Annotated in this window: 51 protein-coding genes and 1 pseudogene (2 of these 52 only partly in view); 31 read left to right on the plus strand and 21 right to left on the minus strand. The window is 68.1% G+C overall.

Going from position 1 to position 56,155, the window contains the following annotated elements; genetic code table 11:
• A protein-coding gene (locus UAA55_RS18490; protein ID WP_322954592.1) for a hypothetical protein crosses the window boundary here: on the plus strand, positions 1–14 show its end. The gene continues 334 nt to the left of window position 1, outside the view; only the last 14 of its 348 coding nucleotides appear in the window; its start codon lies beyond the left edge, outside the window; it ends in the stop codon at positions 12–14.
• A gap of 120 nt (positions 15–134) precedes the next feature.
• Here UAA55_RS18490 and UAA55_RS18495 read toward each other — a convergent pair whose 3' ends face one another.
• The gene (locus UAA55_RS18495; RefSeq protein ID WP_322954593.1) at positions 135–2,939 is read right to left on the minus strand and encodes a PAS domain S-box protein; all 2,805 of its coding nucleotides are present in this window, start codon (positions 2,937–2,939) and stop codon (positions 135–137) included.
• Between the two features lie 294 nt (positions 2,940–3,233).
• Between UAA55_RS18495 and UAA55_RS18500 the strand changes: the two genes are divergently transcribed.
• A complete protein-coding gene (locus UAA55_RS18500; RefSeq protein WP_322954596.1) occupies positions 3,234–5,207 on the plus strand; it encodes a hypothetical protein in 1,974 nt (657 codons plus the stop codon).
• 55 nt (positions 5,208–5,262) lie between these two features.
• On the opposite strand, the gene UAA55_RS18505 is transcribed toward UAA55_RS18500, so the two are convergent.
• Positions 5,263–6,654, minus strand: coding sequence for an ATP-binding protein (locus UAA55_RS18505; protein WP_322954597.1), 1,392 nt, complete (start codon positions 6,652–6,654; stop codon positions 5,263–5,265).
• A gap of 153 nt (positions 6,655–6,807) precedes the next feature.
• On the opposite strand from UAA55_RS18505, the gene dinB reads away from it, so the two are divergent.
• A complete protein-coding gene (dinB, locus tag UAA55_RS18510; RefSeq protein WP_322954598.1) occupies positions 6,808–7,881 on the plus strand; it encodes a DNA polymerase IV in 1,074 nt (357 codons plus the stop codon).
• Positions 7,882–7,911: 30 nt separating this feature from the next.
• Here the strand turns inward: dinB and UAA55_RS18515 are convergent, their stop codons facing one another.
• Complete coding sequence (locus UAA55_RS18515) at positions 7,912–8,619, minus strand: alpha/beta fold hydrolase (RefSeq protein WP_322954599.1); 708 nt, start codon at positions 8,617–8,619, stop codon at positions 7,912–7,914.
• A gap of 257 nt (positions 8,620–8,876) precedes the next feature.
• Between UAA55_RS18515 and UAA55_RS18520 the strand changes: the two genes are divergently transcribed.
• From UAA55_RS18520 to UAA55_RS18540, 5 genes are all read left to right on the plus strand, one after another.
• Entirely contained in the window at positions 8,877–9,512 is a 636-nt protein-coding gene (locus UAA55_RS18520; RefSeq protein WP_322954600.1) for a glutathione S-transferase family protein, read from the plus strand.
• Positions 9,513–9,574: 62 nt separating this feature from the next.
• Complete coding sequence (locus UAA55_RS18525) at positions 9,575–11,644, plus strand: 2Fe-2S iron-sulfur cluster-binding protein (RefSeq protein WP_322954601.1); 2,070 nt, start codon at positions 9,575–9,577, stop codon at positions 11,642–11,644.
• A gap of 23 nt (positions 11,645–11,667) precedes the next feature.
• Positions 11,668–11,892: a hypothetical protein gene (locus tag UAA55_RS18530; protein WP_322954602.1), complete on the plus strand. Its 225-nt coding sequence runs from the start codon at positions 11,668–11,670 to the stop codon at positions 11,890–11,892.
• 13 nt (positions 11,893–11,905) lie between these two features.
• Complete coding sequence (locus UAA55_RS18535) at positions 11,906–12,151, plus strand: hypothetical protein (protein ID WP_322954603.1); 246 nt, start codon at positions 11,906–11,908, stop codon at positions 12,149–12,151.
• Between the two features lie 27 nt (positions 12,152–12,178).
• Positions 12,179–13,069: a LysR family transcriptional regulator gene (locus tag UAA55_RS18540; RefSeq protein ID WP_322954604.1), complete on the plus strand. Its 891-nt coding sequence runs from the start codon at positions 12,179–12,181 to the stop codon at positions 13,067–13,069.
• 62 nt (positions 13,070–13,131) lie between these two features.
• Here UAA55_RS18540 and tsaD read toward each other — a convergent pair whose 3' ends face one another.
• The gene (gene tsaD / locus UAA55_RS18545) at positions 13,132–14,187 is read right to left on the minus strand and encodes a tRNA (adenosine(37)-N6)-threonylcarbamoyltransferase complex transferase subunit TsaD (protein WP_322954605.1); all 1,056 of its coding nucleotides are present in this window, start codon (positions 14,185–14,187) and stop codon (positions 13,132–13,134) included.
• 126 nt (positions 14,188–14,313) lie between these two features.
• Between tsaD and hemC the strand changes: the two genes are divergently transcribed.
• From hemC to UAA55_RS18575, 6 genes are read left to right on the plus strand one after another with little or no spacing between them, the layout of a single operon-like run.
• Entirely contained in the window at positions 14,314–15,273 is a 960-nt protein-coding gene (gene hemC, locus UAA55_RS18550; RefSeq protein WP_322954606.1) for a hydroxymethylbilane synthase, read from the plus strand.
• Positions 15,274–15,294: 21 nt separating this feature from the next.
• Complete coding sequence (locus UAA55_RS18555; protein WP_322954607.1) at positions 15,295–16,008, plus strand: uroporphyrinogen-III synthase; 714 nt, start codon at positions 15,295–15,297, stop codon at positions 16,006–16,008.
• 31 nt (positions 16,009–16,039) lie between these two features.
• Entirely contained in the window at positions 16,040–16,813 is a 774-nt protein-coding gene (locus UAA55_RS18560; protein WP_322954608.1) for a carph-isopro domain-containing protein, read from the plus strand.
• Positions 16,744–17,898: a COG4223 family protein gene (locus UAA55_RS18565; protein WP_322954609.1), complete on the plus strand. Its 1,155-nt coding sequence runs from the start codon at positions 16,744–16,746 to the stop codon at positions 17,896–17,898. Before UAA55_RS18560 ends, UAA55_RS18565 begins: the two co-directional genes overlap by 70 nt.
• Entirely contained in the window at positions 17,895–19,376 is a 1,482-nt protein-coding gene (locus UAA55_RS18570) for a heme biosynthesis protein HemY (RefSeq protein ID WP_322954611.1), read from the plus strand. The genes UAA55_RS18565 and UAA55_RS18570 overlap by 4 nt, the downstream gene beginning before the upstream one ends.
• Complete coding sequence (locus tag UAA55_RS18575) at positions 19,373–20,353, plus strand: cobalamin biosynthesis protein CobD/CbiB (protein WP_322954614.1); 981 nt, start codon at positions 19,373–19,375, stop codon at positions 20,351–20,353. The genes UAA55_RS18570 and UAA55_RS18575 overlap by 4 nt, the downstream gene beginning before the upstream one ends.
• Before the next feature lie 40 nt (positions 20,354–20,393).
• Here the strand turns inward: UAA55_RS18575 and UAA55_RS18580 are convergent, their stop codons facing one another.
• From UAA55_RS18580 to cobS, 3 genes are all read right to left on the minus strand, one after another.
• Positions 20,394–21,077, minus strand: coding sequence for a lipid-binding SYLF domain-containing protein (locus UAA55_RS18580; protein ID WP_322954616.1), 684 nt, complete (start codon positions 21,075–21,077; stop codon positions 20,394–20,396).
• Between the two features lie 189 nt (positions 21,078–21,266).
• The gene (locus tag UAA55_RS18585) at positions 21,267–21,899 is read right to left on the minus strand and encodes a histidine phosphatase family protein (RefSeq protein WP_322954617.1); all 633 of its coding nucleotides are present in this window, start codon (positions 21,897–21,899) and stop codon (positions 21,267–21,269) included.
• Positions 21,900–21,945: 46 nt separating this feature from the next.
• Entirely contained in the window at positions 21,946–22,761 is an 816-nt protein-coding gene (cobS, locus tag UAA55_RS18590) for an adenosylcobinamide-GDP ribazoletransferase (protein WP_322954618.1), read from the minus strand.
• 84 nt (positions 22,762–22,845) lie between these two features.
• On the opposite strand from cobS, the gene cobT reads away from it, so the two are divergent.
• Positions 22,846–23,883 carry a nicotinate-nucleotide--dimethylbenzimidazole phosphoribosyltransferase gene (gene cobT / locus UAA55_RS18595; RefSeq protein ID WP_322954620.1) on the plus strand — a complete coding sequence of 346 codons (1,038 nt, stop codon included), beginning with the start codon at positions 22,846–22,848 and terminating at the stop codon, positions 23,881–23,883.
• 63 nt (positions 23,884–23,946) lie between these two features.
• Here the strand turns inward: cobT and UAA55_RS18600 are convergent, their stop codons facing one another.
• A complete protein-coding gene (locus UAA55_RS18600) occupies positions 23,947–24,270 on the minus strand; it encodes an RHS repeat domain-containing protein (RefSeq protein WP_322954621.1) in 324 nt (107 codons plus the stop codon).
• A gap of 584 nt (positions 24,271–24,854) precedes the next feature.
• Between UAA55_RS18600 and UAA55_RS18605 the strand changes: the two genes are divergently transcribed.
• On the plus strand, positions 24,855–28,889 hold the full coding sequence (locus tag UAA55_RS18605) for an RHS repeat domain-containing protein (protein WP_322954622.1): 4,035 nt from the start codon (positions 24,855–24,857) through the stop codon (positions 28,887–28,889).
• Positions 28,886–29,236 carry a DUF4288 domain-containing protein gene (locus UAA55_RS18610; protein ID WP_322954623.1) on the plus strand — a complete coding sequence of 117 codons (351 nt, stop codon included), beginning with the start codon at positions 28,886–28,888 and terminating at the stop codon, positions 29,234–29,236. The genes UAA55_RS18605 and UAA55_RS18610 overlap by 4 nt, the downstream gene beginning before the upstream one ends.
• Before the next feature lie 468 nt (positions 29,237–29,704).
• Here UAA55_RS18610 and UAA55_RS18615 read toward each other — a convergent pair whose 3' ends face one another.
• The 3 genes and pseudogenes from UAA55_RS18615 to UAA55_RS18620 form a co-directional block, all read right to left on the minus strand.
• On the minus strand, positions 29,705–29,866 hold the full coding sequence (locus tag UAA55_RS18615; RefSeq protein WP_322954624.1) for a hypothetical protein: 162 nt from the start codon (positions 29,864–29,866) through the stop codon (positions 29,705–29,707).
• A gap of 32 nt (positions 29,867–29,898) precedes the next feature.
• Positions 29,899–30,048, minus strand: a pseudogene (locus UAA55_RS31360) (helix-turn-helix domain-containing protein); the annotation flags it as partial.
• Positions 30,049–30,117: 69 nt separating this feature from the next.
• Complete coding sequence (locus UAA55_RS18620) at positions 30,118–30,510, minus strand: hypothetical protein (protein WP_322954626.1); 393 nt, start codon at positions 30,508–30,510, stop codon at positions 30,118–30,120.
• A 200-nt stretch (positions 30,511–30,710) separates the two neighbouring features.
• On the opposite strand from UAA55_RS18620, the gene UAA55_RS18625 reads away from it, so the two are divergent.
• From UAA55_RS18625 to UAA55_RS18635, 3 genes are all read left to right on the plus strand, one after another.
• Positions 30,711–31,781 (plus strand): ActS/PrrB/RegB family redox-sensitive histidine kinase, encoded by a 1,071-nt coding sequence (locus UAA55_RS18625; protein ID WP_322954628.1) that lies wholly within the window; start codon positions 30,711–30,713, stop codon positions 31,779–31,781.
• The gene (locus tag UAA55_RS18630; protein ID WP_322954630.1) at positions 31,751–32,086 is read left to right on the plus strand and encodes an ATP-binding protein; all 336 of its coding nucleotides are present in this window, start codon (positions 31,751–31,753) and stop codon (positions 32,084–32,086) included. Before UAA55_RS18625 ends, UAA55_RS18630 begins: the two co-directional genes overlap by 31 nt.
• 250 nt (positions 32,087–32,336) lie before the next feature.
• Complete coding sequence (locus UAA55_RS18635; protein WP_322954632.1) at positions 32,337–32,918, plus strand: ActR/PrrA/RegA family redox response regulator transcription factor; 582 nt, start codon at positions 32,337–32,339, stop codon at positions 32,916–32,918.
• Between the two features lie 171 nt (positions 32,919–33,089).
• Here UAA55_RS18635 and UAA55_RS18640 read toward each other — a convergent pair whose 3' ends face one another.
• Positions 33,090–33,299, minus strand: a complete 210-nt coding sequence (locus tag UAA55_RS18640; RefSeq protein WP_322954633.1) for a DUF1674 domain-containing protein — start codon at positions 33,297–33,299, stop codon at positions 33,090–33,092.
• Positions 33,300–33,448: 149 nt separating this feature from the next.
• Here UAA55_RS18640 and UAA55_RS18645 point away from each other — a divergent pair, with 149 nt between their 5' ends.
• From UAA55_RS18645 to UAA55_RS18675, 7 genes are all read left to right on the plus strand, one after another.
• Positions 33,449–34,765 (plus strand): RsmB/NOP family class I SAM-dependent RNA methyltransferase, encoded by a 1,317-nt coding sequence (locus UAA55_RS18645; RefSeq protein WP_322954635.1) that lies wholly within the window; start codon positions 33,449–33,451, stop codon positions 34,763–34,765.
• A gap of 45 nt (positions 34,766–34,810) precedes the next feature.
• Positions 34,811–35,491, plus strand: a complete 681-nt coding sequence (gene rpe / locus UAA55_RS18650) for a ribulose-phosphate 3-epimerase (RefSeq protein ID WP_322954637.1) — start codon at positions 34,811–34,813, stop codon at positions 35,489–35,491.
• Positions 35,492–35,506: 15 nt separating this feature from the next.
• On the plus strand, positions 35,507–37,159 hold the full coding sequence (locus UAA55_RS18655; RefSeq protein WP_322954638.1) for a heparinase II/III family protein: 1,653 nt from the start codon (positions 35,507–35,509) through the stop codon (positions 37,157–37,159).
• Positions 37,160–37,243: 84 nt separating this feature from the next.
• Positions 37,244–38,830: a bifunctional phosphoribosylaminoimidazolecarboxamide formyltransferase/IMP cyclohydrolase gene (gene purH, locus UAA55_RS18660; protein WP_322954639.1), complete on the plus strand. Its 1,587-nt coding sequence runs from the start codon at positions 37,244–37,246 to the stop codon at positions 38,828–38,830.
• A gap of 169 nt (positions 38,831–38,999) precedes the next feature.
• Positions 39,000–40,757, plus strand: coding sequence for a sensor histidine kinase (locus UAA55_RS18665; RefSeq protein ID WP_322954641.1), 1,758 nt, complete (start codon positions 39,000–39,002; stop codon positions 40,755–40,757).
• Positions 40,758–40,828: 71 nt separating this feature from the next.
• A complete protein-coding gene (locus UAA55_RS18670; RefSeq protein ID WP_322954642.1) occupies positions 40,829–41,104 on the plus strand; it encodes a type II toxin-antitoxin system ParD family antitoxin in 276 nt (91 codons plus the stop codon).
• Between the two features lie 11 nt (positions 41,105–41,115).
• Entirely contained in the window at positions 41,116–41,481 is a 366-nt protein-coding gene (locus tag UAA55_RS18675; protein WP_322954643.1) for a type II toxin-antitoxin system RelE/ParE family toxin, read from the plus strand.
• Positions 41,482–41,542: 61 nt separating this feature from the next.
• Here UAA55_RS18675 and lepA read toward each other — a convergent pair whose 3' ends face one another.
• Both lepA and UAA55_RS18685 read right to left on the minus strand, forming a co-directional pair.
• Positions 41,543–43,345, minus strand: coding sequence for a translation elongation factor 4 (lepA, locus tag UAA55_RS18680; RefSeq protein WP_088870743.1), 1,803 nt, complete (start codon positions 43,343–43,345; stop codon positions 41,543–41,545).
• A gap of 95 nt (positions 43,346–43,440) precedes the next feature.
• Entirely contained in the window at positions 43,441–44,112 is a 672-nt protein-coding gene (locus UAA55_RS18685; protein WP_322954644.1) for a haloacid dehalogenase type II, read from the minus strand.
• 166 nt (positions 44,113–44,278) lie between these two features.
• Between UAA55_RS18685 and UAA55_RS18690 the strand changes: the two genes are divergently transcribed.
• On the plus strand, positions 44,279–45,001 hold the full coding sequence (locus UAA55_RS18690; protein WP_322954645.1) for a DUF1223 domain-containing protein: 723 nt from the start codon (positions 44,279–44,281) through the stop codon (positions 44,999–45,001).
• A 7-nt stretch (positions 45,002–45,008) separates the two neighbouring features.
• Here the strand turns inward: UAA55_RS18690 and UAA55_RS18695 are convergent, their stop codons facing one another.
• The 5 genes from UAA55_RS18695 to rpmI form a co-directional block, all read right to left on the minus strand.
• Positions 45,009–46,697, minus strand: coding sequence for a methyl-accepting chemotaxis protein (locus UAA55_RS18695; protein WP_322954646.1), 1,689 nt, complete (start codon positions 46,695–46,697; stop codon positions 45,009–45,011).
• Between the two features lie 199 nt (positions 46,698–46,896).
• Complete coding sequence (gene pheT / locus UAA55_RS18700; RefSeq protein ID WP_322954647.1) at positions 46,897–49,290, minus strand: phenylalanine--tRNA ligase subunit beta; 2,394 nt, start codon at positions 49,288–49,290, stop codon at positions 46,897–46,899.
• A gap of 66 nt (positions 49,291–49,356) precedes the next feature.
• The gene (pheS, locus tag UAA55_RS18705) at positions 49,357–50,433 is read right to left on the minus strand and encodes a phenylalanine--tRNA ligase subunit alpha (RefSeq protein WP_322954648.1); all 1,077 of its coding nucleotides are present in this window, start codon (positions 50,431–50,433) and stop codon (positions 49,357–49,359) included.
• Positions 50,434–50,680: 247 nt separating this feature from the next.
• Positions 50,681–51,043: a 50S ribosomal protein L20 gene (gene rplT, locus UAA55_RS18710; RefSeq protein ID WP_040843389.1), complete on the minus strand. Its 363-nt coding sequence runs from the start codon at positions 51,041–51,043 to the stop codon at positions 50,681–50,683.
• A 13-nt stretch (positions 51,044–51,056) separates the two neighbouring features.
• Complete coding sequence (gene rpmI, locus UAA55_RS18715; protein WP_004271784.1) at positions 51,057–51,257, minus strand: 50S ribosomal protein L35; 201 nt, start codon at positions 51,255–51,257, stop codon at positions 51,057–51,059.
• A gap of 250 nt (positions 51,258–51,507) precedes the next feature.
• Here rpmI and UAA55_RS18720 point away from each other — a divergent pair, with 250 nt between their 5' ends.
• Complete coding sequence (locus UAA55_RS18720; protein WP_322954649.1) at positions 51,508–51,963, plus strand: DUF488 domain-containing protein; 456 nt, start codon at positions 51,508–51,510, stop codon at positions 51,961–51,963.
• A gap of 206 nt (positions 51,964–52,169) precedes the next feature.
• Positions 52,170–53,924: a potassium/proton antiporter gene (locus UAA55_RS18725; RefSeq protein WP_322954650.1), complete on the plus strand. Its 1,755-nt coding sequence runs from the start codon at positions 52,170–52,172 to the stop codon at positions 53,922–53,924.
• A 92-nt stretch (positions 53,925–54,016) separates the two neighbouring features.
• Here the strand turns inward: UAA55_RS18725 and pip are convergent, their stop codons facing one another.
• On the minus strand, positions 54,017–54,964 hold the full coding sequence (pip, locus tag UAA55_RS18730; RefSeq protein ID WP_322954651.1) for a prolyl aminopeptidase: 948 nt from the start codon (positions 54,962–54,964) through the stop codon (positions 54,017–54,019).
• A gap of 120 nt (positions 54,965–55,084) precedes the next feature.
• On the opposite strand from pip, the gene UAA55_RS18735 reads away from it, so the two are divergent.
• Positions 55,085–55,495, plus strand: a complete 411-nt coding sequence (locus UAA55_RS18735; protein ID WP_322954652.1) for a group III truncated hemoglobin — start codon at positions 55,085–55,087, stop codon at positions 55,493–55,495.
• Here UAA55_RS18735 and UAA55_RS18740 read toward each other — a convergent pair.
• Positions 55,492–56,155, minus strand: partial view of a thermonuclease family protein gene (locus UAA55_RS18740; protein ID WP_322954653.1) — the 3' portion only. 311 nt of this gene lie beyond the right edge of the window; only the last 664 of its 975 coding nucleotides appear in the window; its start codon lies off the right edge, out of view; it ends in the stop codon at positions 55,492–55,494. The two genes, UAA55_RS18735 and UAA55_RS18740, sit on opposite strands and share 4 nt — an antisense overlap.

Consider the following 56,155-nt stretch of genomic DNA (forward strand, 5'->3'; position numbering starts at 1 on the left):
GTCCGGTGTCGTGATCCGGCCACTCCCGGTTCATCCGCATGTGTCAAAAGCCCGTGGCCTTCCGGTCACGGGCTTTCATGTTATGGGCAGCAGGGGTGCCTCGGTCTCGCCACGTCCGGCGCTGCCGGGGCCCGTCAGGCGCGCAGCATGTCCCGGATCTTGGCGCCCAGGGCTTCCAGTGTGAAGGGCTTGGCCAGGATGTCCATGCCGGGCTGAAGGAAGCCGGCGCGGGCCGTGGCGTTTCCGGCGTAGCCGGTGATGAACAGCACCTTCAGTCGCGGGCGCAACTGGCGGGCGATTTCCGCCAGCTGGCGGCCGTTCATGTTGGGCAGGCCCACATCGGTGACCAGCAGGTCGATGGCGCGGCGGGACTCCAGATGGGGGATGGCGCTGCGCGCGTCCGTCGCCTCGATATGGCGGTAGCCCAGGTCCTCCAGCACGTCGATGACCAGCATGCGCACCGTGCCGTCATCCTCCACCACCAGCACCGTCTCCCCCAGGCCCGGCTGGGCGGCGGGCTCGGGCGGCAGTGCCTTCGTCTCTTCCGGCGGGGCTCGGCGCAGGATCAGGGTGACGGTGGTGCCCTGGCCGACCGCGCTGTCGATATGGACGTGGCCGCCGGACTGGCGGGCGTAGCCGTAGATCATGGACAGGCCCAGGCCCGTACCCTGGCCGATGGGCTTGGTGGTGAAGAAGGGGTCGAAGGCCTTCTCCCGCACCGACGGCGCCATGCCGGTGCCGGTGTCCGACACCTGGACCACCACGTAATCGCCGGCGGCGCGCTTCTCCGCCCCGTTGCGGCTCTCCGCCAGGGTCTGGTTCGCGGTGGTGATGGTCAGGTGGCCGCCGCCCGGCATGGCGTCACGGGCGTTCAGCGCCAGGTTCAGCAGCGCGCTTTCGAACTGGTTGGCGTCGGTCAGGGCCGGCCACAGCCCGGGCGCAAGCGTCGTCTCCAGGGTGACGTCCGGACCCAAGGTGCGGCGCAGCACGTCGGCGAAGGTGGAAACGAGCGCGTTGAGATCCTGCGGGCGGGTATCCAGCGACTGCCGCCGGGCGAAGGCCAGCAGGCGATGGGTCAGGGCGGCGGCCCGCTGCACCGCGGTCGACGCCGCATCGAGGTAACGGTCCAGCCCGTCATGGCGCCCTGCGTTCACCCGGCGGCGGATCAGTTCCACAGCGCCGGAGATGCCCATCAGCATGTTGTTGAAGTCGTGGGCGATGCCGCCGGTCAACTGGCCCAACGCATCCATCTTCTGCGCCTGGCGCAGTTGCTCCTCGGCGGCGCGGCGGGCGGTCACGTCCATGGCTTCGGGCACGATGGCGATGACGGCGCCGGCGCTGTCGAACACCGGCCGCAGCGAGAAGTCGAAGATGTGCCGGCCGGCGGGCAGGTTGATGATGACCTCCCGCCGCACGGTGCGTCCCGCCCGCACCAGGGGCAGGGCGGTGCGCACCAGGTCGGGCATGCCCGGCGTGGCGGTGAACCAGGGCGTCTCCCAAAAGGGCTTGCCCACCACGTCCTCCCGCCGCGCCCGGATGCCGGCCAGCGAGGTGGGGTTGGCGTCCAGCACGATGCCATCCGGCGACAGCAGGCCCTGGTGCTGATAGCTGGTGTTGAAGACCGAGCGCAGCCGCGCTTCCGACTGCTCCAGGGCCTGGGCCTGCTCCCGCTCCCGCGTCACGTCGCGGCCGGCGGCATAGATCAGCCCGCCCTCGGGTGCTGCCAGCCAGCCGATCCAGCGGTAGCTGCCGTCGCGGTGGCGGCAGCGGGCCTCGACATTGTTCAGCGCCTCCCTTGAGGCGCGGGCCAGGGCCTGGGCCTTCATCTCCCGGTCGTCCGGGTGGGTCAGGTCCAGATAATGCTTGCCGACCAACTCCTCCGGCCGCCAGCCCAGGATGGTGCGCCAGGCGGGGTTGGCGGCGCGGAAGATCCCGTCCGGGCTGATCACCAGCAGCAGGTCCTGAGCATTGTTCCAGGCGCTGTCCCGCTCGCGTGTGCGTTCCGCCACCTGACGTTCCAGGGTCTCGTTCAGGTGGGCCAGCGCCGCGGCGGCGGCTTTCTGATCCTCGATATCCGTGTTGGTGCCCAGCCAGCGCAGGATGGCGCCGCCCTCGTCGCGGATGGGCACGGCCCGGGCGAGGTGCCAGCGGTAAGCCCCGTCGGCCCGGCGCAGGCGGAATTCGGCACTGTAGGTCTCTCCCGCCTTGACAGCCACGGTCCAGCCGGCGACGGCGGCGGGCAGATCGTCAGGATGGGTCACCCAGGCCCAGGCGTGGCCGTCCAGGGCGCCTGTGGGCGCGCCGGTATAGGCGTAGACGTGGGCGTTGAACCAGTCGAGGTTCCCCTCCGGCGTGGCTGTCCACACCAGGGCGGGCATGGCTTCCGCCAGGGAGCGGAACTGGGCCTCGCTTTCGCGCAGGCGCCGGTCGGCCAGGACGCGGTCCGTCGTCTCGTCGACGATGCAGACCACGCCTTCCACCTCCCCCGCCTCGTTGCGGGCGGGGGAATAGGAGATGTCGAAATAGACGGTTTCGATATAGCCCCTGCGCTCGATGCGGAAGGGGCGGTCCTTGGCCACCACCGTCTCGCCGTCGCGCGCCCGCCGCAGCAGCGGCTCCAAATCGTCCCACAGCTCCGTCCAGTGCTCGCGGGCGGGGCGGCCCAGGGCGTGGGGGTGCTTGTTGCCGATGGTGGGGGCGTAGGCGGCGTTGTAGAGGGCCACGAACTCCGGCCCCCAGAACATGACGATCTGGGCCTGCGCCGGCAGGATCAGCCTGACGGCGCCCTTCAGGGTGGGCGACCAGCCCGCCACCGGGCCCAACGGCGAGGTCGACCAATCCATGGCGCGCATCTGCGCGCTTACGGCGCAGCCGCCGTCCGGGAACGGTGTACCGACCCGGCCATCGACCTCATCCCGCACGGCCGTTCCCTTCCTCACCACCCGCTCCCCGCCTGAAATCCGGCCCGAAACCTCGCCCAGGCAGGAAATTAGGCTGAACAGCCTTGCCTTACAGGGTGGCTCCGTCAATCGCGCTGCCGGTGACGGGCGTGGCCGCCTTTCGTCTTAGGCTGCGGTGCCGGGGCCTAGCCCTTCGGCGTGGGGTGGATCCGTCTTGAGTGTCGATCCTATAAATGTGATTAATTTAGGTACCGCTAACATCGCCGATTCCGAGGAAAGAAATCGTTTTCATCCGGAGATTTGGCCACAAAACAGACGAGAGGGAGTGAGTCCATGAAACGTGCGTTCCGCGCCGCGGCCTGTGCCGCCCTGCTCAACCTGCCGCCGACCGCCCTGCTGGCGCCGCCCGCCGCCACGGCCAAGACGGCCGCTTCCAGCTATGAGAACTTCCGGGTGGCGATCTACATCGCCGTCACCAGTACCCGCCAGCTGGCCGACAAGGCCACCTTCGACCGCGAGTTCGAGCGGGCGATGCGCCAGACCCATTTCAACAAGGTCTACCTTGAGGTCTATCGCAACCACGTCTTCGCCAACGACGAGGAGGTGACCCGCGTCAAGAAGTGGTTCGAGGAAAAGGGCGTGCAGGTGTCCGGCGGCATCACCCTGGCCGCGGGCGGCGAGGGTGGGCAGTTCGGCACCTTCGACTATGAGAAGCCGGCCGACCGCGAGGAATGCGCCAAGGCGGCGGCGCTGGCCGCCAAGCACTTCGACGACGTGATCCTGGACGATTTCTTCTTCTATGCCAGCAAGAGCGACGCCGACATCGCCGCCAAGGGCAACCGCAGCTGGACCCAGTACCGGCTGGAAACCATGCGGCAGGTGGCGCGCGACTTGGTGCTGAAGCCGGCGAAGGCGGCCAACCCCAAGGTCCGCATGATCGTCAAGTACCCCAACTGGTACGAACACTTCCAGGGCGCGGGCTATGATCTGGAGCAGGAGTCCCAGGATTTCGACGCCATCTACACCGGCACCGAGACGCGCGACCCGGTGATCACCGACCAGCTGCTGCAGCAGTACGAGAGCTACGAGATCTACCGGTACTACAGCAACATCCGGCCCACCGACGCGAAAGGCGGGGTGGGCAACGGCGGCGGCTGGGTGGACACCTATTCCACCCTCTACGTCGACCGCTATGCCGAGCAGCTGTGGGACACGCTGTTCGCCAAGGCGCCGGAGATCACCCTGTTCAACTGGCGCCCCATGTCGGAGGCCGAGGCGGTGCGGCCGGGCGACCGCCAGACCTGGGCCAACCTGCCCACCAGCTTCCGCTGGCAGGAGATGATCTCAGGCTACAAGGCGGGCGCCCAGGCCAACGACCCTGGCCCGGGCTGGGGCCGCGCCGCCGGCTATGCACTGGAGACGGTGGACAAGGACCTGGGCAAGCTGGGCAAGCCCATTGGGATCGCCAGCTACAAGCCCTATCAGTCCTCCGGCGAGGACTTCCTGCACAACTATCTGGGCACCATCGGCATCCCGATCGAGCTGTCGCCCAAGTTCCCCGCCAACGCCGACGTGGCCCTTCTGACCCAGGCCGCGGCGCAGGATCCCAGGATCGTGGATGAGATCAAGGGCAACCTGGCGGCGGGCAAGACCGTGGTCATCACCTCCGGCCTGCTGTCCGCGCTCAAGGGGAAAGGCATCGAGGACATCGCGGAGGTGTGGGACACGGGCCGCAAGGTGGCCATCCACGACTTCATCAACGGCTATGGCGCCGGCAACGGCGACAGCCTGAACGACTCGGCGCGCGACACCCCGGCCGTCCTGTTTCCCGAGATCCACTACTACACCAACGACAGCTGGCCCATCATCCGCGGCGTGGCCAACGCCAAGGGCTTCCCCATCCTGCTGATGAACCGGTATTCCAGGGGCATCCTCTACGTCCTGACCATGCCGGAGAACCCGGGCGACCTCTATAACCTGCCCCAGGGCCTGGTGACCGAGGTGAAGAAGTACCTGCAGCAGGACTTCCCCGTGCGGCTGGACAGCCCGGACCACGTCAGCCTGTTCGCCTATGACAACGACACCTTCGTGGTGGAATCCTTCCGCGACCAGCCGGTGTCGGTGACCCTGTCGCTGCTGGGCCAGGGCGCGCGTCTGCGCAACCTGTCCACCAACGCCGATGTCGCCGCCACGCCGGCGGCGGCCCCCAAGGACGGCAGGTTCCGCCGCGACACCGTGGCCGCCCGCACTGACTTCGGCGTGACGGTGCAGCCGCATTCCTACCAGGTGTTCAAGATCGAGAAGTGAGGGCTCGGCGGGAGTGGCGCTCAGTCGCGCCACTCCTCATTGGGCCTGATTTAGGCTATGCTTTCTTGTATTTGTAATTAAATGCCCTCACACCATTATCGACGAGTATTAATTTTCCTTCCCCTCTCAATTTCTGAAGAGCTTTTTTGACTTTATTGATATCGTCCTCGCCGCTCAGTTGGCGGATGAGTTTGTTTGTTATGATTGCTTCGGGGTTCGTCTCTATGTATTCGAGAATAACGTCCTCAATCGAAGCAATCCGCTGATGTTTAATAATCGCAACAAAGGAATTACCTCTTTCTTCGAATTCTGGATTTACCAACCCAGCTTTCTTCAATTCGTTTCTGACTGTATCTAGTCCCTCTCCAATGTCATGATTTAATGGATTTGGCAGGTTGTGTAGAAGTCTTACGATATTTGGGTTGCGGGAAAAGCGTTCATCGTAGAGGTTGTCTTTTGTCACGTAGCCGGGCAGCTTCCCAGGACTCGTTATCTCGACCCTATTGTCATAGACCTTCACATGTATGTCGTCATTTAAGCTATAGTCTCTATGAATAACGGCATTAACTAAAAGTTCTTTAATGGCTTCGGCAGGGTAGCTCAAAGTTACGAGTTTATCCCCGTCATAGAAGGATGCGCCGTCGACAAGCTCCCTAACTTTCTCAATTGTCTTCAGTATTATTTGTTCTATGCTTCCAGATATTGTGGATGGCATTTCTGGTAGATGTTCTCTTTTGTAATCTTTCTCTGTTGTTCTTAATCTATAAACTTTTACCGCGCATCTAGTTTCGACGGTAGCTTGTGGGTTTTCATCAAAAAGAAGTACGCACCCAACATTCGGTTTTAATGTCGTATCTTTCTCTGAAAGTAGCCGTTGTTTTCTAAGAAATGTGGATTTTTCCATATTTGTTTCTATTCTACTCATGTAATTATTTAGAATCTCGGATTCCGATATTTCATCTATCGTTACGGAATCCACGGGTACGCGTTCGTAGGGAGTTGCGCCCTTCGAGTATGCGAGACTTGTTACTCTTTCCCCTTTAATTTTCAATTTTTGGGCATTAAGCCTTATGAAGCATTCTCCCCCAGCCGTATAGTGAACCTTTGGGCTTTTTGGAATGGATACATGTAAAATATATCCACCAGCAGGAGGAATAAGAAACTCTATAGAGACATTCTCAACCGATGGAACGGTTTGCTCTAGCAAGGTAGCTATGACCCCATTAGCTTCTTCCATAGAAGAAAAGGGTAAAAGCCTTTCACCTGAAAACTTTTTGTCCTCTATTCCCACATATATATCTCCGCCATCTGCATTTGCAAAAGCTATGAAAGTTTCTTGCAGTTTTGATGGCTGAATAGATTTTCCTTTTATGTCAAAAAAGTGCCCCTCATCTTCCATCATAATGTTGTTTAACTCTTTCTGGGTTATCTCGCGTCGCTCGATCATTTATTTCGTGCCCATGCAATTGACGCTCCCCGTTGAGGGGGTGGAAAAGCGTAACGTCATCCTGACCAATCAGTAAAGCGGGAGCTAGCGGGGACAATTTTAGTTCTGTTTTTGTTCTGTCTTGTTGGGCTTATCTGCTAGGATGCCGAGGCCATGACCAGCCCCGGCATCCGCAAGATCATCCACGTCGACATGGACGCGTTCTATGCGTCGGTGGAACAGCGCGACAACCCGCATCTGCGCGGGCGGCCGGTGGCCGTGGGCTACGGCGCCAAGCGCGGCGTGGTGGCGGCGGCGAGCTACGAGGCGCGGGAGTACGGCGTGCGCAGCGCCATGCCCTCCACCACCGCCTTGCGCAAATGCCCGCCGCTGATCTTCGTGCCACCCCGGTTCGAGGTCTACCGCGCCATCTCCCGCCAGATCCGGGAGATCTTCGCCGACTACACCGACCTGATCGAGCCCCTGTCGCTGGACGAGGCTTATCTGGACGTGACGGAAAACCGGCGGGGCTTACCCACGGCGACGGCCACGGCCACGGAAATCCGCGCCCGCATCAAGGCGGAGACGGGGCTGAACGCCTCGGCCGGCATTTCGTACAACAAATTCCTGGCCAAGCTGGCCTCCGACCACCGCAAGCCCAACGGCCAGTTCGTGGTGCCGCCCGGCCATGGCGAGGCCTTCGTGGAAAACCTGCCGGTGGCCAAGTTCCACGGCGTGGGCCCGGTGACGGCGGAGAAGATGAACAGCCTGGGCATCCACACCGGCGCTGACCTGCGCCGCCAGACCGTCAGCTTCCTGCAAACCCATTTCGGCAAGTCCGGTCCCTGGTACCACGCCATCGCCCATGGCGAGGACCACCGCCCCGTGGTCTCTGACCGGCCGCGCAAATCCTCCGGCTCCGAAACCACCTTCCTGGAGGATTTGACGGAGCCGGCGGCGGTGGAGCAAGGCGTGCTGTCCATGGCGGATGAGGTGTGGGCCTGGTGCGAGAAGGCGCAGGCCTTCGGCCGCACCGTGACGGTGAAGATCAAGTACGGCGACTTCCGCCAGGCCACCCGCAGCCGCACCCTGGCGGCACCCGTGGTGTCGCAGGGCCTTTTGCGCGAGACGGCCGTGGAATTGGTGCGCACCGTCTATCCCCTGCCCACGGGCGTGCGCCTGCTGGGGGTGACCGTTTCCAGTTTTGAGGCGTCCGGCCCGCCGGCGCAGCTGGAGTTCGGGTTCTGAGACCCGGCGCCGCTGCGCCGGCCGCCGGGATCATCCGGCCACGCGTCCCACCGCCTCCACGATGACCTGGGCCACGGCCTCCGGCATCGACAACAGGGACAGATGGCTGGCCTTCAGTTCGGTGGTGCGGGCGTTCATCAGGCCGGCCAGCTTGCGCTGCAACTCGACGCTGACGATCCGGTCGTCGCCGGAAACGATGTACCAGTTGGGCCGGCTGGACCAGGCGGCCTCGGTGATCGTGTCGGTGAAGGTGCGGGCCGCCAGGGGCGGCTGCAGCACCGCCAGCAGCCTGGCCTCCTCCTCCGGCAGGTCCTGGCCCACGTCCTGTATCCAGCCCTCGGTGCTCAGGGTCAGGAAGCCGGCGCCGTCGTCGATGATCTTGGCCAGCGCCGGCGGCGGGGCATGCGCCCCGACCAGGTCGCCGGTGCTTTGGCCCACCCCCGGCGCGAAGGCCGCCACATAGACCAGCGCCTTCACCTTCGGATCGTTTCCGGCCTCGGTGATGACGGTGCCGCCCCAACTGTGCCCCACCAGCACGACCGGTCCGGGGATGGTGTTCAGCGCCCGCCGGGTCGCCGCCACGTCGTCGGCGAGGGAGGTGGTGGGGTTCTGGACGGCGACGACGCGCACGCCTTTCTTCATCAGCAGGGGAATGACGTGGCGCCAGCTGGAGGCATCGGCCCAGGCGCCATGGACAAGCACGACGGTCGGGCTGGGGGAGGGCGGGGTGGGTTCCATGGGCTTCAGCTCCTGAGTGTGACGACCCTCGCGGGGGCGGCCGCCACATCTTCAGGCCGAGGGCCGGCATGGTATTGGAGAATGCTCGAGGCTTTGGAGGTTTGACCGCCATAATCCGGCACCGCCGGCAGGCATCCATCATTACGCCACCGGCAATAATGAAGTGCCGAGACCGGTAATTCTCAGCATGGGCTGAATGGGCGACCCTGCCTTCGCGGATCGGGAATGACCCTGGTCCTGAAATCGGGAACCGGATCATGAAGCTCTACCACCATCCCCTGTCGGGCCACTCCCACCGGGCGCGCCTGTTCCTTTCGCTGCTGGCGGTGCCGCACGAACTGATCGAGGTCGACCTGAAGTCCGGCGCCCACAAGAAGCCGGAGTTCCTGGCCCTCAACCCCTTCGGCCAGGTGCCGGTGCTGGAGGACGACGGCATCGTCGTGTCGGACTCCAACGCCATCCTGGTCTACCTCGCCCGCAAGCTGGGCCGCGCCGATTGGCTGCCCGAGGATGCGCAGGGCACCGCCGCCGTGCAGCGCTGGCTGTCGGTGGCGGCGGGTGAGGTGGCGTACGGCCCGGCGGCGGCCCGCCTGGTCACCGTCTTCGGGTCCAAGCACAACCCGCAGGAGGTCATCGCCCGGGCGCACGGCCTGCTGGAGAACCTCGAGGCCCATCTGGCGGGCCGCGACTGGCTGGTGGGCGGGGCGCCGACCGTCGCCGACGTGGCGCTCTACAGCTACGTGGCCCGCGCCCCGGAGGGGAACGTCGACCTGTCGGGATATCCCGGCGTCATCGCCTTCCTGCGCCGGGTCGAGGCGCTGCCGGGCTTCGTGCCCTTCGTCGAGACGCCGGTGGGTCTGTCCGCCGCCAAAGAGGCGGTCGTTGCCGGGTGATCCGGGGGGGCGTGGGCGCACCATCCGGTGCGCCCGCCCCGGCCAAGCTGAAGGAGGCGGGAATGAGTGACACCGCGTTGACCAAGCTGGCGGTCTGGCATGCCGGCGAGAAAACCATCCAGGAGAAGGTCGGCGTGGCCGAGCGGATGGCGATCGTGGGGCAGCGGGTGATCCGCGACCACATGCCCGACCAGCACCGCGGCTTCTATGCCCAGATCCCCTTCATCGTGGCGGGCGGCGTCGACCGTGGCGGCGACGCCTGGGCCACCTTGCTGGCGGGGCGGCCGGGTTTCATCACGTCCCCCACGCCCCAGGCGCTGAAGATCGACGCGCGGCCCGACCCCACGGATCCGGCGGCGGAGGGCATGGCCGAGGGGCAGGCCATCGGCCTGCTGGGGATAGAACTGCACACCCGCCGTCGCAACCGGGTGAACGGCATCCTGCGCTCCGGCCCGGGTCCTTACCATTTCCAGGTCGACCAGAGCTTCGGCAACTGCCCGCAGTACATCCAGCTGCGCGACTACCGCTTCGCCCGCGACCCCGCCGAGGCGTTCACCGGCGCTGTGCTGGAAAGCGCCGGGCTGGATGCCGAGGCGCGGCGCATGATCGCGGCGGCGGACACCTTCTTCGTGGCGTCATACGCCGACCGGGACGACCGCCGCCAGGTGGACGTGTCGCATCGCGGCGGCAAGGCGGGCTTCGTCCGCGTGGCCGAGGACGGCACGCTGACCATCCCCGATTTCGCCGGCAACCTGTTCTTCGCCACGCTGGGCAACATTCTGGTGAACGGCAAGGCCGGGCTGGTCTTCATCGATTTCGAGACCGGCGACATGCTGCAGCTGACGGGCGACGCCCGGGTCATCCTGGACAGCCCCGAAGTCGCGGCCTTCCAGGGGGCGGAGCGGCTGTGGACCTTCCGCGCCCGGCGGGTGGTGCGGCGCCCGGGCGCCTTCGCCCTGCGCTGGAATTTCCAACAGGACGGCTGGTCGCCCAACTCCCTGATGACGGGCGATTGGGCGCAGGCCGCCGACCGGTTGCGCGCCGCCGACCTGGCCACGCGCTGGCGGCCGCTCAAGGTCACCCGGATCGTGGACGAAAGCGCCACCATACGCTCCTTCCACCTGATGCCGGACGACGGCGCCGGACTGATCCCGCACGAGGCGGGGCAGCACCTGCCCATCCGCCTGACCCTTCCCGGCGCGGATAAGCCGGTCATCCGCACCTACACCCTGTCGGTGGCGCCATCCGATTCCGTCTATCGCATCAGCGTGAAGCGCGACGGGCTGGTTTCCAACCACCTGCACGACCATGTCCGCGTTGGCGACATCATCGAGGCGCGGGCGCCCGCCGGTGGCTTCACCATCGACGCCCGGCAGAGGCGGCCCGCCGTGCTGCTGGGCGCCGGCGTGGGCATCACGCCCATGCTGGCCATGCTGCGCCATGTGGTTTACGAGGGGCTGCGGGTTCGCGGCATCCGGCCCACCATCCTGTTCCACGCCGCCCGCACCAAGGCCGACTGCCCCTTCGAGGCCGAAGTGGCGGAACTGGTGGGGGCCGCCAAAGGCGCGGTGCGTGTCGTCCGCGTGCTGAGCGACACCACGGACGCGGCGGAAGGGGCCGATTACGAGGCCGCGGGGCGCATCGACATGGCGCTGCTGGGCCGCTTCCTGGCCTTCAACGACTACGACTTCTACCTGTGCGGCCCGGGCCCCTTCATGCAGGGGATCTATGACGGCCTGCGCGGTCTGAACGTCGCGGATGAGCGCATCCATGCCGAGGCTTTCGGGCCGTCGTCCCTGGTGCGGACGGCCGACAAGGCCGCCGCCATGGCGCCGCCCCGCCCGCCGCCCGCTGCCGGGCCGGTGCCGGTGGTCTTCACCACCGCGTTGAAGGAGGCGCGTTGGACGCCCGAGTCCGGCACCCTGCTGGAGTTGGCGGAGGCCCGGGGCCTGAGCCCGGAGTTCAGCTGCCGCTCGGGCACCTGCGGCAGTTGCCGGACCAAGGTGCTGGCGGGGGCGGTGACCTATGTGAAGGAACCAACCGCCCCGGTGGCCGAGGGGGAGGCGTTGATCTGCTGCGCCGTTCCGGCCGAGCGGCCGGAGGGGGCTGGGCCTCTGCAACTGGCGCTCTGAGCCCCGAAACGGAGACGACGACAATGTTCCATCTGCTGATGCCGGAGGCCCTGGACATGGCCGCCGAAGGTACCCGGTTGCTCCTTTGGCGGCTGCGCCGAGGGCTCGCCCGCCTGCGCTTCCTGCTTCGCGGCCCTGCCGTCGCCGGCGTGGACTTGCGCGGCACGCTGGCCAAGGGCGAACTGCCGGCCACCCCGCGCGAGCGCATCGCGCTGGCCATCGCCGAAATCAGCGGCTGTGAGTATTGAGGAGGCGACGCCCATGAGCGCTTATACGCCGGACGGGCGCGGAACGTCTCCAGCCCCGGTCCCCGCCGGGACGGGGCTGCCGCGCGTGAAGCCGGCTTCGGAATGGCCCGCCGCCATGCATGACGCCGACCAAGCGACGGCGGAAGATGAAGCGTCCCCGGCCCGTTGGGATGGCGCGCCGTCGCCGCCCGACTATTTCCGGAACATGATCATCCAGGATCCGTGTACTTATGCGGAGTTTTTGGCCCGGCTGATGTGACAGCCGGGGACGCGGGGGACGGATTCCATGGATCGCTGGCAGGCCATGCGCACCTTCGTGAAGGTGGCCGAGATGGAAAGCTTCGCCGAAGCGGCGCGCCATCTGCACCTGAGCGCGCCGGCGGTCACGCGGACCATCGCGGCGCTGGAGGAAACCATCGGCGCCCGCCTGTTCGTGCGCACCACGCGCTCGGTGAAGCTGACCGAGGCTGGCGGCCGATACTTCGACGACTGCCGGCGCATCCTGGCCGACATCACGGAGGCGGAGGCCGCCGCGGCGGGTTCCTACGCCACGCCGTCAGGCATGCTGGCCGTCACGGCATCGGCACTGTTCGGGCAGATGTACGTCCTGCCCATCGTCACGGAGTACCTGGACAGCTACCCGACCATGGCGGCGCGCACTTTTTTCGTCGACCGCCCCGTGAATATCGTGGAAGAGGGCGTTGACGTGGCCGTGCGCATCGGCCGGCTGCCGGATTCGGGCTTCACCGCCATCAAAGTGGGTTCCGTGCGCCGGGTGGTCTGCGGGGCGCCGGCCTATTTCGAGGCGCACGGCGTGCCCCTCACGCCGGCGGATTTGAAGGGCCACCGCGTCGCCGCCTCCACCAGCGCCTGGGCCTCGCCTGAATGGCGCTTCGCCGGGGATCAGCGGGTGGTGCTCACGCCCACCCTGCAATGCAACACCAATGAGGCGGCCATTGCCACCGCGGCGGCGGGCTGGGGCCTGACGCGGGTGCTGCATTACCAGATCGGCCCGGCGCTGCTGGAAGGGCGCCTGCGGGTGGTGCTCAGCGAGCATGAGGAAGCGCCCTTGCCCATACATGTGCTGCACCCGGAGGGGCGCCACGCCCCGGCCAAGGTGCGGGCGTTCATCGATCTGGCGGTGGACCGCTTGCGGGCCAACCGCCTGCTAAACTGATTCGCCCAAGCCTCCGGTGGAACGGTCGGCGGCTCAAGCGCCGGCGCCTCGGGAAGCCGGAACTATGCCTTCACGCCCGCGAACTTCATCGGCTTCGCAGTCGGGTCCAGCGGCCAGCGCGGGCGTGGGGCGAAGTCGAGGGGGTCGGTCTGGCCCAGGCGGAAACGTTCCAATCCCGCCCAGGCGATCATGGCGGCGTTGTCGGTGCACAGGGCCAGGGGCGGGGCGGTGAAGGTCAGGCCGCGCTTGGCGGCCAGCTTGGCCAACTGTTCCCGCAGGTACTTGTTGGCGGCCACGCCGCCGGCCACGACCAGATGCTTGCCGGTGGGGTGGCGGCCCTTGAAAGCCTTGATGGCGCGGTCGCAACGGTCCAGCAGTGATTGGCCCACGGCGTGATGGAAGGCGGCGGCGAGATCGGCGACGTCGGCCTCCGTCGGGGTGCCCAGCTGTTCCACATGCCGGCGCACGGCGGTCTTGAGGCCGGAGAAGGAGAAGTCGCAGTCCGGCCGTCCCTTCATCGGGGCCGGCAGCTCGAACCGGCCGGGGTTGGTGGCGCGCTGCGCCGCCTTTTCCAGCAGTGGGCCGCCGGGATATCCCAGGCCCAGCAGCTTGGCCGTCTTGTCGAAGGCCTCGCCCACCGCGTCGTCTATGGTGGTGCCCAGGCGGCGGTACTTGCCCACGCCCTCCACCTCCAGCAACTGGCAATGCCCGCCCGACACCAGCAGCAACAGGTAGGGAAAGGGTACGTCGTCCGTCAGGCGCGCGGTCAGGGCGTGTCCTTCCAGATGGTTCACGGCGACGAAGGGCAGGCTGCGCGCGGCGGCCATGGCCTTGGCCGTCATGACGCCCACGATCACCCCACCGATCAGGCCGGGCCCGCCAGTGGCGGCGATGGCGTCGACCTGGGACAGGTCCAGCTGGGCATCCGCCAGCGCCTGGCGGATCAGGCCGTCCAGGTAATGCAGGTGGGCGCGGGCCGCCACCTCCGGCACCACGCCGCCATAGGGGCGGTGCTCATCCAACTGCGACAGCACGACGTTGGCGCGGATGCCCCGCGCGTCATCGACGATGGCGCAGGCGGTCTCATCACAGCTGGTCTCGATACCCAGGACGATCATTAGGCGAAACCTTCGGGCTTGATCCGGCGCATGCCGGGCTTAAGCCATATCAAATCGGCACGATTTGCGCCGTTGTCACCGACCGGGGCCTTTCCCGCAACCGCAAAGGGGGATAGACAGGCAGGCATGACGACCGCGACGCCCCATCATACTTCCATTGCTCCCCTGCGTATCGGAACAAGGGGCAGCCCCTTGGCCTTGGCCCAGGTGCACGAGACGCGCGACCGGCTGGGGGCGGCCCATCCCCACCTTGCCGTGCCCGGCGCCATCGAGATCGTCGTCATCAAGACGACGGGCGACCGTATCCTGGACCGTACCTTGGCGGAAGCCGGCGGCAAGGGCCTGTTCACCAAGGAGATCGAAGACGCCCTGCTGGCGGGGGAAATCGACCTGGCCGTCCATTCCATGAAGGACGTGCCCACGGTGCTGCCGGAAGGGCTGGACATCACCTGCCTGCTGCCGCGCGAGGACCCGCGCGACGCCTGGTTCAGCCGCGACGGCGCCACGCTGATGGAATTGCCGGCCGGCGCCGTCGTCGGCACCGCCAGCCTGCGGCGCCAGGCGCAGGTGCTGGCCCGCCGCCCCGACCTGACCGTGGTGCCCCTGCGTGGCAACGTCCAGACCCGCCTGCGCAAGCTGGCGGAGGGCGAGGTGGATGCCACCCTGCTGGCCATGGCCGGCCTGCGCCGCCTGAACCTGGACGGTCATGCGACGGTGGTGCTGGAGGCGGATGTCATGCTGCCCGCCGTGGCCCAGGGGGCCATCGGCATTGAAAGCCGCATCGCCGACGCCGTGACCAACGGCCTGCTGGCGCCGCTGAACTGCGCCGACACCGCCCTGCGCGTGACGGCGGAGCGGGGTGTGCTGACGGCCCTGGACGGGTCTTGCCGCACCCCCATCGCGGCGCTGGCGCGGGTGCTGGCCGACGGCAGCATGGACATGGAGGCCATGGCGCTCAGCCCCGACGGCCGCACCATCGTCACCACCAGCCGTCGCTTTATCGCGACGGACGCGTTGGCCGCTGGGCTGGATGCGGGCGCCGAGCTGAAGGGCCGCCTGCCGCCCGGCATCTTCACCGTTTCCTGACGGCGACGCGGGACGGCACCCATGGCCACCGTCCTCATCACCCGCCCCCGGCTGGAGGCCGACCGCACGGCGGCGGCCGTGGCGGCGCTGGGTCACGATGTCCTGATCGACCCGCTGCTGACGGTGGAGGATATGGACGTTCCCCTGCCGCCGCAGGTGCAGGCCGTCCTGATCACCAGCGTCAACGGCGTACGGGCCCTGGCTCGCCTGGGCGCGCCCCGTACGTGGCCCATGTACGTGGTGGGGGACCGTACCGCCGCCGCGGCCCGCGAGCTGGGCTTCATGACCGTGCGCTCCGCCGCCGGCGATGCCAACGACCTGGTGCGCCTGGTGGCGGCCGAAGCCCGCCCCGACGGCGGCCTGCTGCTGCATGCGGCGGGGGCGGATGTGGCGGGCGATCCGGCGGGCGCCTTGGCGATCCAGGGCTTCGCCACCCGGCGCCTGGTCCTCTACCGCGCGGTGGCGGCGGACGCGCTGCTGCCCGCCATCCGCGACGCCTTGGCGGCCGGAACGGTTGACCATGTGCTGCTTTTTTCTCCCCGGTCGGCACGTACGTTTGTTAACCTTGCGGTACAGGGCCGTGCTGATTTGAGCGCTGTTTCAGCCCTGTGCCTCAGCCCGGCGGTGGCGGGCGCCCTGGGCGAAAGCGGTTCCCTGTTCCGCCTTGTGGCCGTGGCCGCCCATCCCAGCCAGGCCGCCTTACTGGACCTGCTGGCCCTGGCGCCCGGCGTCTGAGAGCGCGTTTTTAGGATGAAAGGATCGCCGTATGAGCGGTGAAGGTTCGGACGCGACGTCGTCCACCCCCGACATGGGCACCCCCGACATGGGCACCCCCGACATGGGCACCCCCGACATGGGCACCCCCGGCATGGGGCAGGGCGGTTTGGCCCAATCGGGCGCCAACCCGCAGGTGGACGCCATCGTCGAACGGTTCGGCGGCATCCGGCCCATGGCGGCCAAGCTGGGCATTCCCGTGACCACGGTCCAGGGCTGGAAGAAGCGCGGCCACATCCCGCCCAATCGCCGCGCAGATCTGGAAGCGGCCGCGGCGCGCCTCGGCATCCCGCTGGTGGCATCGGACCTGGACGCCGTGATGGGCACGCCGGAGACGCCGGCGGCGCCCACCAGCGCCGTCATCGCCCTGCCGGGCCCGGACGGGCATCCCGCGTCGCTGGCCGCCGCCCTGGCCGGCGAGCCCTCCCTGGACAGGGAGCCTCCGGCCCCGGCCAGCAGCTATCGCCTGAGCGCCCGGCCGGACGATGCCGTGCCTCCTCCTCCAGCCCTGCCGCCCGAACCGCCGAAGGTCGAGACGGAACGGCCCCGTATGGAATTGCCGAAGACGGATCTCCCCAAGGCGGAGCCTTTCCGCATGGACGCCCCCAAGCCTGAAACTCAGCGCCGTGATCCGCCCCGGCCGCCGGCCCCGCCGCGCCGCAAGGGTGGGGGGCGGTTTCAGCCCTGGCCCTGTTGGTGTCCCTGGCGGCGCTGGGCGCCGGCGGCTGGTCGCTTTACCGCGCCGGCGTCCTGGACCCTTGGTTGAGCCGCGCCGGCTTGTCCGTCTCCGCTTCGCTTCCCGCCCTGTCGGCCCAGCCGTCCCAGTTGGCGGAGCAGGCGGGGACGGAGGCGACCTTGGCCGAGATGGCCCGCCGCCTGAACGCCGCCGCCCAGCACCAGCAGGCGCTGGAGCAGGAGGTGGCCGACCTGAAGGCCAGGCTGGCGGCCGTACCGGCCCCGAACGGCGACGGAACCGCGACGCCGGTGGCGTCCGACCCCGCCCTGGCCGCGCGGCTGGAGCAGATGACCGACCAGTTCAACCGCCTGACCGACCGGCAGCGGGCGCTGGAGCAGGCGCTGGCCCAATCCGCCCAGCAGCGGGAAGAGTTGTCGGGGCGCCTGGCGGCGCAGACCGCCGCCGCCGGTCGCGGCCAAGCCCTGCTGGTGGCGACCAACCAGCTGCAGGCGGCCCTGCTGTCGGGGCGGCCCTATGGGGTGGAGCTGTCGGCGGTGCGCAGCCTGGCGCCGGAGGACGACGCCCTGCGTCAGGCCCTGGACCGGCTGGCGCAAAGCCAGGCGACAGGCCTGGCCGGCCCCGTGGCCCTGCGCGAAGGGTTCGACCGCGCCGCCGCGGCCGCCCAGCGGGCGGCCCAGGTGCCGGAGGGGGCCGACTGGCTGCGGCAGCTGTGGGGCCACGTCAAGGCCCTGGTCACCATCCGCCGCAAGGATGGCCGCCTGGAAGGCAACGCGCCCGACGCCGTGGTGTCGCGCGCCGGCGCCGCGCTGGACCGGGGCGATATCGGCACGGCGGTGGCGGAGATGTCGGCCCTGTCCGGTCCGCCGGCGGCGGCGCCTGAGGTCCAGGCCTGGTTGCGCGACGCGCAGGCGCGGCTGAGCGCCGATGACGCCATGAACCGCCTGTCCCGCCGCGCCGTCAGCGACGTGCAGGCCGGCTTGCCGCCACCCAAGGATCCGACAGCGGCCAAGGAGAAGCCGGCCGACAGCGCGCCCGTTCCCCCTTCCGATGCCGGCAAGGGCGAGGCGGCCAAGCCGGAAGACGTGAAGCCGGCGGAGCCGGTGCCGCCTGAAGGGGGCGCCACCCCGCAACCCAACGATGGGGGGCGTCCATGAGGCGGACCCTGTGGTTCCTGCTGCGCCTGGGCCTGGTCGTCGCGCTGGCGGTCTGGGTGGCGCAGCGGCCGGGCACCTTGCGTCTCGATTGGCAGGGATATGTCATCCAGACCCAGGTGGGCGTGGTGGCCGTGGCCCTGCTGCTGCTGGCGGTCGTGGCCTATATCCTCGTGCGCCTCTTCCTGCTGCTGTGGCGCAGCCCCCGGCGTTTCGGCGCGGGCCGTCGCGCCAGCCGGCGCACGCGGGGCTACCAGGCCCTCAGCCGGGGCTTCCTGGCGGTGGCCAGCGGCGACGGCGCCGCCGCCAGCCGCCTGGCCGCCAAGGCCGACGGCCTGTTGAACGAACCGTCGTTGACCCTGCTGCTGTCCGCGCAGGCGGCGCAACTGGCGGGGGATGAGGCGGCGGCCGCCGGCCAATACGCCGCCATGCGCGAGCGCGGCGTGGCGCTGAAGCAGCCGGACATGGCCTTCGTCGGCCTGCGCGGCCTGGCCCTGCAGGCGCTGGCTGCCGGCCAGACCCAGCGGGCGCTGGGCCTGGTCCAGGAGGCGGCGGCCCTGAAGCCCAAGGCGCGCTGGCCCCTGCTGACCCAGTTCGACCTGCAGGCGCGCGCCGGCGACTGGACGGCGGCGGCGACCACGCTGGACGCCCTGACGGCGGCCAAGGCCTTGCCGGCGGAAACCCTGCGTCACCACCGTGCCGCCCTGCTGGTGGAACGCAGCCGCGCCGCGGAGGCCGACGGCAACCAGGACCAGGCCCTGGCGCTGGCGCGCAAGGCCCACGACCTGGCGCCCGGCTCGGTGCCCGCGGCGGTGCAGGCGGCCCGTCTGCTGGCCGCCACCGGCTCCGCGCGCGCGGCCACCCGCGCCCTGGAACAGTCCTGGCGGCTGGCGCCCCACCCCGACCTGGCCGCCGCCTGGGGTGTCGCGGGGGAGAAGGCGGGCGCCGCCGCCGACCCGCTGGCCCGCGTGAAGCGGCTGGAGGCCCTGGTGGCCCTGGACGCGACCGTGCCGGAGGCGCACGTCGCCCTGGCCGACGCCGCCACCGAGGCGCGCCTGTGGGGCTTGGCACGCGGTCACCTGACCCGCGCCTTGACCCTAAGGCCCAGCGCGCGGGTCTACCGGCGCCTGGCGGCCGTGGCGACGGCGGAGCATGGCCAGGGCGTGGAGGAGCGCGGCCACCTGGCCCAAGCGGCCAGGGCCGCGCCCGATGCCGCCTGGGTGTGCCAGGCCTGCGGCGGGGTGAACCCCGCCTGGGGGGCGCTGTGCGACCATTGCGGCGCCTTCGACACCCTGGCCTGGCGCGTGCCGGGGACCGTCGCGCGGGGCGCGGTGGCCGAGACGCTGGGCTTCCTGCCACCGCCGGAGCCGCCGGCGGGTGGGGTCAAAGGAAGCGGTGAAGACGGTAGGGGCTCGCGCCGCCTGCCCACCTTCACGCTGGCCGGCCTGCGGCCCGGCGGGCGGCTGGGCGGGCGCGCATGATCCCCCTGCCGTTCGCCCCACCCCGGGCGGAATTGCTGTTGCTGCTGGCGCTGGCCTTGGTGCTGAACGCCTTCATCGCCGGTTTTCCCGCCGTGGACCGCTGGCTGATGACACCGCAGGGCCAGTTGGCCGACGCGGTGCGCTGGGCAGACAAGCGCCTGAACCGGATCGAGCGGCTGGACAGCGTGCGCCTGGCGCGCGGGGCCCTGTTGGTCCTTATCCTGGCGGGTGGGGTGGGGCTGGCGGCCCTGGTGCTGACCATCGCCGCCGCGCATTTGCGCGTGGCCTGGCTGCTGTCGCTGCTGCTGGTGACGCGGGCGCTGCTCTTCGGCCGCCTGCTGACCACCATGCGCGGCCTGCTGGCGGCGGCACCGGCGACGGATGAGGAGGTGCTGCGCCAGGCGGTGGCGCCCCTGACGCACAAGCCCGTCTGGAGCATGGACCGCCACGCCGTGCTGCGCGCGGGCATGGAGGCGCTGGTGGGCCAGGTCAGCCGCGGCCTCGTGGCGCCGCTGTTCTGGTTCGCGCTGCTGGACCTGCCGGGCCTGATGATCTGGGTGACGGTGGAAACGGTGGCGGCGACGGTGGGCCACACCTCGCCCCGCTACGCCGCCTTTGGCCGGCCGGCGCGCCGCGCCCTGCTGATCATGGATTGGGTGCCGGCCCGCCTGACCGTGCTGTTCCTGACGGCGGGCTGCCTGATGGTGCCCGGCAGCCGTCCGGGCACGGCCCTAGCCGCCTTGCGCACCCAACACATCCAAGGCACGGCGGCATTGCCCGTGGCCGCCGTGGCCCGCGCCCTGAACCTGGCCTTGGCCGGCCCCCGCAAGGAGGGGGAGATGGTGGTCTATGAGGACTGGCTGGGCACAGGCCGCGCCCGGGTCGACGCCAGCGACCTGCGCGCCGTCGTGGCCCTGACCGCCGCCGCCGGGCTGCTGGCCGTGTGTATCGCGCTGCTGGCGCTGGTATGGACTTAAGCGGTCCTTAAACGCGCGCGCATCCGCCCGCTTACGGGAACTACTGACTCAAGACACTGGCCAGCGCCTGGGCTTCCGGCCGGTAGAAGGCGCGGTCCAGCAGGATTTGCTCGGGCGTGGTCTGCTGGCCGTAGAAGATGTCGTTCCATTCCTTGCGCGGGGTGATGACCGAGCCGTCGACGGCCAGGCCGCCGAACAGGCCGCTGGTCTTGGCGTAGACATACATGTCGGCGTCCACGCCCACGCCATAGCCGGCGCCGACCTGGGTGCCCAGTTCGCCCACCGCCACCTTGGCGTCGGCGCCCAGCTTCACGCTGCGGTCCATGACGGCGTTCAGGCCCTTGTCGGTCATGATCACCAGCATCATCTGCGCCTGCTGGCCGCCGAACTGCAGGCCGAAGCTGGCCTCGGCCATGGTGTAGAAGGCGGGGCCGCTCCACGACCCGTCGGTGCCGCGCGCCACCAGCACACCGGTGCCGCCGCCCCCACCCAGGAAGAAGCCGGCCTGGATGACGTTGGGCAGAATCAGCACGCCCTTGGCCCGGCCCAGCAGGTTCTTCAGCGGGGCGTATTGCGGATCGCCCAGCAGGGTCATGGCGGTCAGCCGCGCGCGCTCCACCATCAGCTGCGCCTCCGTCACCTCCGCCCGCGCCGGCATCGCGGTTCCCAGCGCGAGCGCCACGCCCGCCGCCGCACCCGCCAACACCTGCCGCCGATCAATCATCTTCCTCATCCTCATTAGTCGGGGTTCAGCGTGGCTGAACCACCTTTTGATGTTGTTGGCAGAATTCCTACCATATCTGGATGCCGCCGCCCATGGCCCAGACGGGCACGCCCTATTAGGCCCCCGGCCGCCGGCACCATGGGGGTGACCCTAAAGGCGAAGTAAGGCGCCCGTGCGGCAAGTTTCCACTCACGGAATCCGGTTCACCCAGCGCACGGCCCAGACGGCGCCATCCGCGCCGACGATGTGGTCCAGGCGGGTGAGCGACAGGGGTGCGACGTCCAGGGACAGGGCGGTGGCGGGGGGTAGGGACAGGGCCTGGGCGATGGCCGCGCGTATGGGGCCGGCATGGCTGACGCAGATGATGTCGCGATCGCCGGTTTGCCGGCCGCTCCATTCCTCCACCGCCTCGGCCACGCGGCGGCAAAGGTCGGCGAAACTTTCGCCGCCGGGCGGGGCGACGCCGGCCGGATCGGCCCAGAAGGGGGCCAGGTGCGGGTCGCCCGCATCCTCCAGCTCGGCATAGCTGTGGCCCTGCCAGGCGCCGAAATGCTGTTCCATCAGCCGGCGATCGGTCGCCGGCTCGGACGGGGCGGCGGGGACCAGGGCCGCCAGGCGCGCGGCCGTCTCCCACGTGCGGCGCAGGGGGCTGGCCAGCCACACGGCGCTGGTGGGTAGGCGTGCCGCCGTCAGCTGGGCGCTGGAGCCCGGCCACAAGGCCATCGCCACATCGGCCTGTCCGGCGATCTGATGCGGCTGCGCCAGGGGGGCATGGCGCACCCACCACCATCGCACCGTCTTCGCCAAGGGGGGCGTCGCCAAGGGGGGCGTCGCCAAGGGCGGCGGCGCCGAGGGGGGAAGGACGTGGTCATGGCATGGCGACCGAGCCGCCCAGCGCGCCGGTCACGGCCACGAGGAACAGGATCTCCACCACCTGTTCCGCGGCACCCAGCACGTCGCCGGTGATGCCGCCCACCTGGCGGCGGGCCAGTTGGCCCACGACCAGGACGCCGCCCGCCGCCACCGCCAGGATGGCCAAGCGGGTCATGCCGCCATCCAGCGGCAGCTTGGTCAGGGTGGTGGCCGCCAGGACGAAGCCGGCCAGCAGGGCGGCCAAGGCGCGGGCGCTGTTGGGCTTGCCCACGCCGGCGCTGTGGCCCACCAGCCGCGCTTCCGGCAACAACAGCTTCATGCCCGGCAGGAAGGCCCGGGAATAGGCGTGCGCCCCCATCAGGGCCACGGCCACGTGGTGGGGGCTGGCTATGGCCGCCAGGGCCAGGGTGCGGGCGGCGACGCTCAGGACCAGGGCGGCGGCGCCATAGGTGCCCACCCGGCTGTCCTTCATGATGGTCAGCTTGGCGTCGCGGTCGCGCCCGCCGCCGAATCCGTCGGCCACATCGGCCAGGCCGTCCTCATGCAGGGCGCCGGTCAGGCCCATCAGCGCGCCCACCGTCAGCAGGGCCGCCAGCAGGGGCGGGACGTTGACGCTGCTCAGCCCCCAATAGACCAGGCCACCCACGGCGCCGATCAGCGTGCCGACGATGGGAAACCAGGTCAGGGCACGGGAATCCAGGTCCTGGGGCCAGGCCCCGCGCCAACGGATGGGCAGCCGCGTCAAAAAGATCACGGCGGCTATGAATTCGGCGAAGACACCGCCCAGGCGCGGCCCCGTTGCATCAGTCATGGTTCCGGTATACGGGAAGTCCCGTCCGCCCGCCAGCGCCACTCCGGCGCCCAGTCGCGGGTCCCATTATCGGGCCGGAGCATCATGAGCGACATCCCCTCCTTCGACGAATTCCGCCGCGTCCTGGCCGACCTGCCGGGCCCGGATCTGGAGGCCGCCACCACCGTCATGCAGCGCGAGGTGCAGCTGACCAAGCCGCGCGGCGCCCTGGGCCGGCTGGAAAGCCTGACGGAATGGCTGGCCACCTGGCAGGGCCGCACGCCCCCCCGGGTGCAGCATCCGCGCGTCGCGGTGTTCGCCGGCAACCACGGCGTGGCGGCGCTGGGCGTCTCGGCCTATCCGTCGGCGGTGACGGCGCAGATGGTGCACAACTTCACCCAGGGCGGTGCCGCGGTGAACCAGCTGTGCGGCCAGGCCGACGCCGACCTGCGCGTCTATGAACTGGACCTCGACAATCCCACAGCGGACTTCACCCACGGCCCCGCCATGAGCGAGGAGGCCTGCGCCCGCGCCATGGCCTACGGCATGATGGCGGTGGAGACCGGCATCGATGTGCTGTGCCTGGGGGAGATGGGCATCGGCAATTCCACCTCCGCCGCCGCCCTGTGCCTGGCCCTGTTCGGCGGCAAGGCCGTGGACTGGGTGGGCCCCGGCACCGGCCTGGATGCCGAGGGCATGGCGCGCAAGGCCGCCGTGGTCGCCGCCGGCATCGCCGCCAACGCCGACCTGCTGGCCGATCCCTTCCATGTGCTGCGCGCCTTGGGCGGGTATGAGCTGGCGGCCATCGTCGGCGCCATCATGGCGGCCCGCATGGCCCGCACGCCGGTGGTGCTGGACGGCTACGCCTGCACGGCCGCCGCCGCCGTGCTGTACAAGCTGGACCCCCGCGCCCTGGACCATTGCATCGTCGGCCACCTGTCGGCCGAGCCGGCCCACCGCCGCCTGCTGGACGCTATCGGCCAGGAGCCGCTGCTGACCCTGGGCATGCGCCTGGGCGAAGGCTCCGGCGCCGCCCTGGCCCTGCCCATCCTGCAGGCCGCCGTCGCCTGCCACACCGGCATGGCGACGTTCGCCGAGGCCGGCGTGTCCACACGCGGCGGCGAGGGCCGGGCCACCCATTGAACAGCCTGGCCTCCCTGGGCCGGCACGATGCCGGTCCAGGCCCCGGCCCCCGTCGCGCGGGGCTTAGTTGGAGAAGGGTGAGCCGGGAATGGGCAGCACGAAGCCGCCCAGCAAGGGCAGCACGATGACCTTGGTGCCGTAGGGGGAGGACGATGAGCCGCCCGTGGTGGTCACGGCGGTGCGGTTGCCGGCGGCGTCGTAGGTGTAGGTGGTGATGGCGCCGCCGGGCCCGGTCACCTTGGTCAAGCGTCCCAGCGTGTCGTACTCATACTGCGACGTGCCGGCCCAGGCGACGCCGGCCAGCAGCGTGGTGGCCATGACGGTGGCAAGGGCGAAACCGGCGCGTCGCGTGCGGCTGGGCGCGGTGAGGACGAAACGGGACGTCATGAGGCCTCCTGGACGGTCAGCATGCTATGGCGCGACGGGTACTTATACCGGGCGCCACCCGTAGCGGCGCCATATAATTCAGCCATTTTCTATCAAAAATAACCACGGCCTGATATGAGCCTCGACGCTCCATCCGTCGCCGTATCCGGGTGGATGTCCCGCCATCGGCACGATATGGACGTGGTGGGCGGAAAAATTCCATTGAAAGGTATTGGCCGGTTCGTGGGCGCTAGGCTATCCTGATTTTGGTATACGGTATAAAGGATGCGCGGGAAATAATGGGAAGAATATTGGGAACTCAAGCGGGGTCCCTCGCTGCCGGCCGCTCCGTTCCGGCGCTCCCCGGCCACGCACTTGACCCCGGCCTCCGGTAAAGCGCCGCCCCTGTCGCCGCTGGCCGTTGATTGATACCCCGCCGTACTGCGAGGATGCATGAGTTCCGCCTACCGCCCTGCCGCTAGCAGCTTGCGCCTGTTCTTTGTCTTGTTTTTCATTGCGGTGGAGTTGCTGCTGCCGCAGTGGGCTACGGCGCAGGATTTCTTGGTCGCCCCCCTCCCGTCTATTCCACCGTTGATCCGCAAAATGTGGATCTTGGCACGGGCGCCTTCAGGTACTCGACGACCGAAGTGGTAATCGGCCAGCCGGGGGCGGGGGGATTAAGCTATACCCGGTACTTCATCGGCAGCAACTGGCGCGATGATTATATCGGCGGCATCAATAAAACCGGCACCACCTATATTGTCAGCCTAGGTGGTTCATCCGAAAGCTTCACCTCGTCGGACGGCGCCAATTTCACCAACAATGGGGGGACGGGGTCCACGTTGAGCGTCAACGGCACGCTCTACACCTACACGGCAGCGGATGGTTCTGTCGCGACATTCGACAAGAACTATTGCTGTATCGTGAACGACGGATACTCCACGAATATTAAAGCGAGCGAAGGACGGATAACCCAGCTGGTCCTTCCCTCCGGTGAAACCAGGATCTGGAAGTACCAATTTCAGAAATTCTGTGACGCTCCCGGTAGTGGTGCGCCCTGCTTTGTTCTTGGGAGAATTCAGTCGGTATATAATAATTTTGGCTATCAGATTCGTTACATATATGGCGCCAATAACACCAGTTCACTGGACGCTTATGGTGACTGGCTGACATTGACCGGTGTCGTCGGCTTCAACATGGCGGTGGAGACTTGCGCGCCGGAAAGCCAGACCTGCACCCTGGGTTCCAATTGGCCCAAAATCAGCTATGCCAAGCCATCCGACGATGCGAATGCCCGTACCGCCACTGACAACCTGGGACGGGTCACCCGGTATAAGAATGGCATAACGGCCATCCGCCGCCCCTCCAGCGGCACGGACAACATCACCATCGGCTACGATGGGGCGGGCCGCGTCAGCTCCGTCAACAACGGCGCCGGCACGTGGAGCTATACCTACGCGGACAGCGGCAATATCCGCACGACGACCGTGACGGATCCGTTGAGCCACCAGCGTGTCGTGACGACGGATCTGGCGACGGGCCAGATCCTGACGGACAAGGATGCGCTGGGCAACACGACGACCTACAGCTACGACAGCTACCACCGCCTGACCCAGGTGACGCGGCCCGAGGGCGACTACGTCACCTATGACCACGACAGCCGCGGCAACGTCACGAAAACAACGAAGTACGGCAAGCCTGGCAGTGGCCTGGTGGTGTGGTCTGAGGCCACGTATGAGAGTGGCTGTTCCAACCCCAAAACCTGCAATAAGCCCAGCGCCAGCCACGACGACAACGGGCATTGGACCTATTATGCCTATGATCCGACGCATGGCGGCGTGCAGACCATCACCCGGGACGCCCCCGGTGCCGGCAAGGCCCAACCCCAGGTGCGGTACAGCTACGGCCCGTATCAGGCGTATTACAAGAACAGCAGCGGCAACTTGACGGGTGGCGGCACCATCTATCTGCCGACGGGCACGTCCACCTGCGTCAACGGCAACTGGACGGGTTCCGCCTGCGACAGCACTGGCAACAACGGCCAGAATGGGATCGAGTCCAAGACCAGCATCGGTTACGGCGACACCTCGGGCAGCCAGGCGAACAACCTGCTCCCGGTGTCGATGACGCAGAGTTCAGGCGATGGTTCGGTGTCGGCGACGACGAGCGTGACCTATGACAGCGTGGGCAACAAGCTGACGGTGACGGGGCCGGCCAATACCGGGACCACGCGGTATCGCTATGACGCCGCCCGCCAAATGGTGGGCGTGGTGGGGCCGGCGGCCGGCGCGTCGGGCAAGTACCGGGCGACCGCCATCAGCTACAATCCAGACGGTCAGGTCACGGACACCAGCCAGGGTACGGTCAACAGCCAGTCGGATGGCGACTGGTCCAATTTCGTCACACTGCAGAAGACGACCGCCATTTATGACGGCCAGGGTCGCAAGACGTGGGACGTGCTGAAGGATGCCGGCGGGAATGAGCTGGTGACGACGGCGTACGGCTATGACGCGGCCAACAACCTGATCTGGACGACACGGCCCATGAAGGGCACGGGCGACGACCGGTGGATCAACTACGGCTATGACGCCGCGGGGCGCTTGACGCAGGTGAGGGACACCAGCAACCAAATCATCTCCGGCACCAGCTACACCGCCAACGGCCTGAAGGCGACGATGGTGGACGGCAATAATCACACCACCAGTTACACCTATGACGGCTTCAACCGCCTGACGCTGGTGACCTACCCGACGGCGAATGGCGCGACCTATTCCGACGCTTATGGCTACGACAACGCTTCCCAGATGACGTCGTGGCGGCAGCGGGACAACCAGACGACGATGGGATACACGCGCGACGCCCTGGAACAGGTGACGAACCGGAGCGTCGGGAACTTCAACTACAGCTATGACAATCTGGGTCACGTGACGCAGGCGACGGCGGACGGCAAGGCGTCGGTGACAACCGTCTATGACGCGCTGGGCCGGTTGACCAGCCAGACGACGGACGGGCGCAAGGTCTCCGCGCAATATGATGCCGCCGGCCGCCTCCAGCGGTTAATTTGGCCGGACGGAACCTATGCCGACTACAGCTATGACACGACGGGGGCGATGACCGGCATCTCGGTCAACGGCAACTGGGTGCAGAGCTACAGCTATGATGACTTGGGCCGGCGGCAATCGACGACGCGGGCCAACGGGGTGACGAGCGTCTATTGTTTCGACAGCGCATCGCGGCTGACGTTCCTGGACCTCGGCGGAACCGCCGGCCAGTGCAGCGACAGCTCTCCCCGCCTAACGTCGCTGAGCTTTGGTTACAATCTGGCGGGCCAGATCCTCAAAAGGACGAATTCCAACGCGGCCTATGATGTGCCCGTGCCGACGAACGGCACGACCAACTACGCCAACAACGAATTGAACCAGACGACGTCCGTTTCGGGCCCGTCCGGCACTTCATCGCTGACGTATGGTCCCCGCGGAAACCTCTACACCTATGGGGCGACCACGACGGCCCATGACGCCGATAGCCAGATGGCCAGCGTGTCGCCAGCCACCAGCCTCGGCTACGACGCTATGGGGCGCCTGTCCCAGGTCAGCCAATCGTCGACGACGCGCTTCCTGTACTTCGGCAATCGCCTGGTGGCGGAGTACGACAGCTCGGGCAACGTGCTGCGCCGCTACATCCCGGGCGCCGCCACGGATGAGACCGCCGTATGGTACGAAGGGTCGACCACGGCCGCGGGCCGCTGGCTGATCCCGGATGAGCGTGGCTCGGTCGTGGCGGTGACGGACGGCGGCGGCACCGCGCTGGCCGTCAACACCTATGATGAATACGGCCGCCCGGGCGCGGGCAACATGGGCCGCTTTCAGTACACCGGCCAGGCCTACCTGGCCGAGGCCAGCGTGTACTACTATAAGGCCCGCATGTATCTTCCCGGTCTGGGCAAGTTCCTGGAGACTGACCCGACCGGCTACGCCGCCGGCATGAACCTCTACGCTTATGCCGGTGGTGATCCCATCAACCGCGCCGATCCGATGGGACTGGCCGACGGTGACGTTGCGCAGGAGGTCGTGGTCACTGGCACTCGCCCGGCCGGGCTGATTATTAACCAGTTGGGTACGGAGGTTGTGTCTAGCCAATTTGCTTACCGCAAGCTCCAGCAGACTATTTTTGTGAAGACGACTGACACCGGGCCACAAAGTGCACAGCAACCATTTATTATAAATGATCCGCCGATTATTAACCTCGGCGATGAAATGACGGAAATTATTGTAACGGCAGCCGTGCCTGCTTATCGAATCGGCAAACTGCTATTTGATTTGGGAATCGGTGCCGCAGGTGGAGTGGAAATTGGAACGATCCTGTCAAATGGTTTGGTTGCGGGTGCCGATGCGTTAGGAGCAGCCCCTAATCTCGTGCGTCTAGGTAAGAAATTTGGAATTAATGCCAGTAGCGAGGTTGGTGCCAACATTCTTCAGAATTTAAATACCCCTGTAAGCGAGTTCATTGCTCAAAATCGATTGGGAAGCATCTTGAGCGTATTTCCCAGCGAATATCTAGGCGGTACTGTTGGTCAAGCGTTGCAGCAGGGTGGCTCGACAGTTCGAAAACTTCTTCTTGACTCAAGGTTTGCAAAATGAACAAAGATAGATGGTTTAGTGTAAAACTAAGATTCGCGATAATGGTAGAGCCTATTGGGGCTAGCACGATGAATGATTGCCTATTTTTATTAAAGGCCAATGATTTTGATAGTGCCTTTAAGAAGGCAATAAAGATTGGTGTGGGCGCACAAAAAGACTATCTCAACGCTCTTGGGCAGAAAGTGCAGTGGAAATTCTCTGAGATAATATCTTTAGATGTTATAAATTCAGATAATCTAGATGGCGCTGAAATCTATTCAGAGCCCCTTCATCTCGAGGGCCAGGCCATAATTCCACTTGATGCTAATTTTAGCCCAGAGGCTTCTCGCCCTATTCAAACACTATAACCGCGTATGCGCAGAAAATTGGAATGTTTGGGTGAATAGGAATGAAATATCAATGTGTTAGGGCGCCATCGTTGAACTTTCGTGCATAGATGATGCACAGGTTGTACAGAGATGGTTATCCCCTGACAGTCGCCCCCTCTTGTGAGGTTATCAGGCGGCGGGGTTGCGGCCGTTTTTGCGCCCCTGCCGCCGTTTTGGCGCCTGGCGCGGCCGATTACGGCCGCTGCCCTAAAAACGCCCATTCCCCTTTGAGAATCAGCTGCTTAGCCCAAGTCCTCGCCCTATCGGCCGCCGCTAAATCCACACCGGTCCACACCGGTCCACACCGATCCACAGCAAAGTCCACACCGATCCGCACGGATGCGGATTCTCTGTTTTAGAACAGCAACTTACCTTAGCGGCTGAGTTCCTCGCCGCTTGTGGTGCACCGCCGCTGCCGATCAGCCGGTTATAGCCGCCCGCCTTCCCTTAGCTGCTGAGGCTGCCGACCATGCGCTTGGCCTGGTGCTTGACGATCATGCCGTCGAGCAGGGCCTTGACAACCTTGCGGTCCTCCTCCGGCACCTGAGAGACCGCCTCGAACTGGAGGCGGAACTCGTCGCTTGGGCCGCGCTCCGTCTCATCGAACACCAGTGCGTCGAGGCTGACGTGCAGGCCGTGGCCAACTTGACCAGGGCGTCCAGGGTGGGCTGCGCGGTGCCGGCCTCGTAGCGGCGGACCTGGTTGACGTGCAGGTCCACGGCATCGGCCAGGCGCTGCTGGGAAAGACCGCGCTGCTTGCGCAGATCGGCCAGCCGGACAGGAAAGTTCATTGGGATCGGCCACTGGATAACAGGGCCGTGCAGTTGATCGCTGCTATGTAACGGCTCTCCGCCCGCCCCTCACGGCCGGTGATACGTCACCACCCACATGACGCCGACGGCCACCGCCACCAGGCAGGCCAGCATCCAGGTGCGGATGGGCACCGCCACCTTCTCGCCCGGGGCCTTGCCCTTCTTGGGTTTGATGGGGCGTTCCGACCCCGCCACCACGGTGGGCTTGGGCCGGCCCTTGCCCTTGTAGGGGTCGTGCAGTTCCACCAGGCGCCAGTCGTAGTTGGACAGCGCCTCCTCACTCTCGAAATCCACCTGGATCAGCCGGACATAGCCCCGGCCGTGGCTGCGCACCGCTTCGCTGAATTCCCGCTTGCCGGCCGACAGGTTGTCGACCAGGGCCAGGGTTTCCCACTTCTTGCCCTGGGGTTTCTGCACCGCGAATTTGCGCTGGCTTTCCAAGGAACCTTCTCCACCGGCAGGGGCGACGAGCCGCCATCCTTCCGCAATTATCAACGCCGCGCGGCCGGGGGCAAGGGGCTGCGCGCCGGCCGCCCGAGGGTTGTCCCGGGTGCGACGCCGTGGCCCGCGCGTATGCCTTGACGCCCGGCATGGTTGCCCCCGCTTAATCCAGGCCGAGCTACTTTGGGACAGTCGGGACGATGACGCGGCAGGCGTGGACAGGGACGGCGGATGACGCCGCGGACGAGGCGCGGCCGGAGGGGGCGCGCTGGGCCGCCGCGCGCATCAACCTGCGCACGCTCAACACCATCCGCTGGATCGCCATCGCCGGCCAGACCGTCACCCTGCTGACGGTGGAGGACCTGGTCGGCATCGACATCCCCCTGCTGCCGGCCCTGGCGGTGACGGCGGTGTCGCTGCTGATCAACCTGTACGCCGTCGCCCGGCGCCGGCGCAGCCCCTTCCTGACCGAGCGGGGCGCCGTGGTCTTCCTGGGCTACGACACGGTGCAACTGACCGTGCTGCTGATGCTGACAGGCGGGCTGGAAAATCCCTTCGCCGTGCTGGTGCTGGCGCCCTTGATGGTGGGGGCCAGCATGCTGGGGCGCCGGCTGGTCACGGGGCTGACCACGCTGACCACCGCCTGCCTCACCTTGGTCTGGGCGCTGGCCATGCCCCTGTCCTGGCCGGCCAGCAACGGCGTCACCCTGTCGCCCATCTACCTGGGTGGCATCTGGGCGGCGCTGACGCTGTCCGCCATCTTCATCGCGACCTACGTCTACAAGGTGGCGCAGTCCGGCCGCGACCTGTCGCAGGCCCTGATCGCCAGCCAGGTGTCGCTGGCCCGGGCACAGAAGGCATCGGCCCTTGGCGCGCTGGCCGCCGCTGCGGCGCATGAGCTGGGCAGCCCGCTGGGCACCATCGCCGTGGTGGCCAAGGAACTGGCCCGCGACATGCCGCCCGACAGCCCCTGGATCGAGGATATCCAGTTGCTGCAGAGCCAGTCCGACCGCTGCCGCGTCATCCTGGCCGACCTGGCCCGCCGCCCGGACGCGGAGGGGGAGATGGAGCCCTACGCCCCCCTGGGCCCGGTGCAGGTGATCGAGGCGGTGGCCGCCCCCCACCGCCGGGCGGAGGTGGCGCTGGAGATCACCGTGACCGGGGCGGAGGAGGGCGCGCCCTCCCCCTGCCGCTATCGCCGGAGCTGCAGCACGGCCTGGGCAACATCCTTCAGAACGCCATGCAGTTCGCCACCACGCGGGTGGACGTGACCCTGCACTGCGATCCCTCCGCCCTGGTGCTGACCGTGGCCGACGACGGCCCCGGCTTTCCCGTCGGCCTGCTGGAACGCTTGGGCGAGCCCTATGTCTCCGACCGGGATGAGCGGCTGGAGCAGGTGCCGGTGCGCGCGGGCGGCGGCGGCACCATGGGGCTGGGGCTGTTCATCGCCCAGATCCTGCTGGAACGCACCGGTGCCGTCGTTTCCTACGCCAACGGCCGGCCGGGCAGCACGCCCGTGGGTGCCGGCGCCCATGTCACCGTGAACTGGAGCGGACCGCTGCCGGCCGCCCATTGACGGGTTGCGCAAGATGACGCCACTGGCCGTCGGAAGTGCGCAAAAGAATGGGAAACCATCGTAGGGTGGACAGCGGCGTATTGCCGCCCTTGGATGGACATAATCCCGTGTCCATCTCTTCGGCCATCACGGAGCGTCCTTTTGCCGCGTGTCGGAATCGCACGGAAGCGTCCACACACGGCGTAGTAAGGTCGTTCATAGCTTTGCAACCGTCCATTCAGCACGGCCGGATAATAAGGGGTTTTCCAGAATGAACGTTGAGACCGGTGACGTGATCGATCCCATGCGCCTCGGCTTCACCGGGGACGCGTCGCGCAGCCTGCTGGTGGTGGACGACGACGCCCCCTTCCGCATCCGCCTGGCCCGCGCGCTGGAAAAGCGCGGCTTCGACGTGGTGGCGGTGGACAGCGTGGCCCTGGGCGTGGACGTGGCGCAGGAGGCGGCCCCCCGCTACGCCGTGGTCGACCTGCGCCTGGCCGACGGCAGCGGCCTGGATGTGGTGAAGGCCCTGCGCGACGCCCGGCCCGAGGCGCGTATCGTCATGCTGACCGGCTACGGCAACATCGCCACCGCCGTCGCCGCTGTGAAGGCGGGCGCCGTGGATTACCTGCCCAAGCCGGCCGACGCCGACGCGGTCGAGGCGGCGTTGCTGACCGACGGCCCCCTGCCGCCGCCGCCCGAACACCCCATGTCCGCCGACCGCGTGCGCTGGGAACACATCCAGCGGGTGTTCGAGCAGTGCGACCGCAACGTCTCGGAAACCGCGCGCCGCCTGAAGATGCACCGCCGCACCCTGCAGCGCATCCTGAACAAGCACGCGCCGAGGACTTGAAGTCGTTTTCCTCAGGCGCCGGCGCCCCATTCGGGGGCTTGGTTTCCTCGCTGCGCCCCCTTTACACTAACTGGGCGGTGCTCGCGGCGGCGGATGCGGTCACGTCCTAGCCGCCGCTGACGTTCCTCTGTTGGAGCGTCCTTTGGGCAGGGATGGCGCGTACACCCTGCCTCAAAAATCGCTGCAGCGGCCCTTGCGTTCCCAGTCGCCGTAGCGGGTGGGCTCGGGGCCGGTGGGGCCGCCGATTTCACGCACGGTTTCAGGCTTCGCCGCCTCGGCCTTGCCGGGTTCCGGTGTGGGCTGGGGTACTGGCGCCGTGGGGGCGACATGCGCCTTGAACACGGGGGCCTTGGGCTCGGGCAGGGGGGGCGGCTTGCTCATGGGGCTATAATTGGGCCCGTCCCGCGCCGCCGCCAAGGGCTTTTGCCGCAGGCCCGCGCGACCCCACCCGAATCCATGCCGGAAACGGGGGGCGGGTGGCCGAAAGGGGCCGGTGACAGCGGGCCTTTTCCGGGGTACACCCCGCCCCCATGAACACCGAAACGTTGGCCGCCCGCCGGGTGGTCCTGGATCTCTTGGAAAGCGTGCTGCGCCGCCGCGTGCCGCTGGATGACGCGTTGGACCAGCACCGGGACCTTCCCGGGTTGGAGCCGCGCGACCGTGCCTTCGTCCGCCTGCTGACCGCCACCGTCATCCGCCGCCTGGGCCAGATCGACGCCGTGGTCATGTCGCTGCTGGCCCGGCCGGACCTGCCCAAGGCCGGCGTGCTGGACATCCTGCGCGTTTCCGCGGCCCAGCTGCTGTTCCTGGGCACCCCCGCCCACGCCGCCGTCGACACGGGCGTGGAACTGGCCGTGGCCAAGGGCCTGGCTGGAATGAAGGGCCTGATCAACGCCGTGCTGCGCCGCCTGGCGCGCGAGGGCGCCGAGCTGCTGGCCGCCCAGGACGCCGGCCGCCTGAACACGCCGGACTGGCTGTGGCTGGCCTGGCGCCAGCATTACGGCACCGGCCACACCCGCGCCATCGTCGACGCCCACCTGGTCGAGGCGCCGCTGGACATCACGGTCAAGGGCGATCCGCACGCCTGGGCGGAACGGCTGGAGGCGACGGTGCTGCCCACCGGCACCCTGCGCCGCGCCGCCGGCGGATCGGTCACCGAGCTGCCGGGCTTCAATGAGGGCGCCTGGTGGGTGCAAGACGCGGCCGCGGCCCTGCCCGCCCGCCTGCTGGGCGACGTCGCCGGCCTGACCGTGATCGACCTCTGCGCCGCCCCGGGCGGCAAGACGGCGCAACTGGCCGCCGCCGGCGCCAAGGTGACGGCGATCGACCGCTCCGCCCCCCGGCTGGGCCGGCTGTCGCGCAACATGGAACGGCTGGGCCTGTCGGTCGCCACGGCGGTGGCCGACGCCACCAAGTGGCAGCCGGAGGAACCGGTCGACGCCGTGCTGCTGGACGCGCCGTGCAGCGCCACCGGCACCATCCGCCGCCACCCCGACGTGGCGCGGCTGAAGACGCCGGAAGACGTGGGCCGCCTGTCGGGCGTGCAGCGCCGCCTGCTGGACCGCGCCATCGACATGGTGAAGCCCGGCGGCTTGGTGGTCTACTGCACCTGTTCCCTTCAGCCCGAGGAGGGGGAGGAGCAACTGTCCCGCCTGCTGTCGCGCCGCCTGGACGTCATGGTGGAACCCATCATCCCGGTGGATTTGGCCTATAGTCCGGATGCCGACGCCACGGCGCTGGCCCCCCTGGTGACCGACAGCGGCGACGTGCGCACCACGCCCGGCCATTGGGCCGAACTGGGCGGCCTCGACGGATTTTTCATGACCCGCCTGCGCCGCACCGCCTAGCGCGGTTGGCAAAGCGCCCGTGAGTTGATAGGAACGACAGTCATCATGCAGCAGCCGGTACGCATCGCCCCCTCCATCCTGTCGGCCGACTTCGCCAACCTGGGCGCGGAGGTGCGGGCGGTGGACGCCGCCGGCGCCGACTATATCCACATCGACGTCATGGACGGGCATTTCGTCCCCAACCTGACCATAGGGCCCATGGTGGTGCAGGCCCTGCGCCCGCATTCGGCCAAGGTGTTCGACGTGCACCTGATGATTTCGCCGGTGGACGCCTTCGTCGCCGCCTTCGCCAAGGCCGGCGCTGACATCATCACCGTGCACCCCGAGGCCGGCGCCCACACCCACCGCACGCTGCAGCTGATCCGCAGCCTGGGCAAGAAGGCCGGCGTGGCGCTGAACCCGGCCACGCCCATCTCGGTGCTGGACTACATCATGGACGACGTCGACATGATCCTGGTCATGTCGGTCAACCCCGGCTTCGGTGGCCAGTCCTTCATCAACAGCCAGAAGGACAAGATCAGGGCCATCCGCCAGCGCATCGACGCCGTGACCGCCGGCACGTCCCGTGTCATCGACCTTGAGGTCGACGGTGGCATCAACGCCGAGATGGCGCCCGTGGCGATATCCGCCGGCGCGGACGTGCTGGTGGCCGGCACCGCCACCTTCCAGGGTGGGCCGGGCGCCTACGCCGACAACATCCGCCGCCTGCGCGGCCCGCTGGTCTGAGGGGTCGTACGGCGCATGGCCCGTGTCACTTCCGGCATGAGACGGTTCCGCGCCGGCCCAGGCGCGCTGGTCTACCGGACGCCGCTGTACGGCGTGCTGCTGAAAAGCCGCGCCCCCCAGGCGCTGGGCGTGGTGCCGGCCGACCCTTGGCCGGGCGACCCTCGCCAGGGTGAGGCGCTGCTGGCCGGCCGTTTCGCCTTCGCGGGCGAGGAGCGCCAGGCGGACCTGCCGCCCTGGCTGGACCTTTCCGCCGGATCCGCCTGGCTGACGGCCCTGCACGGCTTCGACTGGCTGCGCCATCTGAAGGCCGCCGGGGGCGACGCCGCGCGCCGCCAGGCCCGCGTGCTGGTCACCAGCTGGCTGGACGGCTTTTCCTCCTGGCATGCCGTGGCCTGGGCGCCGGAGGTGACGGCCCAGCGCATTGTCGCCTGGATCGGTGCCCACGACTTCTTCCTGGCCAGCGCCGACGACGGCCTGCGCGCCCGCGTGTTCGACAGCCTGGCCCGCCAGATCCGCCACCTGGCCCGGCTGGTGCCCGGGCGGCTGCGCGGCGTGGATCTGATCCTGGGCATCAAGGGCCTGATCTATGGCGGCTTCTGCCTGCCGGGCCGGGGCCGCACCGCCCAGCGCGCCCTGTGGCTGCTGAACCGGGAGCTGACCCGCCAGGTCATGCCCGACGGCGGCCATGTGCAGCGCAGCCCCTCGCTGCAGCTGCAGGTGCTGCGCCACCTGATCGACATCCGGGGCGTTTTGCGCGCCGCCCGGGCCGACATGCCCGATGCCGTGCAGCACTCCATCGATCGCCTGACGCCCACCCTGCGTTTCTTCCGTCATGGCGACGGCGGCCTGGCCCTGTTCAACGGCGGCTGGGCGGAAGACCCGGCCTTCATCGACACGGTGCTGAGCCAGGCGGATGCCCGCGGCCGGCCCCTGCGTTCCGCCCCCCATGTGGGGTTCGAGCGGCTGGCGGCGGGCCGTTCCTGCGTGCTGTTCGACGCCGGGGCGCCGCCGCCGGCCGGCCTGGACGCCCGCGCGCACGCCGGCAGCCTGTCGTTCGAGATGAGCGTGGGGCGCGAACGCCTGATCGTGAACTGCGGCAGCCACCCGTCGGAAACCGGCGCCTGGCGCGGGGCCTTGGCTTCCACCGCCGCCCACTCCACCCTGGTGGTGGCCGACACCAATTCGGCCTCGGTGCGTGACGATGGCGGCCTGGGCCGCCGCCCGCACCCGGTGGAGGCCAAGCGGCGCGAGACGGGCGGTGCCGTCCTGGTCGAGGCGGCGCACGACGGCTACCGCGACGGCTTCGGCCTGATCCATCACCGCCGCCTGTACCTGGCGGAGAACGGCGAGGATCTGCGGGGCGAGGACAAGCTGGAAGGCGGGTCCGGCGGCCAGTCCTACACGCTGCGCTTCCATCTGCACCCGGGCGTGCACGCCAGCCTGTCCCAAGGCGGCGACGGCGTGCTGCTGCGCTTGCCATCGGGGGCCGGCTGGCGCCTGCGCCTGTCGGGCGGCACGGTGGGGCTGGAGGAAAGCGTCTACCTGGGCGACGGACCCGAGCCGCGCGGCACCCTGCAGGTCACCGTGCGCGGCACGACCGCCCCCGGTGGCGCCACCGTGAAGTGGGCCCTGCGCCGCGAGAAGAAGGCCGAGGGCGCCGACCCCTGACCCGCCATGACCTAAGTTTCCCTTGAAGCCCGGCGTTTGCCGGGCTTTCTCATTCCCAAATCCCACCGAAGCCGGATTGCCATCATGACCAGCCCCGATCTCGTTCCCCTGCGCCGCGCCCTCATCTCCGTGTCCGACAAGACCGGCCTGATTGAGCTGGGCCAGGCCCTGGCCGCGCGCGGCGTGCACATCCTGTCCACCGGCGGCTCCGCCCAGCGCCTGGCCGAGGCCGGCGTGCCCGTGACCGAGGTGGGCGACCACACCGGCTTCCCGGAGATGATGGACGGCCGGGTGAAGACCCTGCACCCGCGCATCCACGGCGGCATCCTGGCCCGCCGCGACGATGAGGGGCACGTGGCAGCCATGAACGCCCACGACATCCCCGGCATCGACCTGGTGGTGGTGAACCTCTATCCTTTCGAGGCCACGGTGGCGAAGGGGGCGGATTTCGAGACCTGCATCGAGAATATCGACATCGGCGGCCCCAGCCTGATCCGGGGTGCCGCCAAGAACCACGATTTCGTGGCGGTGGTGACCGACCCGTCCGACTACGCCCCCCTGCTGGCCGAGCTGGCGGCCCATGACGGGCAGACCACGCTGGACCTGCGCCGCCGCCTGGCCGCCAAGGCCTATGCCCGCACCGGCGCTTATGACGCCGCCATCGGCGCCTGGTTCGCCAACCGCCTGGGCCAGACCTGGCCGGAGAGCGTCACCGTGTCCGGCACCCTGCGCCAGACCCTGCGCTATGGCGAGAACCCGCACCAGACCGCCGCCTTCTACGTGACGGGGGAACGCCGCCCCGGCATCGCCACCGCCACGCAGCTGCAGGGCAAGGAGCTGTCGTACAACAACCTGAACGACACCGACGCGGCGTTCGAGCTGGTGGCCGAGTTCGACCGCCCGGCCATCGCCATCATCAAGCACGCCAACCCCTGCGGCGTGGCCGAGGGCGATGACCTGCCCACCGCCTATGCCCGTGCCCTGGCCTGCGACCCCGTGTCCGCCTTCGGCGGCATCATCGCCGCCAACCGCACCCTGGATGCGGTGACGGCCGAGGCCATATCCCGCCTGTTCGCCGAGGTGGTGATCGCCCCCGACGCGGACGAGGCCGCCCGCGCCGTGCTGGCGTCCAAGAAGAACCTGCGCGTGCTGCTGACGGGTGACCTGCCCAATCCCACCCAGGCCGGCACCCTGATCAAGACCGTGGCCGGCGGCTTCCTGGCGCAGAGCCGGGACGACGGCCGCGTCCTGCCGGCCAACCTGAAGGTGGTGACCAAGCGCGGCCCCACCCCGAAGGAGCTGGCCGACCTGCTGTTCGCCTTCCGCGTGGGCAAGCACGTGAAGTCCAACGCCATCGTCTATGCCAAGGACCTGGCCACGGTGGGCATTGGCGCCGGTCAGATGAGCCGGGTCGACAGCAGCCGCATCGCCGCCATCAAGAGCCGCGAGGCGGCGGAGGCCGCGGGCCTGGCCGAGCCGGGCACCAAGGGCGGCGTCGTGGCGTCTGACGCCTTCTTCCCCTTCGCCGACGGCCTGATCGCGGCGGCGGAAGCCGGCGTCACCGCCGTCATCCAGCCCGGCGGCTCCATGCGCGACCAGGAAGTGATCGACGCTGCGGACGAGCGCGGCTTGGCCATGGTATTTACCGGCATGCGTCATTTCCGTCACTGACGGCCGCAGGAACAGGGGGGATGATTCCGTATCAGGGGACCGTCCCCCCTTTGAAACCGTCCTCCGCCATCGAAGGCCGGTCGTTCAGGGACGGCGATGACCGATGGGGTAAGCCCAGGGACCGCAGGGCATGCGGGTACCTGGGCCAAGAAGGACCAGGGCCGCCCGCATGACCGCCTCCGCGCCAGATCCCGCCACTTCGGCCGGCGCCTCCCTTCCTGATTTCCTGGCCGGCGGCGCGCCCGTCCGCGAGGCCGCCGTTCCTGCCGATGGCGCCGCCGCCACCGTTCCCCTGATCCCTTCGGCTGGCCGCCCGGTGGCCGTCCTGCTGGTCATGAGTTTGGTCCTGACCCTGCTGCTCTTCGCCTGGGCCGCCTGGGACCACCATCGCCGCGTCTGGGACGATGCCCGCGAACAGGTGATGGACGTGACCCATGTGCTGGAAGAGCACGCGGGCAAGATCTTCAGCATCCACGCCACCAGCCTGCGCTATGTCGAGCGCTTGGTGGGCGATGCCGGCTGGAAGGACGTCGCCGGCGACAGCCGCTTCTACGACCGCCTGCGGGAAATCTGGCAAGCCTCGCCGGAGCTGGAGAGCGTCTGGGTGGTGGACACCACCGGCATCATTCGCGTGAACACGGTGCAGTGGCCGACGCCTGCGCTGGACGTCAGCGACCGGGAATATTTCCGCGCCCAGCTGAAGCCGGGCGCCGGCATCTTCATCGGCCAGCAGCTGCGCGGCCGCATCTCCGGCGCGCCCTTCCTGCCCATCAGCCAGCGTATGGAAACCCGGGATGGCCGCTTCAACGGCGTGGCCCAGCTATCGCTGAAGCCGGACTACTTCATCGCCTTCTACCGGTCGCTGTTCTCGGCCGATCCCAAGACCATGATGCTGGTGCGCGAGGATGGCGCCCTGCTGGTGCGCGAGCCCGCCCCTGCCGACGGCGGCTTGCAGCAGGGCTTTTATCCTGAGCTGCTCAAGACGCCGGAGGACGCCACCGGCACCTTCATCCTGACGTCCCCCATCGATGGCGTGCAGCGGCTGTATGCCCGGCGCAAGGTGCCCAACCTGCCACTGTTCGTCCTCTACGGCATCACCACGGACAGCATCGCCAAGGAATGGGAGGACCGGGCCCTGATCTACGCCGCCGTGGCCGTGCCGGCCTCGCTGGCGCTGATGCTGGTGGCCTGGATCGCCATCCGGCGGTCGCGCGACCTGGCGCGCGCCGGCCAAATCCTGCGCCACGCCAACACCCTGCTGGAGGCGCGGGTGGCCGACCGCACCCGCCACCTGGACCGCGCGCTGGCGGAGCGCGAGATGCTGTTGCGCGACACCCACCACCGGGTGAAGAACAATCTACAGGTCGTCTCCAGCCTGCTGCAGCTGCAGGCCAGCATGAACCCGGCGCTGCGTCCCGCGCTGGGCGACGCCCTGCGCCGCATCCACGCCATGGGCATCCTGCATGAACAGCTGCACCGCGCGTCCGACGTCGACGTTGTGCAGCTGGACCGGGTGATCACCGCCCTGGCGCGCGAGATCGACCACATCCACCAGGGCGAGGGGCATGCCGCGGACCACCCGCGCCGCGTGACCGTGACGCTGGACGTCGCGCCGCTGGAGACCGACCTGACAGCCTCCGTGCCCGTGACCCTGGTGCTGAACGAGGTGCTGTCCAACGCCTTCAAGCATGCCTATCCCGGAGGCCGCGCCGGCACCCTGGCCGTGACCCTGCGGCGGGAGGGGGCGGAGGGCGTGCTGATCGTCGCCGACGATGGCGTGGGCATGCCGGACACCCCGGCCGGAACCGGCCGCAAAAGCCTGGGCCAGCTGCTGATCGACGCCTTCACCCGCCAGCTGCGCGGCAAATTCTTTTACGAGACGGCCACGCCGGGCACACGGTTCACCCTGCGGTTCCCGCTGGGGTGACTTCGCTGTTGGCATAGTATGCCAATCGGCGTTAGGTTTCAGACCTCGAACCAGTCGCTGGAGGGATGCCGATGCCGACGCGCAACGTGGTGCTGACCGATCACCATGAGCAGATCATCGAAGACCTGGTGCGGTCCGGTCGCTATCAGAATGCCAGCGAGGTGCTCCGTGCCGGTTTGCGGCTTGTCGAGCGGGAGGAGCAGGAACACGCAGCTAAGCTAAAGGCTTTGCGGGATGCTGTGGAGGTTGGGCGGCGCGATATCGCGGAAGGCCGGTTTGACCTGATTGAGGCTGACGGCGACCTTGAAAGGTACCTCGCCAATTTAGAATCGGAAGCCGCTGGTTAGCGCTGACGACGATGCTCAAGGTTCGCATTGCCGCCGCCGCCAAAGCTGACCTCAAGGCCATAGCCGCCCATTCTCTTCAAACCTTTGGCGACGGGGCATTCCACCGTTATCGAGCGCTGCTGTTCCAGGCCATTCAGGACTTACGTGCCGATCCCTATCGGCTGGGTAGCGTCGATAAGCCTGAATTGTCTGTCCGCATGTACCATCTGCGCCATAGCCGGAGGCGGGCTAGTGTGGAAGGGGTGCCCGTCCTTACTCCCCGTCATTTGCTGGTTTATGAAGTGATGGAGCCCGGTGTGATTGACATCTTGCGCGTCCTTCATGACGCGATGGACGCCAAACGCCATGTTCTTGGCTCGGCCGCCGAGCAGCCTTGAAACCAGAACCGGCCGCCCTGGCGGACGGCCGACGCGATACCCGGTGCTCTGGATGGCTGAATCAGCCGTCGCCCATCTTGAGGGCGGCGATGAAGGCGCTCTGCGGGATTTCGACCTCGCCGAACTGCCGCATGCGCTTCTTGCCTTCCTTCTGCTTGTCCAGCAGCTTGCGCTTGCGGCTGATGTCGCCGCCGTAGCACTTGGCCAGCACGTCCTTGCGCATGGCGCTGATGGTCTCGCGGGCGATGACGCGGCTGCCGATGGCGGCCTGCACGGCGATCTTGAACAGCTGGCGCGGGATCAACTCCTTCAGCCGCTCGCACAGCAGGCGGCCGCGGTGCTCGGCCTGGCTGCGATGGACGATGGTGGACAGGGCGTCGACCGGTTCCGCGTTCACCAGGATGGACATCTTGACCAGGTCGCCGGTCTCATACCCGTCCATCTGGTAGTCGAAGCTGGCGTAGCCGCGGCTGATGGACTTCAGCCGGTCATAGAAGTCGAACACCACCTCGTTCAGCGGCAGCTTGTAGACCAGCATGGCGCGCCCGCCGACATAGGTCAGGTCGATCTGCTGGCCGCGCCGCTCGGTGCACAGCGCCAGGATGCCGCCCAGATACTCGTCGGGCAGCATGATGGTGGCGCGGATCCACGGCTCATCGATGTGGTCGATGCGGATGGGGTCCGGCATGTCGGCCGGGTTGTGCATGTCGATGACCGACTTGTCGGTCATGTGGACCTTGTAGATGACGCTGGGCGCCGTCGTGATCAGGTCCAGGTTGAACTCGCGCTCCAACCGTTCCTGGATGATTTCCAGGTGTAACAATCCCAGGAAGCCGCAGCGGAAGCCGAAGCCCAGCGCCGCCGACGTCTCCGCCTCGAACTGGAAGCTGGCGTCGTTCAGGGCCAGCTTGCCCAGGCTTTCGCGCAGGTGCTCGAACTCGGCGGCGTCGGTGGGGAACAGGCCGCAGAACACCACCGGCACGCTGGGCTTGAAGCCTTCCAGCGGCTCGGCGGCCGGGCGGCGCTCCTCGGTGATGGTGTCGCCGACCTTGGTCTCGCGGATGTCCTTGATGCCGGCGGTGATGAAGCCCATCTCCCCTGGGCCCAGGCGGCCCGACTGCACGGCCTTGGGCGTGAAGTGGCCGACGCGGTCGGCTTCCTTCGTGGCCCCGGTGGCCATCATGCGGATCTTCTGGCCGACCTTCAGCTCGCCATCGACCACGCGCACCAGGATGACCACGCCCAGGTAGGGGTCGTACCAGCTGTCGACCACCAGGGCCTTCAGCGGCGCCTCCAGGTCCCCCTTGGGCGGCGGCAGGCGGGTGACGATGGCCTCCAGCACGTCCTTGATGTTCAGGCCGGTCTTGGCCGAGATCATGACGGCGTTGCTGGCGTCCAGGCCGATCACATCCTCGATCTGCTGCTTGATGCGGTCGGGTTCGGCCGCCGGCAGGTCGATCTTGTTCAGGACCGGGACGATCTCATGGTTGTGGTCGATGGCCTGGTAGACGTTGGCCAGCGTCTGCGCCTCCACCCCCTGCGAGGCGTCAACCACCAGCAGCGAGCCCTCGCACGCGGCCAGCGAGCGCGAGACCTCATAGGCGAAGTCCACGTGGCCGGGCGTGTCCATCAGGTTCAGCTGATAGGTCTTCCCGTCATCGGCCTTGTAGGTCAGGCGCACGGTCTGCGCCTTGATGGTGATGCCGCGCTCGCGCTCGATATCCATGCTGTCGAGCACCTGCTCGCGCATCTCCCGTGCGTCCAGGCCGCCGCAATACTGGATCAGGCGATCGGCCAGGGTCGATTTGCCGTGGTCGATATGGGCGATGATGGAGAAATTGCGGATGTGCGAAAGGTCGGTCATGACGGGCCGGTCTGGGAAAATTCCCGCGACCATAGGATGCCCCGCGTTCCGGCGCAACCGCGGGGTTGGCGGGGCGTTCATGTGCGGGCGGGAACTTAAGGCGCGATGGCCGCTGCCAGTTCCCGCAAGTCCGCAACGGTCGCCGTCGGCGACACGCCCCAGGGATCGAACAGCGCCTCGGGCGAGCGTTTCACCCAGGCGGCGCGCCAACCGGCGGAGAGGGCCCCGATGACATCGAACGGATTGCTGGAGACCAGCCAGGTCTCAGCACCCGTGGCACCGGCCGCCCGCAGGAAATGGCTGTAGACGGCGGGGCTGGGCTTGAACGACCGCAGGTCATCCGTGCTGACGATGTCCAGGAACAGTCCGCCGACGCCGGCCGCGTCCAGCAAGGTGCGCACCGCGTCGGCGGTGCCATTGGAAAAGGCGTAGAGCTTGAACCCCGCCGCCCGCAACTGGGCCAATCCATCCGCCGCGTCGCCGAACGCCGGCAGGGTGCGATAGGCATCCAGCAGGGCCGCCCGCCACGCCATGGACAGCGGCGTCCCGTAGAAGGCGCAGGTGTGGTCGAGGGCCTGGGCGGTGCAGACGCTGAAGGGGACGTAGTTCTGCATCAGGGCGCGGCGGAAGGCATATTCCAGCTGCCGTTCCCGCCAAGTGCGGGAGAAGTCGGCGGCGCGCTCCCCCACCATGTCCCGCAGCATCGCCACCAGCCCATGGGTGTCGATCAGCGTGCCGTAGACGTCGAAGGCCAGTGTCGCCGCCATCGGTCCCTCCCCCATTCACCATTGACGCCGACTGTGCCCCGACTGGAACGCATGGTCCAGGCCGGAAGCGGCGGCCGTTCGCCGCGCCTCCCTGGCGGCACCACCGGGCGCTTCCCACATAGGGGGACATCACGCTCGCGGCGTGGACAAGGGAGGGGACGAAAGAATGCGTCGTACCGGCTTGCTTTTCCTGGCGTTCGGCCTGGCCCTCCCGATCTCGACGCCCGCGCTGGCGGCGGGACCGGTGGTGGTGGAATTGTTCACGTCGCAGGGTTGCTCCTCCTGCCCGCCCGCCGATGCCTTCCTCACCGACCTGGCGCAGGACCGCCGGGACGTGCTGCCTCTGGCTTTCCACGTGACCTATTGGAATGGCCTGGGCTGGCGGGATCCCTATTCACTCGAGGCCGCCACGGCGCGGCAGCGGTGGTATGCGCGCGGCCTGGGCGGCGGCCAGGTCTACACGCCGGAGATGGTGGTGAATGGCGAACGCGCCTTCGTCGGTTCCGACCGTGCGCGGGGCTTGGCCGAAATCGCCGACGCCACGCGGCGGGAAGCGGCGCCGGTCGGCTTGCAGGTCGCGCGCGGGGAAGACGGCCTGGTCATTTCCGTTGGCGCGGGCAAGGGACAGCAGGGTGACATCCTGGTGGTGGGGTATGACCCGCAACACCGCACCCCCATCGGGCGGGGCGAGAACAGCGGCCGCACCCTGCTGGAATCCAATATTGTCCGGTCGATCACCCCGGCAGGGCAATGGCGGGGAGACGCGGTGGAGGTCCGCCAGCCTCTGCCGGCAGGGGAACGTGTCGCGGTCCTGCTGCAGGCATCGGACGGCCGCATCCTGTCCGCCGCCATCCTGAGCCAGGCGCCAGGAGACCAGACGCCGGGGTGAGCGGGGCTCAGCCCGCACGCACCTTGATCAGGAAGCCCGCCACCTGGTGGCGCAGGTGATCGGACTGGCTGACCAGGTCCTGGGCGGCGTGCAGCACGTCGACGGCCATGGTGCCGGTCTCGCTGGCGGCACGGGTGACCTCGCCGATGGTGCTGGACACGTCGGAGGTGCCGGCGGCGGCCTGGGCCACGCTGCTGGCGATCTCGTTGGTGGCGGCGCCCTGCTGCTCCACGGCGGCGGCGATGGTGGTGACGATGTCGCTGATGCGGCCTATGGTGCCGCTGACGCCGTGGATGGCGCCGGCGGCACTGCCGGCCACGGCCTGGATTTCGCCGATCTGGGCGCTGATCTCCTCCGTGGCCTTGGCCGTCTGGGTCGCCAGGGTCTTCACCTCGGACGCCACGACGGCGAAGCCCTTTCCGGCCTCGCCCGCCCGCGCCGCCTCGATGGTGGCGTTCAGGGCCAGCAGGTTGGTCTGGCTGGCGATGTCACTGATCAGGCGCACCACGTCGCCGATCTTGCGTGCCGCCTCCACCAGGCCGCCCACGGTGTGGTTGCTGCGCTCCGCCTCCACCACGGCGTTCTGGGCGATCTGCGAGGATTCCTCCACCCGCCGGCCGATCTCCTGGATGCTGGCGGAAAGCTGCTCGGCCGCCGCCGCCACGGTGTTGACGTTACCGGCCGCGGCTTCCGCCGCGCCGGCGACCGCCAGGGTCTGGTGGTTGGTCTGCTCCGCGATGGCGGACAGGCCCTTGGCGTTGCCCTGCATACGGTCGGCGGCACCGGCCACCCCTTCCACCACTTGGTTCATGCTGGCCTCGAACTCATCGGCCAGTTGGGCCAGGGCGGTATGGCGCTCGGCCTGGGCCTGGGCCTTCATCGTCTCCTGCTCATGGCGCAGGGTGTCGGCCTCCACCATGGTGCGCTGGAAGACGCGCAGCGCCCGCACGGTGGCGCCGATCTCATCGCGCCGGTCGGTCGCACGCACCTCCACGGTCTGGTCGCCGTCGGCCAGCGCGGTCATGGTGTCGACGATGCGCTTCAGCGGGCGAGACACGCTGGCCCAGGCGATCCACAGCGCCAGGGCCATGATCAGCACGGCACCCGACAGGCCGGCCACCAGGGTCACCCAGTAGGTTCGTTCGTTACGCGCCTTGGCGGCGGCCTCGCCCTTGCTCAAATTCTCGTCCACCGCCTTGGTGATGACTGTCAACCGGTCCAACAGCTTGGACAGGCGGATGTCGAACTCGTCGGTCAGGGTGGCGGCGCCGGCCTTGGTGTTGCCCGCCAGCATCTGTTCGCGCGCCTCTTCCGCGAACTTCATCATGGCCTTGAACTCGTCCCGGGCCATGGCCAGGTCGTCCTTGGATCCCGGGTTCAGCCGGGCGACGCTGTCCAGGTATTTGGAGAGGTCGCCGGCCTGCTGCCCGATCTCATCCTTCATGCTGTCGATGATGAACTTGTCGGTCTCCGCCAGCATCATGTAGCTGATGCGGCCGATGTTGGCGGCGGCGCCATTGGCCCGGTCGATGGCCTTCAGGGCCTCCGCCTCGCCGCGCAGCAGGTGCTGGTATTGCACAGCACCCGTGTTCATCTGCGACAGGGTGTAGAGGGAGGTGCCGAGCGTCACCAGACCCATCAGGATCAGGGGCAGCAGCAGCTTCTGGATGATGGGCAGATCCCGGAAAAACTTCATGCCGTCTGTCCTCCCCCAACGGGTGACGCCATAAGTGTAGGCGTCAGTGTCCGCTTTTTATCTTTGGAAAGATAGTAAGGGACGGGGGCGCAGGCCGTGCAAGTGGTTAAAGTAGTCTAAAATTCACAATAAATTGGTTAAAAGGAAAGGTGCCCCCTGAAAGCCAAGGGGCGCCTACTGCGAGCGTGTAAGCTCTGTGTCAGCCGCGCAACACGGCGCCGGTCGCCTTGGTGACGGCGGCGACGACTTTGGCGGCGACGGCCTCGATTTCCGCGTCGGTCAGGGTCTTGTCCACCGGTTGCAAGGTGACCGACAAGGCGATGGACTTGAAGCCGGTTTCGACTCCGGGGCCCTGGTAGACGTCGAACAGCTGCACGCCGGTGATCAGGGCCTTGTCGGCCCCCTTGGCGGCGCGGATCAGACGGTCGGCCTCCACGCCGGCCTCCACCACGAAGGCGAAGTCGCGGCTGATGGGCTGGAAGGTGGACAGATCCAGCTTCGGCTTTTCCGTGCCGCCCTTCTTCTTCGGCTGCGGGACAAGGTCCAGGAACACCTCGAACGCCACCAGCGGGCCGGTCAGGTCCAGGGCCTCCAGCACCGCCGGGTGCAGCTCGCCGAAGCGGGCCAGCACGGTGGGGCCCAGTCGCAGGCAGCCGGAGCGGCCCGGGTGGTACCAGCCGGGCGCGTCGGTGGAGACGACCAGGTTGGCGGTGGGGGCGCCGGCGGCTTCCAGCGCCGCGATGGCGTCGGCCTTAGCGTCATAGGCGTCCACGGGGCGGGTGCCCTTGGCCCAATGGCGGGCCACGGCCAGGCCGGCGCGCACGCCGGCGGCGATCAGATCCTGGCCCTTCTCGCTGCCGTCGCGGAAGGCGGGCCCCACCTCGAACAGCGCCAGGTCGGCATAGCCGCGCGCGGCGTTGCGGCCCGCGGCCGCCGCCAGGTTGGCCAGCACGGAGGGGCGCATGATGGCCAGGTCGGCGCTGATGGGATTCAGCAGGGCCAGTTCGTCCGGCGCCCCGCCGAACAGCTGGGCCGTCTCCGGCGCCAGGAAGGACCAGGTGATGGCCTCCAACATGCCCCGGCCGGCCAGCAGGCGGCGCACGGTGGCGGTGCGGCGCTGCTTGGGCGTGACGGCGACCTTGGGCAGCCCCTCGTCGCGTGGCAGGCTGGTGGTGGGGATGGCGTCGAAGCCGTGGATGCGCAGCACCTCCTCCACCAGGTCGGCCTCGCCATGCACGTCGGCGCGCCAGGACGGCGGCACGGCGTGGATCAGGCCGTCCTTCCGGCTGGTCTCGAAGCCCAGGGCCGACAAGATGCGGATTTGGTCCGCTTCGGCCACGTCCACGCCACCCAGGTGGGCCACGCGGGCGGGGCGCAGGGTCAAGGGGCGGCGCCAGGCGGGCTCGGCTCCCGCCACGAAGACCTCGCCGGCCTCACCGCCGCAGAGGTCCAGCACCAGGCGGGTGGCTTGCTCGATGCCGCTGACGACGCTGGCCGGGTCCACGCCGCGCTCGAAGCGATAGCGGGCGTCGCTGTCGATCTGCAGGGCGCGGCCGGTCTCCGCCACCTTGGCGGGTTCGAACAGGGCCGCCTCGATGATCACGTCGGTGGTCGTCTCCGACACGCCGGTGCTCTCCCCGCCCATGACGCCGCCCAGGGATAGGACGGAACCCGAGGCGTCCGCGATGACGGTCAGGCCGGCGGGCAGGGTGTATTCCTTGCCGTTCAGGGCCAGCAGGGTCTCGCCCGCCTTGCTCTCGCGCACGGTCAGGTCGCCCTGGACCTTGGCGGCGTCGAAGACGTGCAGGGGGCGCACCTGGTCCAGGGTCATCAGGTTGGTGATGTCCACCAGGGCCGAGATGGGGCGCAGGCCCACGGCGGTCAGCTTGTCCTGCAGCCACTGCGGGCTGGGGCCGTTGCGCACGCCGCGCACCACGCGGGCGGCGAATTGCGGGCAGGCCGCCGTTTCCAGCGCCACCTTCACCGGGGCGGGGAAGACGCCAGGCACGGGCGCGGTGTTCAAGGGCTTCAGCGCGCCGACGCCGGCGGCGGCGAGATCGCGGGCGATGCCGTAGACACCGGCGCAGTCGACGCGGTCAGGCGTCAGCGAGATCTCGATGACAGCGTCGTCCAGCTTGCGCCAGGCGGCGAAGCTGGCGCCCACCGGCGCCTCCTCCGGCAGCTCGATGATGCCGTTGTGCTCATCCGACAGGTTCAGCTCGCGTTCGGAGCACAGCATGCCCCGGCTTTCCACGCCGCGGATGGCACCAACCTTCAGCGTGTCGCCCGTGGCCGGGACGACGGCGCCGGGGCTGGCGAACACCACGGTGATGCCGGCGCGGCAGTTGGGCGCGCCGCACACCACCTGGATGGGCTCACCCGTGCCGGTGTCGACCATGGCGACGCGCAGCTTGTCGGCGTTGGGGTGCTTCTCGGCCGACAGCACCTTGGCGATGACGAAGGGGGCCAGGGCCTTGCCGGTGTCCTCCACGCCCTCGACCTCCAGGCCCAGGGCGGTCAGCTTGTCGGTGATGACGTCCAGCGGGGCGTCGGTTTCAAGGTGCTGCTTCAGCCAGGAAAGGGTGAACTTCATCGCTATCTGCCGTTCTTCGGGTGGGGCGCCTGGCGGGTCAAAGCCGGCTGCCGCTCTTGGGATGGATTATCGGGTGAGGCCTTGGGCCAGGCTGGGCACGTCCAGCGGCGCGAAGCCGTAGTGCTTCAGCCAACGCAGGTCGGCCTCGAAGAAGGTGCGCAGGTCGGGGATGCCGTACTTCAGCATGGCCACGCGCTCGATGCCCATGCCGAAGGCGAAGCCCTGCCAGCGGGTGCTGTCGATGCCGCAGTTCTCCAGCACCTTGGGGTGGACCATGCCGCAGCCCAGGATCTCCAGCCAATCGCCGTAGTTGCCCAGCTTCAGCTCACCGCCCTTGCGCGAGCAGCCGATGTCCACCTCCGCCGACGGTTCGGTGAAGGGGAAGAAGCTGGGGCGGAAGCGCAGGGGTAGGTCATCCACCTGGAAGAAGGCGCGGCAGAACTCCAGCAGCGTGCCCTTCAGGTGGCCCATGTGGATGTTCTCGCCGATCACCAGGCCTTCGATCTGGTGGAACATGGGGGTGTGGGTCTGGTCGTAGTCGGACCGGTAGGTGCGGCCGGGCGCGATGATGCGGATGGGCGGTTCCCCCGCCAGCATGGTGCGGATCTGCACCGGGCTGGTGTGGGTGCGCAGCACGCGAGTGCCCCCGTCCGGCCCGTTGGGCAGGTAGAAGGTGTCGTGCATCTGGCGCGCCGGGTGCTCCGGCGGGATGTTCAGGGCGGTGAAGTTGTTGAAGTCGGTCTCGATGTCCGGCCCCTCCGCCACGGTGAAGCCCATGTCGGCGAAGATGGCGATCATCTCTTCCACCGTTTGGCTGATGGGGTGGACGCGGCCCTCGACCTCGGGGCGGGCCGGCAGGCTGACGTCAATGCGCTCCGCCTCCAGCCGCTGGGCCAGGGCCTCCGCCTTCAGCACCTGGCGGCGGGCGTCCAGGGCCGCGCTGATCTCTTCCTTGACGGCGTTCAGGGCCTGGCCGCGTTCCCGCCGCTCATCCGGCGTCAGCGATCCCATGTCCTTCATCAGGCCGGTGATGCGGCCCTTCTTGCCCAAGGCGTCCACCCGCACCTCTTCCAGGGCGGCCAGGTCGGGGGCGGCGGCAGCGGCGGCCAGCAGGTCGGCCTTGAGGCTGTCGAGGATGTTCATCGCAACGATCCGTTTTTTTAGGGGCAGTAGGGCAATCTTGGGGGCGGATACTACCAACGGCGCTTGGCTTTGGCCCGTGCCGTTGTGGCCGGCGACCGCCGGCCCCGCAGCGAGTACCGCAGGGCGGAGCGAGGAAGCCAAGCCGGCGGATGCCGGCGCCCGGCGCTTGAGGGAGCACAAAACAAAAAGGGGAGCGGGCCCGCCGGGCCTGCTCCCCTTCTTATCAGCACCGTTGATCCGGGTAGGATCAAGCGGCCTTGAGAGCGGCCTGGGCTTGATCGACCAGGACCTTAAACGCCTCCGGCTCGCGCGCGGCGATGTCGGCGAGGACCTTGCGGTCAACGTCGATGGCGGCGCGCTTCAGGCCGTGCATGAACTGGCTGTAGGTCAGGCCGTGGATGCGGGCACCGGCGTTGATGCGCTGGATCCACAGGGCGCGGAAGTTACGCTTCTTGGCGCGACGGTCGCGGTAGGCGTAACGCAGCGCCTTCTCGACCTTCTCGATCGCGATACGGAAGCAGTTGTTGGAACGACCCCGGTAGCCCTTGGCCAGCTTCAGGATCTTCTTGTGACGGGCGTGGGTGGTCACGCCCCGCTTAACGCGAGCCATGGTTCAGCCCTCCTTACGGTACCCGGATGAAATTCTTGGTGATGATGATACCGTCCTGCTTGGACAGGGTCATCATGCCGCGGGCGTTCCGCTTCATCTTCTGCGGACGCTTGCGCATGCCGTGGCGCTTGCCGGCGGCCTGGGCGCGAACGAGACCGGAGGCGGTCAGCTTGAACCGCTTCTTCGTCCCGCTGTGATTCTTCAGCTTGGGCATTTTGGTTCCTCACGAAAGAATGACCGCCCCGAAGGACGGCGGTGGAATTCAGATGAGCGGGTGGGCATGCCCTGGACCCTTCGGTCCGGCCTCGCCGCCCAAATGAAGCGCGGTTTGTACACGGGGTGGGAACGTATGGCAAGGGCTGAGCGCGGCGGAATGACTCATTTCCAGGCACATCCGCCCCTTGCCGGACACAGGGCTGGGGCTCATGTCTGAGGCCTGCCGCATCCCCGAGGGAGTCACGTCCATGCCCGAGCTGTTCACCATAGGGTATGAGAAGGCGGGCCAGCCGGCGCTGGTGGAGCGTCTGGTGCGGGCCGGCGTGCGCACCCTGATCGATGTGCGCGAGCTGCCACTGTCGCGTCGCGCCGGCTTTTCCAAGGGCCCGTTGTCGGCGGCCCTGCGCCAGGCGGGCATCGAGTACCTGCACCTGAAGGCGTTGGGCACGCCCAAGGAGGGGCGGCTGGCGGGACGCGCCGGCAACCAGCCGCTGTTCTGGTCCATTGTCGACCAGGCCTTGGCCCGGCCCGAAGCGCAATACGAACTGGGCGTGGCCGCCGCCACGGCGCTGAACCAGGGGCCGGCCTGTCTGTTGTGCCTGGAAGACGACCCGCACATCTGCCACCGCTCCCGCGTCGCGGCCGACATGGCGGCCGGCTGGGGCTTCGACGTCCACCATCTGTCGGTGGACGCGGCATTTTAAGCCGCCCTCAAATTTGCCAGCCGGCGCCGCATGGCGGACACAATGGGCGGCGAGAAGACTCAAGGGATCGGCGGATGGGGAAACCCGAAAGGGACGCTGGCCCAACGGACAGCTAGTCCAAGGGCTTGGGGCTAGGGTAAGCCTCTGGCGGTACGGGTTAACGGGGGCGCCTCCCAGGCGGCCGCCCGGGGGGAGCAAGTCGGCCAGTGCATCACGTCGACACCATCATCTTCGCGCTCGGGTCGCTGCTGATGCTGGCCATCCTGGCCGGCCGCGCCTCCTCCCGCATTGGCGCGCCCTTGCTGCTGGTGTTCCTGGCGCTGGGCATCGCCGTCGACAAGCTGGCCAATTTCCAGTTCAACGACTACCGCCTGGCTTCCTTGGTCGGGTCCATCGCCATCGCCGTCATCCTGTTCGACGGCGGCCTGCGCACACCCAGGGCGGTGTTCAAGGTGGCGCGCTGGCCGGCCCTGGTCCTGTCCACGGCCGGCGTGCTGGTCACGGCCGGCGTCACCTGCGTGGTGGCGCGCTGGCTGCTGGGCGTGGGGTGGGCCCAGGGCTTCCTGATCGGTAGCATCGTCGCCTCCACCGACGCGGCGGCCGTGTTCCTGCTGCTGCACCAGCGGGGCCTGCGCCTGCGCCCCCGCGTCTCGGCGCTGCTCGAGGTGGAGTCGGGCCTGAACGACCCCATGGCCGTGTTCCTGACCCTGTTATCCATTCACGCGGTGCAAGGGGCGGGCTTCGGCTGGGCGCAACTGGGCCAGTTCGCGCTGGAGATGGGCGGCGGCGGCATCATCGGTGTCGCCGGCGGCTTCGCCCTGTCGGCCATCATCAACCGGCTGGAACTGTCGGCCGGCCTCTACCCCATCCTGGCGCTGGCCGGCACGCTGTTCATCTTCGGCGCCACCCAGACCATCGGCGCCTCCGGCTTCCTGGCCGTCTACCTCGCCGGCTTCATCATCGGCAACCGCCGGGTCAAGGCGCGGCAGATCATCGAGCGTTTTCACGACGGGCTGGCCTGGCTCAGCCAGATCTCCCTATTCCTCATGCTGGGCGTGCTGGTTTCCCCCGACACGCTGGTGCGTGTGGCCTTGCCGGCCCTGGTGGTGGCCGTGGCGTTGATCCTGGTGGCGCGGCCCCTGGCCGTCACGCTGTGCCTGTCGTTCTTCGGCTTCGCCTGGAATGAGCGGCTGTTCATCTCCTGGGTCGGCCTGCGCGGGGCGGTACCCATCTTCCTGGGCCTGCTGCCGGTGCTGTCCGGCCTGCCGGGGGCGGAGACCTACTTCGGCATCGCCTTCGCGGTGGTGCTGCTGTCCCTGCTGGCCCAGGGCTGGACCATCGGGCCGGCGGCGCGCCTGCTGGACGTGGAAATCCCCGCCGATCCCGAGCCGCCCGGCCGTGCCGACATCGACCTGCCGGTGGACGGGCCGCAGCAGCTGGCCATGCTGACCGTGGCGCCGGAGAGCGAGGCGGCGGTGCGCGGCCTGGGCCGGCTGGTGGTGCCGGAATCCGTGCGTGTGCTGGCCATGATCCGCGAGGGGCATCCCGTGGCGCCGGAGGAGGTGCGCGTGCTGTACCCTGGCGACGCCGTGCTGGTGCTGGGCGAGCCGGCGGCCCTGACCGCCATGGAGCGCCTGTTCGGCCGCCGCGACCACGGCCGCCGCGCCGCCGGCCTGGGCGACTTCCAGGTCAAGGGCGACACGCCGCTCGCCACCGTGGCCGGTCTCTATGGCTTCGAGGCGCCGGGCGTGGACGGGGAGATCGCCATCGGTGAGCACCTGGCCCGCCGCCTGGGCCGCCGCGCCTCCGTCGGCGTGCGTCTGAAGGTGGGCGAGGTCGCCCTGATCGTGGCGTCCATGGACGAGGCGCGGGTGACCGAGGTCGGCATCGACCTGACGCCCAACGAACGGCCCTGGACGCGCCTGCGCCAGGGCCTGAAGGGACTGCGGCGGAGCGCCTGACGACGCGCGACCGCCCCTTCTCGCCATTTTTTCCTGGCCCGCGACTGCGGGCCCCGGAGCGAGTACCGCAGGGCGCCGGCGCCTGAGGAAAACTACAGAGTCTTGAACCGTTCCGTCGCCTGCACCAGGGCCGAGCGGATGCCCGGTTCCATGGCGCTGTGGCCGGCGTCCGGCACGACGATGTAGTCGGCCTCGGGCCAGGCGCGGTGCAACTCATCCGCCGTGCGGATGGGGCAGACCACGTCGTAGCGGCCCTGGACGATAATGGCCGGAATGTGCCGGATACGGTCGATGTTCTCCAGCAAGGCCGCTTCCGGCGACAGCTTGTTGTTGCGGAAGTAGTGCGCCTCCATGCGGGCCAAACCCAGGGCGTGGTTGTCCTCGCCGGATGCCGACACCAGCTCCGGACTGGGCAGCAGGGTGGAGCAGGCGCCTTCATACACGCTCCAAACCCGGGCGGCGGCCATGCGGGTCAGCGGATCGGCGGAGGTCAGGCGGCGGTAGTAGGCTTCCAGCAGGTCGCCGCGCTCATTCACCGGGACGTGGGCCACGAAGGTGGACCAGGCCTCTGGGAAGAAGGTGCGCATGTCGTAGAGGAACCAGTCGATCTCCTGCTGGCGCATCAGGAAGATGCCGCGCAGCACCAGGCCCTTCACCCGTTCCGGATGGGCCTGGGCGTAAGCCAGCGCCAAGGTGGACCCCCAGGAGCCGCCGAACACCAGCCAGCGGTCGATCTCCAGCACCGCCCGCAATTGTTCCAGATCCGAAATGAGATCGGGGATGCCGTTCTCACGGATTTCGCCCAGGGGGGTGGACCGGCCGGCGCCGCGCTGGTCCAGGATGACGATGCGGTAATGCCGGGGGTCGAAAAAGCGGCGATGGGTGGGTGAGGCGCCGGCACCAGGCCCGCCATGCAGGAAGACGACGGGCGCGCCGTCGGGGTTGCCGGCTTCCTCCCAGTAGATGGTATGCAGGTCGCTGACGGCCAGTGTGCCCGTCCGGTAGGGTTCCAGGGGTGGGAAGAGATCGCCGCGCGCCATGGGTCGGTACACCAGATTGCTCGATTAAGGGCCGAAGTGTAGGCCAAGGCCGGCCCCCAGCGCAAACCCAACCAACCCCGGCCGATTCCGGCCGGCCTGTTTTGCGGGAGTTCTACAGCGATGTCACAACCGTTTGCCGCCTTCACGGAGGAATTGCTGACCATTCTGGTGCGGACCTTTTACGACCGGGCACGCCAGGACGCGCTGCTGGGGCCCATCTTCGAGGGGGCCGTTGGCACCACCGAGGAGGCATGGGACCGCCATCGCGCCCGCATCGTGGATTTCTGGTCCTCCGTCCTGCTGTCCACTGGCCGCTACGAGGGCCGGCCCATGGTGGCCCACGCCGCGCTGCCCATGATAGACGCCGACCATTTCCGCCGCTGGCTGGCCCTGTTCCATGACACGGCCCAGGGCCTGTTCACGGCGGAGGCGGCCCTGCGCCTGGCGGAAGTCGGCACCCGCATCGGCCGCAGCCTGCAGATGGGCCTGGCGGTGGCGCGGGGACAGGACGCGGGCGCTTGCCGGGCCTAAGGTTCCGTCCCGGCCGGCACGCCGCCACCGCCCTCCGCCTCCTCTTTGCTCTTTTCGCCCCGCGCCGGGCGCCGGCGGGGCCAGCGGCCGTCGGTGGTGATGATCTGGTCGGGGTTGGTGACGCGGATCATGGGGCCGTTATGCTCCTCCACCCAGCCGCGCACCTCCACCAATCGGTCCTTCAGGTCCAGCGGGCTCAGATGGCGGGCGCGGAAGGCGGCCATGTCACGGCGGTCGATCTCCACCGTGAAGTCGGTGCGCCGGTCCGCGCCGAAGTTGAGGTAGACGTGGTCACGGGCGTCGGCCGCATCCAGCACCCGGCCGGTGACGATGGCGTAGCGCCCTTGGGCGCGGAACGCCGTGTCGGGGTCGCGCACGGCGTAGAAGCCGTCGGCCCACAGGCCCAGCTGGTGCTCGCGGGCGTAACCCTCCGCCCGGCGCAGGGGGGCCAGCCCCTTGGGCGCGTCCGGGTGGGGCGCCAATTCCACCCAGCCCCGGCGCAGCAGGGTGTCCTGCACCCAGACGGGGCGGCGGCCGTCGCGTACCATCAGATGGGCCAGCACGCGGCCGTAGCGGTCATGGTCCACGCCGCCCAGCATCAGGCTGACCGTGCGGTTCAGCACCAGATCCTCCAGCGCGTGCCGTGAGTCTTCCGCCAGG

This window comes from Nitrospirillum guanabarense (genome assembly GCF_034653355.1).
Taxonomy (GTDB): Bacteria; Pseudomonadota; Alphaproteobacteria; order Azospirillales; family Azospirillaceae; genus Nitrospirillum.

Bases quoted from the DNA above. Each gene is read 5' to 3' on its own strand.
- UAA55_RS18560 (WP_322954608.1), top strand. From the start codon at position 16,040: ATGAGCGGTGAAGGTTCGGACGCGACGTCGTCCACCCCCGACATGGGC.
- UAA55_RS18625 (WP_322954628.1), top strand. From the start codon at position 30,711: ATGACGCGGCAGGCGTGGACAGGGACGGCGGATGACGCCGCGGACGAG.
- UAA55_RS18575 (WP_322954614.1), top strand. From the start codon at position 19,373: ATGATCCCCCTGCCGTTCGCCCCACCCCGGGCGGAATTGCTGTTGCTG.
- UAA55_RS18520 (WP_322954600.1), top strand. From the start codon at position 8,877: ATGAAGCTCTACCACCATCCCCTGTCGGGCCACTCCCACCGGGCGCGC.
- UAA55_RS18695 (WP_322954646.1), bottom strand. From the start codon at position 46,697: ATGAAGTTTTTCCGGGATCTGCCCATCATCCAGAAGCTGCTGCTGCCC.
- UAA55_RS18505 (WP_322954597.1), bottom strand. From the start codon at position 6,654: ATGATCGAGCGACGCGAGATAACCCAGAAAGAGTTAAACAACATTATG.
- UAA55_RS18685 (WP_322954644.1), bottom strand. From the start codon at position 44,112: ATGGCGGCGACACTGGCCTTCGACGTCTACGGCACGCTGATCGACACC.
- UAA55_RS18535 (WP_322954603.1), top strand. From the start codon at position 11,906: ATGAGCGCTTATACGCCGGACGGGCGCGGAACGTCTCCAGCCCCGGTC.
- UAA55_RS18670 (WP_322954642.1), top strand. From the start codon at position 40,829: ATGCCGACGCGCAACGTGGTGCTGACCGATCACCATGAGCAGATCATC.
- UAA55_RS18610 (WP_322954623.1), top strand. From the start codon at position 28,886: ATGAACAAAGATAGATGGTTTAGTGTAAAACTAAGATTCGCGATAATG.
- UAA55_RS18665 (WP_322954641.1), top strand. From the start codon at position 39,000: ATGACCGCCTCCGCGCCAGATCCCGCCACTTCGGCCGGCGCCTCCCTT.
- cobS (WP_322954618.1), bottom strand. From the start codon at position 22,761: ATGACTGATGCAACGGGGCCGCGCCTGGGCGGTGTCTTCGCCGAATTC.
- lepA (WP_088870743.1), bottom strand. From the start codon at position 43,345: ATGACCGACCTTTCGCACATCCGCAATTTCTCCATCATCGCCCATATC.
- dinB (WP_322954598.1), top strand. From the start codon at position 6,808: ATGACCAGCCCCGGCATCCGCAAGATCATCCACGTCGACATGGACGCG.
- UAA55_RS18580 (WP_322954616.1), bottom strand. From the start codon at position 21,077: ATGATTGATCGGCGGCAGGTGTTGGCGGGTGCGGCGGCGGGCGTGGCG.
- UAA55_RS18720 (WP_322954649.1), top strand. From the start codon at position 51,508: ATGCCCGAGCTGTTCACCATAGGGTATGAGAAGGCGGGCCAGCCGGCG.
- UAA55_RS18735 (WP_322954652.1), top strand. From the start codon at position 55,085: ATGTCACAACCGTTTGCCGCCTTCACGGAGGAATTGCTGACCATTCTG.
- hemC (WP_322954606.1), top strand. From the start codon at position 14,314: ATGACGACCGCGACGCCCCATCATACTTCCATTGCTCCCCTGCGTATC.
- UAA55_RS18540 (WP_322954604.1), top strand. From the start codon at position 12,179: ATGGATCGCTGGCAGGCCATGCGCACCTTCGTGAAGGTGGCCGAGATG.
- cobT (WP_322954620.1), top strand. From the start codon at position 22,846: ATGAGCGACATCCCCTCCTTCGACGAATTCCGCCGCGTCCTGGCCGAC.
- UAA55_RS18690 (WP_322954645.1), top strand. From the start codon at position 44,279: ATGCGTCGTACCGGCTTGCTTTTCCTGGCGTTCGGCCTGGCCCTCCCG.
- rpe (WP_322954637.1), top strand. From the start codon at position 34,811: ATGCAGCAGCCGGTACGCATCGCCCCCTCCATCCTGTCGGCCGACTTC.
- UAA55_RS18600 (WP_322954621.1), bottom strand. From the start codon at position 24,270: ATGACGTCCCGTTTCGTCCTCACCGCGCCCAGCCGCACGCGACGCGCC.
- UAA55_RS18655 (WP_322954638.1), top strand. From the start codon at position 35,507: ATGGCCCGTGTCACTTCCGGCATGAGACGGTTCCGCGCCGGCCCAGGC.
- UAA55_RS18675 (WP_322954643.1), top strand. From the start codon at position 41,116: ATGCTCAAGGTTCGCATTGCCGCCGCCGCCAAAGCTGACCTCAAGGCC.
- pheT (WP_322954647.1), bottom strand. From the start codon at position 49,290: ATGAAGTTCACCCTTTCCTGGCTGAAGCAGCACCTTGAAACCGACGCC.
- UAA55_RS18530 (WP_322954602.1), top strand. From the start codon at position 11,668: ATGTTCCATCTGCTGATGCCGGAGGCCCTGGACATGGCCGCCGAAGGT.
- UAA55_RS18635 (WP_322954632.1), top strand. From the start codon at position 32,337: ATGAACGTTGAGACCGGTGACGTGATCGATCCCATGCGCCTCGGCTTC.
- pheS (WP_322954648.1), bottom strand. From the start codon at position 50,433: ATGAACATCCTCGACAGCCTCAAGGCCGACCTGCTGGCCGCCGCTGCC.
- UAA55_RS18500 (WP_322954596.1), top strand. From the start codon at position 3,234: ATGAAACGTGCGTTCCGCGCCGCGGCCTGTGCCGCCCTGCTCAACCTG.
- rplT (WP_040843389.1), bottom strand. From the start codon at position 51,043: ATGGCTCGCGTTAAGCGGGGCGTGACCACCCACGCCCGTCACAAGAAG.
- UAA55_RS18645 (WP_322954635.1), top strand. From the start codon at position 33,449: ATGAACACCGAAACGTTGGCCGCCCGCCGGGTGGTCCTGGATCTCTTG.
- UAA55_RS18570 (WP_322954611.1), top strand. From the start codon at position 17,895: ATGAGGCGGACCCTGTGGTTCCTGCTGCGCCTGGGCCTGGTCGTCGCG.
- UAA55_RS18525 (WP_322954601.1), top strand. From the start codon at position 9,575: ATGAGTGACACCGCGTTGACCAAGCTGGCGGTCTGGCATGCCGGCGAG.
- tsaD (WP_322954605.1), bottom strand. From the start codon at position 14,187: ATGATCGTCCTGGGTATCGAGACCAGCTGTGATGAGACCGCCTGCGCC.
- UAA55_RS18515 (WP_322954599.1), bottom strand. From the start codon at position 8,619: ATGGAACCCACCCCGCCCTCCCCCAGCCCGACCGTCGTGCTTGTCCAT.
- UAA55_RS18640 (WP_322954633.1), bottom strand. From the start codon at position 33,299: ATGAGCAAGCCGCCCCCCCTGCCCGAGCCCAAGGCCCCCGTGTTCAAG.
- purH (WP_322954639.1), top strand. From the start codon at position 37,244: ATGACCAGCCCCGATCTCGTTCCCCTGCGCCGCGCCCTCATCTCCGTG.
- UAA55_RS18555 (WP_322954607.1), top strand. From the start codon at position 15,295: ATGGCCACCGTCCTCATCACCCGCCCCCGGCTGGAGGCCGACCGCACG.
- UAA55_RS18630 (WP_322954630.1), top strand. From the start codon at position 31,751: ATGCAGTTCGCCACCACGCGGGTGGACGTGACCCTGCACTGCGATCCC.
- rpmI (WP_004271784.1), bottom strand. From the start codon at position 51,257: ATGCCCAAGCTGAAGAATCACAGCGGGACGAAGAAGCGGTTCAAGCTG.
- pip (WP_322954651.1), bottom strand. From the start codon at position 54,964: ATGGCGCGCGGCGATCTCTTCCCACCCCTGGAACCCTACCGGACGGGC.